The sequence below is a fragment of the Streptococcus sp. oral taxon 431 genome (assembly GCF_023115445.1).
Classification (GTDB): Bacteria; Bacillota; Bacilli; order Lactobacillales; family Streptococcaceae; genus Streptococcus.
Genome location: NZ_JALDUI010000009.1, coordinates 1 through 57,671 on the forward strand (window position 1 = coordinate 1; position 57,671 = coordinate 57,671).

The 57,671-nt window shown below is 38.2% G+C and carries 48 protein-coding genes and 2 tRNA genes (1 of these 50 running past the window's edge); 10 read left to right on the plus strand and 40 right to left on the minus strand.

The window, feature by feature from the left end:
• Positions 1-104: 104 nt before the first annotated feature.
• The 10 genes from M1R56_RS06020 to M1R56_RS06065 form a co-directional block, all read right to left on the minus strand.
• Complete coding sequence (locus M1R56_RS06020; RefSeq protein WP_248035032.1) at positions 105-1,091, minus strand: rhodanese-related sulfurtransferase; 987 nt, start codon at positions 1,089-1,091, stop codon at positions 105-107.
• Positions 1,092-1,222: 131 nt separating this feature from the next.
• Positions 1,223-1,912, minus strand: a complete 690-nt coding sequence (locus M1R56_RS06025) for a type II CAAX endopeptidase family protein (RefSeq protein WP_075231017.1) — start codon at positions 1,910-1,912, stop codon at positions 1,223-1,225.
• Between the two features lie 164 nt (positions 1,913-2,076).
• The gene (locus M1R56_RS06030; protein WP_248035034.1) at positions 2,077-3,555 is read right to left on the minus strand and encodes an ABC transporter substrate-binding protein; all 1,479 of its coding nucleotides are present in this window, start codon (positions 3,553-3,555) and stop codon (positions 2,077-2,079) included.
• A 109-nt stretch (positions 3,556-3,664) separates the two neighbouring features.
• On the minus strand, positions 3,665-4,585 hold the full coding sequence (locus tag M1R56_RS06035; RefSeq protein WP_006149055.1) for a carbohydrate ABC transporter permease: 921 nt from the start codon (positions 4,583-4,585) through the stop codon (positions 3,665-3,667).
• Positions 4,586-4,598: 13 nt separating this feature from the next.
• Positions 4,599-5,528 (minus strand): sugar ABC transporter permease, encoded by a 930-nt coding sequence (locus M1R56_RS06040; RefSeq protein ID WP_049526184.1) that lies wholly within the window; start codon positions 5,526-5,528, stop codon positions 4,599-4,601.
• A 214-nt stretch (positions 5,529-5,742) separates the two neighbouring features.
• Positions 5,743-6,858, minus strand: coding sequence for a DUF4767 domain-containing protein (locus tag M1R56_RS06045; RefSeq protein ID WP_075231019.1), 1,116 nt, complete (start codon positions 6,856-6,858; stop codon positions 5,743-5,745).
• Between the two features lie 112 nt (positions 6,859-6,970).
• A complete protein-coding gene (locus tag M1R56_RS06050; protein WP_075231020.1) occupies positions 6,971-8,851 on the minus strand; it encodes a beta-N-acetylhexosaminidase in 1,881 nt (626 codons plus the stop codon).
• Positions 8,845-9,714 carry an ROK family protein gene (locus M1R56_RS06055; RefSeq protein WP_248035036.1) on the minus strand — a complete coding sequence of 290 codons (870 nt, stop codon included), beginning with the start codon at positions 9,712-9,714 and terminating at the stop codon, positions 8,845-8,847. The genes M1R56_RS06050 and M1R56_RS06055 overlap by 7 nt, the downstream gene beginning before the upstream one ends.
• An 84-nt stretch (positions 9,715-9,798) precedes the next feature.
• The gene (locus M1R56_RS06060) at positions 9,799-12,444 is read right to left on the minus strand and encodes an alpha-mannosidase (RefSeq protein WP_248035038.1); all 2,646 of its coding nucleotides are present in this window, start codon (positions 12,442-12,444) and stop codon (positions 9,799-9,801) included.
• 77 nt (positions 12,445-12,521) lie between these two features.
• Complete coding sequence (locus M1R56_RS06065) at positions 12,522-13,802, minus strand: glycoside hydrolase family 125 protein (RefSeq protein WP_248035040.1); 1,281 nt, start codon at positions 13,800-13,802, stop codon at positions 12,522-12,524.
• 172 nt (positions 13,803-13,974) lie between these two features.
• Here M1R56_RS06065 and M1R56_RS06070 point away from each other — a divergent pair, with 172 nt between their 5' ends.
• Positions 13,975-16,059, plus strand: a complete 2,085-nt coding sequence (locus M1R56_RS06070) for a GH92 family glycosyl hydrolase (RefSeq protein ID WP_248035042.1) — start codon at positions 13,975-13,977, stop codon at positions 16,057-16,059.
• A 425-nt stretch (positions 16,060-16,484) separates the two neighbouring features.
• Positions 16,485-17,933 carry an amino acid permease gene (locus M1R56_RS06075; protein WP_248035044.1) on the plus strand — a complete coding sequence of 483 codons (1,449 nt, stop codon included), beginning with the start codon at positions 16,485-16,487 and terminating at the stop codon, positions 17,931-17,933.
• A gap of 116 nt (positions 17,934-18,049) precedes the next feature.
• On the opposite strand, the gene polA is transcribed toward M1R56_RS06075, so the two are convergent.
• The 9 genes from polA to M1R56_RS06120 form a co-directional block, all read right to left on the minus strand.
• Positions 18,050-20,683 (minus strand): DNA polymerase I, encoded by a 2,634-nt coding sequence (gene polA, locus M1R56_RS06080; protein ID WP_248035046.1) that lies wholly within the window; start codon positions 20,681-20,683, stop codon positions 18,050-18,052.
• A gap of 64 nt (positions 20,684-20,747) precedes the next feature.
• Entirely contained in the window at positions 20,748-21,881 is a 1,134-nt protein-coding gene (locus tag M1R56_RS06085; RefSeq protein ID WP_248035048.1) for an SH3 domain-containing protein, read from the minus strand.
• Between the two features lie 101 nt (positions 21,882-21,982).
• The gene (locus M1R56_RS06090) at positions 21,983-22,249 is read right to left on the minus strand and encodes a Veg family protein (RefSeq protein ID WP_248035051.1); all 267 of its coding nucleotides are present in this window, start codon (positions 22,247-22,249) and stop codon (positions 21,983-21,985) included.
• The gene (gene dnaB / locus M1R56_RS06095) at positions 22,246-23,604 is read right to left on the minus strand and encodes a replicative DNA helicase (RefSeq protein WP_248035053.1); all 1,359 of its coding nucleotides are present in this window, start codon (positions 23,602-23,604) and stop codon (positions 22,246-22,248) included. Before dnaB ends, M1R56_RS06090 begins: the two co-directional genes overlap by 4 nt.
• 42 nt (positions 23,605-23,646) lie before the next feature.
• Positions 23,647-24,099, minus strand: coding sequence for a 50S ribosomal protein L9 (rplI, locus tag M1R56_RS06100; RefSeq protein WP_248035056.1), 453 nt, complete (start codon positions 24,097-24,099; stop codon positions 23,647-23,649).
• Positions 24,096-26,069 (minus strand): DHH family phosphoesterase, encoded by a 1,974-nt coding sequence (locus M1R56_RS06105; protein WP_248035058.1) that lies wholly within the window; start codon positions 26,067-26,069, stop codon positions 24,096-24,098. The genes rplI and M1R56_RS06105 overlap by 4 nt, the downstream gene beginning before the upstream one ends.
• Positions 26,070-26,217: 148 nt before the next feature.
• On the minus strand, positions 26,218-26,760 hold the full coding sequence (gene raiA, locus M1R56_RS06110; protein WP_049509978.1) for a ribosome-associated translation inhibitor RaiA: 543 nt from the start codon (positions 26,758-26,760) through the stop codon (positions 26,218-26,220).
• Between the two features lie 79 nt (positions 26,761-26,839).
• Positions 26,840-27,502 (minus strand): ComF family protein, encoded by a 663-nt coding sequence (locus tag M1R56_RS06115; protein WP_248035059.1) that lies wholly within the window; start codon positions 27,500-27,502, stop codon positions 26,840-26,842.
• Positions 27,499-28,797: a DEAD/DEAH box helicase gene (locus tag M1R56_RS06120; RefSeq protein WP_248035062.1), complete on the minus strand. Its 1,299-nt coding sequence runs from the start codon at positions 28,795-28,797 to the stop codon at positions 27,499-27,501. The genes M1R56_RS06115 and M1R56_RS06120 overlap by 4 nt, the downstream gene beginning before the upstream one ends.
• Before the next feature lie 55 nt (positions 28,798-28,852).
• Here M1R56_RS06120 and M1R56_RS06125 point away from each other — a divergent pair, with 55 nt between their 5' ends.
• The 3 genes from M1R56_RS06125 to cysK all read left to right on the plus strand — a co-directional run bounded on the left by M1R56_RS06125 (position 28,853) and on the right by cysK (position 30,971).
• Positions 28,853-29,488: a YigZ family protein gene (locus M1R56_RS06125; protein ID WP_153224653.1), complete on the plus strand. Its 636-nt coding sequence runs from the start codon at positions 28,853-28,855 to the stop codon at positions 29,486-29,488.
• 16 nt (positions 29,489-29,504) lie between these two features.
• Positions 29,505-29,948 carry a PH domain-containing protein gene (locus tag M1R56_RS06130; protein ID WP_248035064.1) on the plus strand — a complete coding sequence of 148 codons (444 nt, stop codon included), beginning with the start codon at positions 29,505-29,507 and terminating at the stop codon, positions 29,946-29,948.
• 96 nt (positions 29,949-30,044) lie between these two features.
• A complete protein-coding gene (gene cysK / locus M1R56_RS06135) occupies positions 30,045-30,971 on the plus strand; it encodes a cysteine synthase A (protein WP_248035065.1) in 927 nt (308 codons plus the stop codon).
• 115 nt (positions 30,972-31,086) lie between these two features.
• Here the strand turns inward: cysK and tsf are convergent, their stop codons facing one another.
• The 12 genes from tsf to M1R56_RS06195 form a co-directional block, all read right to left on the minus strand.
• Positions 31,087-32,127: a translation elongation factor Ts gene (gene tsf / locus M1R56_RS06140; protein WP_000808093.1), complete on the minus strand. Its 1,041-nt coding sequence runs from the start codon at positions 32,125-32,127 to the stop codon at positions 31,087-31,089.
• Positions 32,128-32,206: 79 nt separating this feature from the next.
• A complete protein-coding gene (gene rpsB, locus M1R56_RS06145) occupies positions 32,207-32,989 on the minus strand; it encodes a 30S ribosomal protein S2 (RefSeq protein ID WP_000268462.1) in 783 nt (260 codons plus the stop codon).
• A gap of 224 nt (positions 32,990-33,213) precedes the next feature.
• On the minus strand, positions 33,214-34,419 hold the full coding sequence (locus M1R56_RS06150) for a CHAP domain-containing protein (protein WP_248035068.1): 1,206 nt from the start codon (positions 34,417-34,419) through the stop codon (positions 33,214-33,216).
• 91 nt (positions 34,420-34,510) lie between these two features.
• Positions 34,511-35,005 (minus strand): rod shape-determining protein MreD, encoded by a 495-nt coding sequence (gene mreD, locus M1R56_RS06155; RefSeq protein ID WP_153224649.1) that lies wholly within the window; start codon positions 35,003-35,005, stop codon positions 34,511-34,513.
• Complete coding sequence (gene mreC, locus M1R56_RS06160; RefSeq protein ID WP_248035071.1) at positions 35,002-35,823, minus strand: rod shape-determining protein MreC; 822 nt, start codon at positions 35,821-35,823, stop codon at positions 35,002-35,004. The genes mreD and mreC overlap by 4 nt, the downstream gene beginning before the upstream one ends.
• 21 nt (positions 35,824-35,844) lie before the next feature.
• Entirely contained in the window at positions 35,845-36,639 is a 795-nt protein-coding gene (locus tag M1R56_RS06165) for an energy-coupling factor transporter transmembrane protein EcfT (RefSeq protein WP_248035074.1), read from the minus strand.
• A complete protein-coding gene (locus M1R56_RS06170; protein ID WP_248035076.1) occupies positions 36,632-37,471 on the minus strand; it encodes an energy-coupling factor transporter ATPase in 840 nt (279 codons plus the stop codon). Before M1R56_RS06170 ends, M1R56_RS06165 begins: the two co-directional genes overlap by 8 nt.
• Positions 37,456-38,283, minus strand: coding sequence for an energy-coupling factor ABC transporter ATP-binding protein (locus tag M1R56_RS06175; RefSeq protein WP_248035078.1), 828 nt, complete (start codon positions 38,281-38,283; stop codon positions 37,456-37,458). The genes M1R56_RS06170 and M1R56_RS06175 overlap by 16 nt, the downstream gene beginning before the upstream one ends.
• A 2-nt stretch (positions 38,284-38,285) precedes the next feature.
• Positions 38,286-38,825: a CDP-diacylglycerol--glycerol-3-phosphate 3-phosphatidyltransferase gene (gene pgsA / locus M1R56_RS06180; protein WP_075231082.1), complete on the minus strand. Its 540-nt coding sequence runs from the start codon at positions 38,823-38,825 to the stop codon at positions 38,286-38,288.
• A gap of 11 nt (positions 38,826-38,836) precedes the next feature.
• Positions 38,837-39,661 carry a cytoskeleton protein RodZ gene (gene rodZ / locus M1R56_RS06185; RefSeq protein WP_248035080.1) on the minus strand — a complete coding sequence of 275 codons (825 nt, stop codon included), beginning with the start codon at positions 39,659-39,661 and terminating at the stop codon, positions 38,837-38,839.
• Between the two features lie 37 nt (positions 39,662-39,698).
• A complete protein-coding gene (locus M1R56_RS06190) occupies positions 39,699-40,982 on the minus strand; it encodes a pitrilysin family protein (RefSeq protein ID WP_248035082.1) in 1,284 nt (427 codons plus the stop codon).
• Complete coding sequence (locus M1R56_RS06195) at positions 40,979-42,229, minus strand: pitrilysin family protein (protein ID WP_248035084.1); 1,251 nt, start codon at positions 42,227-42,229, stop codon at positions 40,979-40,981. Before M1R56_RS06195 ends, M1R56_RS06190 begins: the two co-directional genes overlap by 4 nt.
• A gap of 161 nt (positions 42,230-42,390) precedes the next feature.
• Here M1R56_RS06195 and yaaA point away from each other — a divergent pair, with 161 nt between their 5' ends.
• Positions 42,391-42,759, plus strand: coding sequence for a S4 domain-containing protein YaaA (gene yaaA / locus M1R56_RS06200; RefSeq protein ID WP_248035086.1), 369 nt, complete (start codon positions 42,391-42,393; stop codon positions 42,757-42,759).
• A gap of 2 nt (positions 42,760-42,761) precedes the next feature.
• Positions 42,762-43,853, plus strand: coding sequence for a DNA replication/repair protein RecF (gene recF / locus M1R56_RS06205; RefSeq protein WP_248035088.1), 1,092 nt, complete (start codon positions 42,762-42,764; stop codon positions 43,851-43,853).
• A gap of 54 nt (positions 43,854-43,907) precedes the next feature.
• Here the strand turns inward: recF and guaB are convergent, their stop codons facing one another.
• Both guaB and trpS read right to left on the minus strand, forming a co-directional pair.
• Positions 43,908-45,386, minus strand: coding sequence for an IMP dehydrogenase (gene guaB / locus M1R56_RS06210; protein ID WP_248035089.1), 1,479 nt, complete (start codon positions 45,384-45,386; stop codon positions 43,908-43,910).
• 161 nt (positions 45,387-45,547) lie between these two features.
• Positions 45,548-46,573, minus strand: a complete 1,026-nt coding sequence (gene trpS / locus M1R56_RS06215) for a tryptophan--tRNA ligase (RefSeq protein WP_248035091.1) — start codon at positions 46,571-46,573, stop codon at positions 45,548-45,550.
• Positions 46,574-46,779: 206 nt separating this feature from the next.
• Between trpS and M1R56_RS06220 the strand changes: the two genes are divergently transcribed.
• The gene (locus M1R56_RS06220; protein WP_045762408.1) at positions 46,780-48,402 is read left to right on the plus strand and encodes an ATP-binding cassette domain-containing protein; all 1,623 of its coding nucleotides are present in this window, start codon (positions 46,780-46,782) and stop codon (positions 48,400-48,402) included.
• Positions 48,403-48,463: 61 nt separating this feature from the next.
• Complete coding sequence (locus tag M1R56_RS06225; RefSeq protein WP_248035093.1) at positions 48,464-51,013, plus strand: YfhO family protein; 2,550 nt, start codon at positions 48,464-48,466, stop codon at positions 51,011-51,013.
• Positions 51,014-51,044: 31 nt separating this feature from the next.
• Here the strand turns inward: M1R56_RS06225 and M1R56_RS06230 are convergent, their stop codons facing one another.
• Positions 51,045-53,705: a YhgE/Pip domain-containing protein gene (locus M1R56_RS06230; protein WP_248035095.1), complete on the minus strand. Its 2,661-nt coding sequence runs from the start codon at positions 53,703-53,705 to the stop codon at positions 51,045-51,047.
• Positions 53,706-53,835: 130 nt separating this feature from the next.
• Here M1R56_RS06230 and M1R56_RS06235 point away from each other — a divergent pair, with 130 nt between their 5' ends.
• A complete protein-coding gene (locus tag M1R56_RS06235) occupies positions 53,836-54,378 on the plus strand; it encodes a TetR/AcrR family transcriptional regulator C-terminal domain-containing protein (RefSeq protein WP_061863863.1) in 543 nt (180 codons plus the stop codon).
• 282 nt (positions 54,379-54,660) lie between these two features.
• Here the strand turns inward: M1R56_RS06235 and M1R56_RS06240 are convergent.
• The 6 genes from M1R56_RS06240 to rlmH all read right to left on the minus strand — a co-directional run.
• Positions 54,661-54,734 (minus strand) — tRNA-Asn (locus tag M1R56_RS06240).
• 120 nt (positions 54,735-54,854) lie between these two features.
• On the minus strand, positions 54,855-55,607 hold the full coding sequence (gene comE / locus M1R56_RS06245) for a competence system response regulator transcription factor ComE (RefSeq protein ID WP_049530388.1): 753 nt from the start codon (positions 55,605-55,607) through the stop codon (positions 54,855-54,857).
• Positions 55,604-56,923, minus strand: coding sequence for a GHKL domain-containing protein (gene comD / locus M1R56_RS06250; RefSeq protein WP_248035097.1), 1,320 nt, complete (start codon positions 56,921-56,923; stop codon positions 55,604-55,606). The genes comE and comD overlap by 4 nt, the downstream gene beginning before the upstream one ends.
• Positions 56,924-56,945: 22 nt before the next feature.
• Positions 56,946-57,080, minus strand: coding sequence for a competence-stimulating peptide ComC (gene comC / locus M1R56_RS06255; protein WP_080936286.1), 135 nt, complete (start codon positions 57,078-57,080; stop codon positions 56,946-56,948).
• A gap of 163 nt (positions 57,081-57,243) precedes the next feature.
• Positions 57,244-57,317, minus strand: a tRNA-Arg gene (locus M1R56_RS06260).
• A 43-nt stretch (positions 57,318-57,360) separates the two neighbouring features.
• Positions 57,361-57,671: the 3' portion of a 23S rRNA (pseudouridine(1915)-N(3))-methyltransferase RlmH gene (gene rlmH / locus M1R56_RS06265; protein ID WP_248035099.1), read on the minus strand. 169 nt of this gene lie beyond the right edge of the window; only the last 311 of its 480 coding nucleotides appear in the window; its start codon lies beyond the right edge, outside the window; the stop codon is at positions 57,361-57,363.

Below are 57,671 nucleotides of genomic sequence, written 5' to 3' on the forward strand. Positions count from 1 at the left end.
TTACCTCTATTATACGACTTTACACAAAGAAAAGCCCTTAGAAACTTCACTTCCAAGGACTTTGTCTTCAATCTGAAACAGCCCTTTAGGACTGTTAATGTTTATTATACAACTTCAGAATGATCTAGGCTCTCACCAATTTCTGCTAGACGCTCGATGATTTGATCTTGTGTTAATTCATGTTCCAAAACATAGCGATTACGTGGATGAACACGGCACTCGTGCGAGCAACCACGAAGATATTTGTCTTCGTTGTCTTCTGATGCCAAGATACGGCGGTTACAGAATGGATTTCCACAGTTGACATAGCGTTCACATGGTGTTCCATCAAACCAATCTTTCCCTACAATGGTTGGATTGACATGGTTGACATCGACTGCAATACGTTCGTCAAAGACATACATTTTCCCATCCCAAAGTTCCCCTTGAACTTCTGGATCTTTCCCATAAGTCGCAATTCCTCCATGCAATTGACCGACATCTTTGTAGCCTTCACGGACCATCCAGCCAGAGAATTTCTCACAGCGGACTCCACCTGTACAGTAAACAACGACACGTTTATCCATGAACTTTTCCTTGTTATCACGGACCCATTGTGGTAATTCACGGAAGTTGCGGATGTCAGGACGGATAGCCCCACGGAAGTGTCCAAGGTCGTACTCATAGTCATTACGAGTATCAAGGACCACTGTATCTTCATCTAGGAGGGCTTCTTTAAATTCTTTTGGAGACAAGTAAGCACCTGTCGTTTCAAGTGGGTCGATGTCGTTGTCAAAGTTATCATCCTCTAAACCAAGGTGGACAATCTCTTTCTTATAGCGAACAAACATCTTCTTGAAGGCTTGCTCACTTTCTTCGTCAATCTTGAACCAGAGGTCTTCCATACCTGGAAGGCTGTGAACATAGTCCATGTATTTTTGCGTTGTTTCGTAGTCTCCAGAAACGGTTCCGTTGATCCCTTCGTCAGCCACTAGGATACGGCCCTTGAGCCCGATAGACTTACAGAAAGCCAAGTGGTCTGCAGCAAATTGTTCCGCGTTTTCGATGGGAACATATTTATAGTAAAGTAAAACTCGAATATCTTTTGACATAAGATTGATTCTCTTTTCTAAGATTAAATTATCAGAATTTTTCATTCAACTATACCAGTATACTCTCCCAAGAAAGCGAATGCAATTTATTTGACCGAAAATTGAAAACAAGACCATTTTCAGATCTTGTTTCAACTAAATATTCGGTGAAGAAAAGTTAACAAAAATGGCAAGGTTGCTACAATATTATTAATCACATGAATTGCATAGCTAGGATAGATACTCTTGGTATAACGAGTTAATCCAGCACAACATACTCCAAATGTCGAAAAAACAAGAATATCTAAGAAATTTGGAAAGCTAGAAAAGTGAGGAAGAGCAAATAAAACCGAAGGAAGAATCAGGTCAAGTCCAAGCTTCGAATCTTTAAAGAAGGCGTGTTGGAACAAACCCCTATAAATCAACTCTTCCATCAGAGGACCTAGGAAAAATAAGGTCAGGTAGAGACCCAACTCGGCAAAATTTGTCCCACTATAGCCGATTAGTACAGCCCAGCCCTCAGAGGTTGACTGTACATGTCTTGCCGTTTGAAAATTAAAAGATATGCAAAGTACGGTTACGAAAACCGTCAAAACTGTATACCATAGCCATTTTTTCTTTTGAATAACAAAAAGGTAGCCATGTCCTGCCTTGGCTAAAATCCAAATCATGAGGCCAATAAAGACAAGACTGATAAGATTTTTAATCCAGAAAAAATTGCCAATCTGAGAAGAATATTGCCAGTAATTTTGAACCACCAGTGTTAGCTGAGAGAGTCCATATACGAAAAATAAGTAAGATAAGATTGCACTGATTTTAAAGAGTAGATGGTATTTTTTCATATGTCTGTGTCCAATGTTATATGTAAGAGCAAATATCTAGATAGAAATACAGATAATTATATGCACTTACCCTAAAAAGAATCACCACCCCGTCTGGAAATATCCAGACAAGGCAGTGATCGCTCTTTTTAGGAATGAATACACGAAATCAATTGTTCTTGCGATTATTTGCTTTTCAAGAATTCGTCGTATTGTTTTTGCATTTCATCCAATACTTTTTGGTAAGCACCTTCAGATTTAAGTTTTTCCATCAATTCTGGAATAGCTTTTTCTGGGTCTACAGTACCAGTGTTGATAGCTGTATCGAATTGTTGCATAGTGTTAGTGATAGCTGAGATTTCAGATTTCACGTTGTCAGTGTTAAAGATGAATCCAAGCGCTGGAGATTCTTTTGCAGTTTCCAAGTCTTTCTTAGATTGTGCAATTTGCTCATCTGTAACGTTTTCGTTGATGTAAAGGATCCAGTTGTTACCAGTGTTCCATCCTGACATGTGAGTGTTTCCTTTGTATCCATCAAGGACTTTAACACGGTTTTCTTTACCTGCAACTTTTTCCCAGTTCTTGCCTTCTGGTCCATAAACAAGTCCGTTCAAGAGTTCTGGGTTAGTGTTCAAAAGGTTCAACACTTCCATTGATTTTTCTTTGTTCTTAGAGTTATTTGAGATGACAAAGTTAGCAACTTGTGTTGTTTGGTTTTTCTTGATGAAGTTAGTGATTGGTTTGATTTGGATATCTTTGTTGGCAACACGTGAAAGCAAGCTGTTACCATAGTCAGCTGGTCCTACTGTTTCTTCACGAACGAACCAAGTATCTTGTTGAAGGTCGAATGAAGTATCGCTTGTTGCTACGTCTTTTGGAATGTATCCAGCTTCATAGAATTTGTGAAGAGTCTTCAAGTGTTCTTTGAAACGAGGTACTTCGTAACGGTTTACGATCTTAGTAGTGTCTCCTTCAAGGTCGATAACGAATGGAAGTCCGTTTGGAACTGGGTAGTCAAAGTTATCAGATGGGATGAAGTTCTTAGTAACCGCAAATGGCACTACATCTGGAGCTTTTTCTTTGATTTGTTTCAAGACTGGTTCAAGTGTTTCGTATGAAGTGACACCTGAAATATCGATACCGTATTTAGCAAGAAGTGTTCCGTTGAAGGCGAAGTTTTGAGATGATGCAACGTTGGCTGCAACTGGAACTGCGTAAATTTTACCGTTAATGCTGTTACCTTTGATGTAAGCTGGGTCAAGTGCTTTGTAAAGTTCTGCCCCTTCTTTCTTGTACAAGTCAGTCAAGTCTGCATAGGCACCTTTTTGAGCATTTACAACATAGTTAGATGCAAAGGCGATATCATAGTTTTCACCAGATGATGTGATAACTGACATTTTCTTATCATAGTCACCCCATCCAAGATATTGGATATCCAATTTAGCACCAACTTTTTCTCCGATAATTTTGTTTGCATTTTCTAGCAATTCATCCAAGTTATCTGGTTTGTCACCGATTTGGTACAATTTGATAACAGGTTTGTCACCTGAAGCAGAGTCAGCAGCTTTTTGGTTGTTTCCTTTAAGGTTTCCACAAGCTGCAAGGCTAGCAGCTAAAGCGACAAGGCTAGCAGATGCAAACGCATATTTTTTCCAGTTTTTCATTATAAAAACTCCTTTTTTTATTTTTAAAGTTATTAACAAAATTAAATTGTTGATTTTCCTTTGTCAGAAAAATCAGAGTTAGAGAAGAAACAATGTTTCTTAGACTTCCTTACTCTTTAACACCACCGATAGTCAAACCTTTTACAAAGTAACGTTGGAAGAATGGGTAGAGGATCGCAATTGGAACAGTCGCAACAACGACCATGGCCATACGACCTGTTTCTTTTGGTAGGGCAACTGCAAGCTGTCCTGACATACCAACTGACTTAGCAATGTAATCCATGTTGTTTTGAATTTGCATGAGCAAATATTGCAATGGATACAAGTTATCACTCTTGATGTAAAGAAGGGCGTTAAACCAGTCATTCCAGAATCCAAGCGCTGTCAATAGTGTAATCGTTGCGATACCTGGTAGTGACAGTGGCAAACAGATTTGGAAGAAGATACGAGCTTCACTAGCTCCATCGATACGAGCTGATTCGAGGATTGCTTCTGGGATGGTTTTCTTGAAGAAGGAACGCATCAACATGATATTAAATGGTGATAGAAGCATTGGAACAATCAAGGCCCAAATAGTATCACCAAGGTGAAGCAATTGAGTCACCACGATATAGCCTGGTACCAAACCAGCATTGAACAACATACTAAGAAGAGCGAAGATTGTAAAGAATTTACGATACTTAAATGTTGAACGTGAGATGGCGTAAGCGTAAGTTGTCGTGATAAAGACGTTTGTCAATGTACCGACAACTGTCACAAACACTGAGATAAAGAGCGCTTGTAAAATCTTATCTTTGAACTGAGCCAAAAACTCAAAACCATCTAATCCAAACTGTGATGGAAAGAAGCTATATCCATATTGAACGATACTCTTCTCATCTGTAACTGAGATAATGATTACAAAGATGAAAGGCAAGATACAAGAGAAGGCCAGCAAACCAGAAATGATACTAAAGAAGATATCTGCTTTCTTGCTGAAGGAGTGTATGCCAACATTATCAATTTTTTCTTTTTGAATTTTTTTTGCCATATGCTCCTCCTTTCTAGAATAGTGCCGAGTTAGGATCAACACGTCTTGCAAGTAAGTTTGATAGAATAACCAGAATCAAACCGACGACTGACTGATAGAGACCGGCTGCTGATGCCATACCGATATCTGCTGTCTGAGTCAAACCGTTAAAGACGTAGACGTCCAATACGTTTGTTACGCTATAGAGCTGACCAGCATTGTGAGGGATTTGGTAGAAGAGACCGAAGTCTGCACGGAAGATGTTTCCGACTGCAAGGATGGTCAATACTGTCACAAGTGGTGTTAACTGAGGGATGGTTACGTTGCGGATACGTTGCCATTTGCTAGCACCGTCCACTGTCGCTGCTTCGTAGTAGGTTGGATCAATACCCATGATTGTTGCATAGTACATCACACTACTGTATCCAAAGCCCTTCCAAATACCTAGGAAGAGGAGGAGGTAAGGCCAAATACTTACATCAGCGTAGAAGTTAATACCCTTCATCCCGAGAGCTTCTAAGGTGTGATTGATAAGCCCTTTATCGATATTTAGGAAAGCATCTGTAAAGAAACTGATGATAACCCAAGATAGGAAATACGGGAATAACATAGAAGTTTGGTAGATTTTAACCATTTGCTTAGAGCGAAGTTCACTAAGAATAATGGCAATCCCAACCGATACGATCAAACCAATAAAGATAAATCCAAGGTTGTAAAGGACAGTGTTTCGAGTGATGACAAAGGCATCTTTTGAACTAAATAAGAATCTGAAGTTATCTAGTCCAACCCATTTACTATTTATAATACTGTGGACGAATCCTTCACCAGTCATATGGTAGTCTTTGAAGGCAACCACATTTCCAAATACTGGGATGTAGAAGAATAAGATCAACCAAAGTGTCCCTGGTAAAACCATTAAGAGAAATATCCAATTATCTCTCAAAGTTTTTGAAAACTTGTTCATAATTTCCTCCCTTTTTATTTTTCTAAAACTTGATAATCTCACAATTTTTAGACTTGATAACGTTTACAAAAATAGTATACTCCTATTTTAAGGATAGTTTAAACTACTAATTATAGAAAAAACTCCACAAATTATTTTATGTGGAGAACTTTTTTATATAAGAAGGATGTTTCACGAGAAACGTCTTGCTTGCAAGAGGTGTTGCCCATATTTGTTACTTGAAAACTTGTTCTAATATCGGTTGGTGAAAATCAACAAAATGAACCTGGGCATCTATAATAGCACCTGCTTCGTTTTTATAAATCTCTGGTTCCCCCTCAGTATGTAAAATAGTTGGGTGACCATCCTTGTAGCCAAAGAGAATCACTTCTGTCCCTGCTTCATTTACATAACAGGCCAAGATTTCAAATCGTTTTTCTCCAAGACCAGCAGTATAGCCATGCCATTTAAAAGTATATTTGACTCCATCGACTTGCCCAAATTGCATCATCTGATCCGGAACTGCAAGCCCATAATAGCGACCATATGTTGCTAGGCTAGTTGACTTAAATCTTTCACCCTTACTATCTGAGTAGGATTCCATGGCTATTTTTATCTTGTCTGTTAGAGAACTATTGTCTATATCTGGCTCATTCTCTGTAGCTACGCTTGTTTTTAATAGAAATTCCTTAAAGCCTTGTGCTAAATCTGTGTTTTCAGTCTCTTCAAAGTTTGCAGCACTGATAGTTTCTAAAGTCTTATCGGCATGTAAGACCTGTGCTTGCCCATCTTTCAGTGTAAATAAGTAGAAATGTTTGTCCTGATCATCATAGTAGGCATCCAAAACCAAGTAATCATAGGCGTTGTCACTGGATACCCCGAAAATATTCCATCTGACTCTTTTCTGAGAAACAGTCGTTGTTTCCAATTGTTTGATGAGTTCATTTTTTTCGTCAAAGTTTCTATGCTCTAGTCTATAATAGGACTGTCCCATAGAAGCAGCCCAGCTTGCAAACTCTTCCTGCCACTTTTCCGTGTTGTATTGGATTAGCTTCTGAAAATCCGAGTAGTTCTTCATAATCAAGGCTTGGTCAGTCGGATTAGATTGCTGGAGCTCTTCCATGGCTACAACCGTAGCAGCCATGGGTGATTGAACACTTGTATCCTTGTCTTCTTTTTCGTGGAAAAGAGCCTTTTGATAGGAATCCGCTAGGTAGTGAAAATAGTTTGTTACTTCCTTGGTTTGTTGGTTTTTTGGTGTTAACGAACTAGTTGCGCTATCTTCTGTCGTCTTTTGACAAGCAGATAAAACTAGCATACTTGCACCTAGGACTAGTAGTAGCTTTTTCATGGTCAGACCTCCAAACTATCCTTATACTTTCATTATACTCCTTCCCTAGCTCCAAATCAAAGAACATCTCCATTTATTTAAAAGGAGATGTTTGGCTATCTGTGATAAATTTCTAGGTTGTATAAATAGTCGAAGCTGTCGCGATGGTATGCCACTGGTTGGCTGTCGTTGCTGCGAAGTCCTTGTCTGCGTGGAAGTCAGTAAATGGAAGAATCTCTACTTCTAGTTCGTCAATACGAGAGATTTCGCCTGCCAGGTAGTTTTCAATGCGACTTTCTGCTCGCTTGATGCGTTGCAAGAGCCCACCCATACGGATATCTACTGTATCCAAACCAAAGACCTTGTTTTCCTTCAACCATTGTTGGCTAAAGAGCTTGTGGAAGGTTTCAATCTGGCTTCTTAATTTTGGTAGTTCTTCTCTAGCAATTTGCTGCAAGCTCTCTTTATCGCCTGCTTGATAGGCTTGACGGATGCGTCGGCCTACATCAACCTTACTACTTAAAATAGCATTCAACTGAGCCTGAGTTTCAAAGAGATAAGCGTAGATACCTGCTTTTTCTTTAATGTCAGTAAGAATCTCAGCTGCCTGAGCAAAGTGTGGCTTGTCCTGTTCAGGAGTCATGTGCTTGTCAAGGATTGGACAGAGGACATCCTGATAAAAGACATAGCGGTTAGGGTTAATTCCACTGAGATTGTCTGGCAAGTCTGGTAAGAGGTTGGCCAGGTCAAGCTGCATAAAGTCCTCAACGGATAATCCTGTATTGGTCTTGAAATGAGCTGACAGACGTTCTAAATCATTGCGGTAGCTGAGTTCTGCCCAGATTTGTAAGCTCGGTAGGATCGAGAACTGGGCTGTTTCACCACCATTATCTCCCCAACCAGTCACAATGACTTCTTTGATCTGATTGGCACGGCAGGCTTTGTTTGCTTCAAGAGTAATGAGACGGCTGAAATGGTTATGAGGTGTAAAGCCAATCCACTTCCAAGCACCACCTGCAAAGGCGATATCCTGGCTAATCTTGTGATGGTTACTGAAGTTACGATTGTATTTTTCTTCGCTATCTTGGTAATAATCCCAGTAAACCAAGGTCACACGGTCTTTGAGACGGTCAAGGTAAACACGAGTCTCCTCTGGAATCTCCACATCACGGTCGTACTGGCCGTCTGCTGACATGAGTTTGAAGAACATATCGCTCCACATCTGGCAGTGGAAACCGTATTTGTCTGCAATATCCAGCACGCGCTCCAAGTGTTGGCACATGAGGAGACTACGATCAACCACACCGTTCAGGATAAGATAACGCCCCAAACCAACTAGGTGAGCTTCATCCATCCCGATATTGACCTTGCGAGTTTGTAGTTTAGATAACGTCGCAAACATACCGTCAATCAGGTCGTAGACTTTTTCTTCGCCGATGAGGAGAATGTCCTCTACATCACGAAGTTGCTGCACTTCCTTGACACCCCATTTGACAAAGGCTGATAAGTGGGCCAAGGTCTGGATACATGGGACAAAGGTCATATCAAACTGATGAGCGTAGGCTTCAATTTCCTGTAACTCTTCAGCTGAGTATGCTCCACGGAAATAACCAAAATAGGGTTGTCCCTCAATCTGATAGGTGTCTTCCATATAGAGCTCAAAAGTTGAGTACCCCATGAGAGCCAAGACTTCAATCATCTGCTTGGCAGAAGCGACATTGAGCACCGCATTTCGGGAACAGTCAGCCATATAAGCCAAATCTTCGTAAGTAGCTTGTTCTTCAATTTCTACCTTGTCACCTTCTGCCAAAGCTGTTGCTAGCACAGATAAAGCGCGGTAGAGTTGATGAGGTTTGCGGTAGGTCAGTTGATACTGCCCATTCTCACCCTTGATAGAGATAGAAGCTTGGTCAGACTGAGCGACTGCCACCTCTACATCCGGTAGGGAGATGTGATTTTTTAATACTTCAATAGCTTGCGCTTGTTTGGGACTAAGTCCTGTAAATCTTACCATTGGTTTTCCTCCTGTAACCAGTTGACAAGGGCACCGTAGAGATTGGCATCTGCGTGATAGGTGCAAGCTTGAATGACTGGAGCAATTGTATACTCTTCATATCTTTCCACAAAGGTGTCTACTGCTTTTTGCACACCTTTGATAAAATCTGGGTTTTGACTGATAGAGCCACCTAGGCTAATCACATCTGGGTCAATCAGGTACTGGATATTGAGCAGTCCTTGAGCCAGATTACGATTCATACGCTCAATGGCTTCCTGGCAAAGAGCATTGCCGGCTGCCGCTTCTTGGTAAACCTTGCGGCCATCCCAATCAGACTGACCAGATTTTTCAATGACGTAACGAACCATGTTTCCTGTAGAAGCTAGTAGTGACCAGTTGTTGAGCTTTTCCGCCGGTTCGATGGTTGTCATATAGCCAAACTCACCGCCCAAGCCATGACGTCCTCGGTGAAGCTTACCATTGATAATCATAGCCCCACCGATTCCTGTACCAATCACGACACAGGCTGCATTTTCAATCTCAGGATGAGCCAACAATTCACTGAGTCCAACGCAGTTGGCATCATTTTCTAGATGGATTGGAAGCTTGTGATGAGCAAGGGCCTCATACCAAGAAAATCCATGGATGTAAGGAATGGCGCTAATTCCCTCAATCACACCTGTTTCTTGATTAACTGCACCTGGCACACTCATGGCAATCCCACGATAGTCCTGTTCAGACAAGCGTTGGTCCAACCAAGCTAATAAGTCTTCTAAAGTCTCTGGGGTTGGAGTGCTGCTCTTATCTAAAATATTTCCATCAGGAGTTAGACTGGCAAATTTAATCCCAGTCCCTCCGATATCAATGGTTGCAAGGGTCATTGCTTTCACCTGTAAAAAGGAGCGAATCAGCAGTTGGTTCTTACTTTTTCGCTCCTCCTTTCTGTTTATGTTTTCTTTTTGAAATTAAATTTCTTCTTTTTTAATCAATTCTGTACGAATTTCTTGTGGTGCCAATAGTCCTGAATGGACTGGGTATGGGCGTTCCAACAAGTCAAGAATGGTTTGTTGTTTTTCAGACACACGGATATTTTCTTGACTCATGTTGTAGTAACGAAGGACATAACCTTCTTCATTCTCAGCTACCTTAAAGGCTGTCGGGCAGACTTGTGGCAAGTTCAGTGCCGGATGGTTAAAGAGGCTACCCGTTGCTGCAACGCTCCCCTCTTGTTTTGCAACTTGAAGAGCTGTAAATGGCACCTGGAAGGCTTTGGCACGACGGAAAGCGGAGAAGCGTTCCCCTGCTTGGTGACATTCTACTGCAAACTCAACTTCGATAGCTCGCAAGCACTGAGCTTCTGGTGTTGGGAAATAGCCCCAGTCACCGAGTTCGCCTGAAGCACGAAGAAGGGTTACAGCCATGGTGTCATCTCCAAGAATTTCATATTCGTGCAATCCTTTATTGGATACGGTCACTCCTTTAACATCATCATACAAGCTGACAAAAGCTTGTTGGTGTTGTGGATTTTCAGGATTTTCCCAAGAAGCTGCTGGTTTATTTGGTCTTGTCACAACTTCATAGATGCTTTCAGAAGCATTGCTTGGACGAGTGTTATGAGTTTTCACCAAGAGACGAATGCGGTGGTCTTTGGCTGTATTAGTAAAGCGAGTCTTGAAGCGAATCTGTGGATTGTCCACAAAGACAGTCATTTCTGTTTCAAGAGGAATGGTTGTCAACTCTTCTGAACGACCTGCATCTCGTTTCATGAACTCGATGATACCTCTTTGTTCTGCATCCAATTTTTCATCTGCGCTAACTGGAACAGTCAAGTCATGTTTGAGCAAGATTTTGGCATAGCGAGCATTGTTTTCTAAGACTTCATAACCTTTCAGTTGAGCATAAATTGGCTCAGTTCCTTTCGGCTGGAAGTAAATGTACTCGTTACCAATATCTCCACGGTCCTCGAATTGGATGAAATCTTCGTAGGCTTCATTCGTAGTCTTGTCGTAAACTGTAATTCCTTCATCTACACTCACTGTTACGAATGGGGTATCAATGACTCCATTTTGATAAATACCATCTCTGTATTCTACTTGGCCTTCAACTAATTGGAAGCTTGCCCAAGAAAGCGGAGCAAGGTGGACCGGGATTGTCACGCGCACTTGACGAGCAATATAGGGTTGGCGGAACTTGTCTTTTGGTAAAGTATAACCAAAACTTGCTCCCAAGTCTTCAATCTTAGCTTCAATGACATGACCATCCAAATCTTCAACATGGTAGGTTGGTAAGGTCACGGCTGCCATCTTCTTGTAACCTTCAGTCGGATGCAATTCTTTGAAATCACAAGTAGCCACATCCACTACAACACTAACTGTATCAACCTTGTCATGTAAAGCTGTGTTGACAACGGTAAAGAGGTAGTCGCTTTGCGCATTTTGAGTAGCTAATTTACCCTTCCATTCGTTAAGAAGATTGGTCTTAACAAAATTCCCGACTTGATTAACCTTGGCAAAACGAACTTCCATTTCACGGTGAACTTCGTCAATACTACATCCACAGATGCTATCGTGTGGCGCATTTTGCAAGAGCACTTTCCATGCATAGGTCAATTGATCCTTATGGTTATGACCGCCAGTGATGATGGTCAACGGTTCCACAACCTGCTCTAACAAGTTGCTATTTTCTTGAAAGGCTTGTTTGAGGTAAATACGGGATGAAGAGGTGTTAGCAAGAGTATACCAACCATCCGTTTCCTGACTAGTCAACTCACCTGTAACCGTTGATAGGTGTTCAGGAAGTGCACTTTCCACTGCTTGGACATATTCGTCAAAGGAGCTATGAATAAAGGTCACATCAGGGAAGAGTTCGTTGGCTACACGAATGGCTTCACTAATATTTCTCTGTACAGGCTGGTGGTCACAGCCGTTCATCATCAACCATTGGTTGGTCGATGCGTAGTCACGCACATCTGACAATTTTTGTTTCCAGAAGGTCAAGGCCTCATCTTTATCAACTGGAATTTCATTTCCATTACTGTACCAGTTGGCAAAAAGAATCCCGAGAACACGACTACCATCAGCCCCTTGCCAGTACATCTCAGAAAATTGAGAGGTAAACTGTTCATCTTCAAGGACTTGGTTATCAAATCCGATTGGCTTGACACCGCGACCAAAGGCTGCTACGTGAATACCTGATTTTTGAAGGATTTGAGGAGCCTGCCCCATATTTCCAAAGGTGTCTGGGAAATAACCAATTTGAGTTGATTTGCCCCATTTAGCACATTCCGCTTGTCCAATCAAGGTATTGCGGACGTTAGCTTCACTGGAAATCAAGTAATCATCCTGCAAGATATAGAAAGGCCCAATCTTCAATTTGCCTTCGTCGATATAACGTTGCACCTTGTCACGGTTTTCAGGGCGAATTTCTAAATAGTCATCAAGGACAATGGTTTGTCCATCCAAGTGGAAACTCTTGAATTCAGGATCATTTTCAAAAAGATCAAACAGATTGTCAAAAAGTTCCACCAATTGCATACGGTGACTTTCAAAAGGTAGATACCACTCACGATCCCAGTGACTGTGAGAAATAATATGTACAACAACATTTTCCATGAAGTAAAACCTCATTCTAACTTAAATTTAAAATTATATTTGTGATTCTTTACAAGAACCTATTGAGCTAAGGCTCATTAGCGAATATCTAGGTAATCCAAGACCAACTCGCAGAACATCATATTGGCCCAAGAGAACCATTCACGAGAGTAGAGAGTCGGATCGTCAACGTGGAAGCTTTCGTGCATAACCCCCGTACCTCCATCACAAGCAACAAGCTGATCTAGCAAGTATTTTTTCTCAGCTTTATCTATAGCTGTTAAGCCTTGAATTGATAGGGCAATCGGCCAGATATAGCGATAGAAGGTATGAGAACTTCCGAGACCGCTAGCGTATTCTCCTTGGTAGAAGTAGGGATTTTCAGGACTGAGAATAGTGCGACGAGTGGCTTGATAGACCTCATCGTTCACATCACAGTAACCAAGATAGGGAGCAGCTAACAAACTTGGTACGTTAGGGTCGTCCATGATGCTAGCATTACCTAGACCATCCACTTCAAAGGCATAGATCTTCTCGCCCTTGCTGTTAGTCGTGTAGGCGTAATTTTCGATCCCTTCTTGGATTTCAGCTTGCAGACGTTTTGCATCTGCAATGATACTCTCACTATCGGCTAGATTCAATTCTGCAAAGATTTCCTGGACATATCCCAAAACAACCACCGCAAACATATTTGATGGAATCAAGTAGCTATACTGACAGCAGTCATCACTTGGACGAAAGGCTGACCAGGTCATTCCTGTCACGGCAAAGTCAGGTCCAAAACCATCATTAACCAAAGTGTCTTCCTTACGATCGGTATCACGGACGAAACGGTATGGTGAGTTATTGTGATCTTGCTCCACCGTCCAAAGATGAAGAATCTCCTTGGTCGCCGTAACAAAAGTTTCATCAAACTGGCTAGTCTCACCAGTTTCCTTCCAAAGAAGGTAAGCCAATTGCAAGGGATAGCAAAGCGAATCTACTTCATACTTGCGTTCCCAAATCCAGCCATTGAGGTCTGTATGGTCTGTCTCGTGATGACCCTTCCAGTTCTCCTCAATATTGAAAGAGTTGGCATAGGGATCCTTGAGAATCAAAGTCATCTGACGTTTGACCAAACCAGCAATGGTCTGACGCAAACGAGGATCTCTTTTAGCCACATGGAGGTATGGTCTCAGCTGAGCAGTCGAGTCCCGAAGCCACATAGCAGGGATATCTCCAGTCAGTACAAAAGTTGAGCCGTCTTCTAAGATCTCAACTGTATTGTCCAAGGTGTCTGTATAGCAACGTTCAAAGACATCAACCCACTCAGGATGATCTTTAGCACGCTCCGCTACCTCATCTAGCCACTCTCTGACAATTTCTTTAGAATAAACCATAAACTATTTTGCCTCTTTCAAACAAATTTTCATTTTCAGTATATAGCTTTTAGTCCAGAAAATATATACACAAATGTTAGTCATTATTCTACAAAATTGTTATATTTTGAAGTCATTTTCTAAAAGTATCCTTTTTCTGATATAATGTAGAAAACTACTGAAGGAAACCACTATGAAACCGATACTTGAAACCATTGATACGCGCTTTGGCACCGCGAGCAAGCATGCCTTTTCTCGGGGAAATACTCTACCATACGCTGGAGTGCCTTTTGGGATGAATTACTTTGTTCCACAAACTAGTGACCATGACGGGTCTTGGTTTTTTGATCCCCATCTTCCTATCTTTCAGGGTATTCGACTAACCCATCAGCCTAGCCCTTGGATTGGTGATTATTCTTGGTTACTACTGACTCCTGTTACAGGAGAAATCAGTGGCGGCACCCTCTTCCATCGGCAGTCTTCTTATAACCTTGATCGTGCTATTTTCAATCCCCATTTTCTAAAGATTTTTTCTGAACGTTATCAGATTGAAACCCAACTCACACCTACTTGCTATGGGGCTTCTATTCAACTAAGACAGATACAAGGCAAGAAGCTCTCACTCTATCTGCATGCAGCTGATGATTTATCATTAGAGCAAGTAGATGAGCGTACTGTCATCCTTGGTCAAAGCGGATTAACCGAAACCAACAAAAGTCCTCTCGTCATGTATACTTCCCTCACATTCTCTACGGATATTCTATCTGTCAAGCAAGTTGGGCAAGACTGGCGTATTGACTTGGCTGAATCGGAAACTCAGATTCAATTGGCCACTTCATTTATTTCCAAAGAACAAGCTTTCTTTAATCTTCCTAAACAGGATTTTACAGAAACAAAAGCAGACGCCAAAAAAAGTTGGGAAGATTTTCTAGGCCGTTTTGATGTCGTGGAAACCGGCTCTGTAGACCGAACATTTTTTGATCATTGTCTATACAGACTCTTTCTCTTCCCGCAAACCTTCTATGAGGTGAGTGAACAGGGAGAAGAGATTCATATAGACCTCGCTTCAGGAACAATTAAACCAGGTCTTCTCTTTACCAATAATGGTTTCTGGGATACCTTCCGCACTTCATTCCCACTCTTTGCCTTGATTATTCCAGAATACTATCGTCAGTTTCTTGAAGGCTTCCTCAATAGCTACCGCGACACTGGATATCTTCCTAAGTGGCTTGCCCCTGATGAAAGAGGAATGATGCCTGGCACTTTGATTGATGGTCTTATTGCAGATAGCGCCTGCAAAAACATGGCACCTGAGTTTGAAGAAGAATTTCTCAAAGCCATGATTGAAACTGCTACTAAGGCAGATCCAAAAGCTATCAACGGGCGACACGGCCTAAGCCAATACCAAGAGCTAGGCTACCTATCCACAGACTTCCATGAAAGTGTCAGTCATACACTGGACTATGCTTACAGTGATTTTTGCATCTCTACCTGCGCAACAAAATTAGGTCAAAAAGAGCTGGCACAAACCTATGCCCACTATTCTAAAAACTATCAGAATCTATTTGATCCTGAGACAGGATATATGAGGGCGCATGATATAGATGGCAACTTCCGTCCTGACTTTTCTCCTTATAGTTGGGGCCGTGATTATGCTGAGTGTTCAGCCATCCAAGCCAGTCTCGGTGTCTTACACGATATTTCTGGACTTGGTCAACTAATGGGTGGAAAAGAAGCCTTTAGCAACTATCTCTTAAAAGTTTGTCAAAGTTTACCGCTCTTTGAAACGACGGGTTATGGATATGAAATTCACGAGATGAGCGAAATGGCAACCGCGCCATTTGGTCAACTAGCCATTTCAAACCAACCAAGTTTCCATATCCCTTATCTTTTCCGTTACAGTAATTATCCCCAATATACCAGTCTCTTAATCAAGACGCTCCGTCAAAAAGCCTTTCGAGCTGGCTGGGATGCTTATCCAGGAGATGAGGATAACGGCAGTTTATCGGCTTGGTATGTCTGGTCCACTCTTGGGCTTTATCCCACCTGTCCAGGAAAAGCGTCTTACGACCTTGGGATTCCACTCTTTGACCACCTTCGTGTCTATCTAGCAGAAAAAAACCAGTGGTTGGATATTCGTACGCAACAAAATCATGAACACTTCCACTTTGTACAAGACTGTCATCTTGACGGAAAAGAAGTTCAGAGTATTGGTCACCAGGATTTGCTAGATGCCCAAAATCTAGACTTTACACTCAGCTGGTTACCAAATCACTAATAGTTCAAATCCCTTTGTCATGTACAAGGGGACTTTCTGATTTATACCAAATCCTCCACAAAGTTATCCACAGATTGTGTATAACTTTCAATCAACTTTCAAATCAATTTCATGTACTTCCAAACGATTTCTCTCAACCATTTTTTTGACATCCTAAACTAAAACACCCTGAATAGCCTGTTCTATCAGTCTTTATATCCGACTAGCTTAGTACCCAACTCATACATTCTATCTCTTTTTTCTAAACTAACATTTGGAAAACAATTGTTTATTTCACAAAGTTATCCACAGATTGTGTATAACTTTTACTCAAGTACAAACTCCAGCTGATAAATTCCCCCTACATTTTTTATAGGAAATTTCGGATTTTGTTAGGCGCTTTCAAAAAAACATGATATACTGAAATTAATAGAAAAGGAGACATTATGAAAAAAGATCAACACCAACTTAATTGGCTGATGGTTTCTCTGATTGCCTTCAACATGGTTTGGGGGCTAGGAAACGTCGTCAACAACTATTCTCAACAGGGAATTTCAGTCGTCGTATCTTGGATTTTAATCCTCGCACTCTACTTCATCCCTTATTCCCTCATCGTTGGACAACTAGGTTCTACCTTTAAGGAAAGCGGAAGCGGTGTTAGTGACTGGGTTGAAAAAACATCAACCAAACGTTTAGCTTACTTTGCTGCTTGGACCTACTGGGTTGTGCATATCCCTTATCTCGCACAAAAACCTCAAGGAATTCTAATTCCGCTTGGTTGGGCCTTGCAAGGTAACGGACAATTCCTTAAACAAATCGACATCCACTGGATCGTTATTCTCTGCTTGCTAATCTTTGGACTTTTCCTCTACCTTTCTACAAAAGGATTGGCAACTCTAAAAGTCATTGGTAGCTTAGCGGGAAGTGCTATGTTGATTATGTCTTTACTCTTTGTGCTTTTGGCTGTCGGTCTGCCTTTCATCAAGCCAGATATTCAGTTTGCGACACCGCACATGGATCAACTGAGCACCTACATTCCAAACTTTGATTTTTCTTATTTTACAACAATCTCACTATTGGTCTTTGCAGTTGGTGGTTGTGAAAAAATTTCCCCATATGTTAATCAAACTCGCAACCCTGCAAAAGAATTTCCAAAAGGTATGATTGTCATGGCCATCATGGTGGGGCTCTCTGCTATCCTCGGATCAGTTGCCATGGGAATGCTATTTGATGGCAATAACATCCCTGAAGACCTCATGCGTAATGGTGCTTATCAAGCCTTCCAAATGTTAGGAAATTCTTGGGGAGTTGGAAACCTCTTTGTCGTGATCTACGCTCTTACAAACATGGTCGGACAAATCGCTGCGCTTGCCTTCTCTATTGACGCACCATTGCAAATCCTTCTCAATAACGCTGATGAAAACTACATCCCAAGCTGGCTTCGCAAACGTACTGAAAAAGGTGTCCTCATTAATGGCTACCTTCTTACAGGTGTCCTCGTTAGCCTTATCATCATTCTTCCAATTTTTGGTATTCAGGAAATTGATGGACTTGTAAAATGGATGACAAACCTCAATTCGATCGTAATGCCAATGCGTTACCTCTGGGTATTCCTTGCCTACATGATGCTCAATCGCGCTTGGAAGACATACAAAAATGCCGAATACAAGTTTGTGAACAATCCTAAGCTTGGTTTTGTTATCGGTACTTGGTGCTTCCTCTTCACTGCCTTTGCTTGTATCCTTGGTATGGTTCCAAAAATTAATTACGCTGAGAATCCAACTGCTTGGCAATTCTCTCTTCTTACAAATATCTTGACCCCAATTATTCTGATTGGATTAGGTGTGATTCTACCAGTACTTGCCAAAAAAGAACAAAAGAAACAACTCAAGTAAGTCTACTACTAGCTAGATTAAATCGCTTTTATCTTTTCTTGCAAAATTTTCTCAGCAAAAATCCCCTTTGAACAGTAAAGTTCAAGGGGATTTCTTTTTGTTTAATAGTCTATTTTTTACTTGGCCTCATACCAAGTTACGCCTTCATTTTCATCAGCAATGAGGGGCACACTGAGTTGAATGGCATCTTCCATGGTTTGTTTGACGAGTTTTTTGATAGCAGCTAATTCTGACTTAGGAACTTCAAGAACGATTTCATCGTGTACTTGTAGAAGCATCTTAGTCTGATAACCACCTGCAACCAAGGCTTTATCCAGCTGAATCATAGCGATTTTGAGAATATCTGCAGCCGATCCTTGGATAGGTGAGTTGATGGCTGTACGTTCCGCAAAACCACGAATATTAAAGTTACGCGAATTGATATCTGGCAACTCACGACGACGCTTGAAGATAGTTTCTACATAGCCCTTATCACGCGCCTCACGCACCACTTCATCCATGTAGTTTTTAATACCTGGGAAGCGTTCAAAGTAGGTATCAATATAGGCTTTTGCTTCCTTACGGCTGATGCCCAGATTATTAGACAAGCCAAAGTCTGAAATCCCGTAAACCACTCCAAAGTTAACCGCCTTGGCATTACGACGGTCATTCGGAGTCACATCCTCAGGACGTTCAATTCCAAAGACCCGCATGGCTGTCGAGGTATGGATGTCAGCTCCCTCTTGGAAAGCCTTAATCAAGTGCTCATCTTTAGAGATATGTGCCAAAACGCGCAACTCAATCTGTGAATAGTCCGAGCTGAGAAGGACACTGTCCTCCCACTCTGGCACGAAAGCCTTACGAATGAGGCGCCCTTGTTCCAAACGAACAGGGATATTTTGCAAGTTTGGATCCACACTAGACAGACGACCTGTCTGAGTCAAATCTTGCACATAGCGCGTGTGAATCTTGCCATCAGCTAAAATCCAGTCCTGCAAACCAATCACATAAGTGGATTGAATCTTAGCAATCTGACGGTAATCGAGAATTTTCTTGACGATTGGTGCAATAGGAGCTAGGCGCTCCAAGACATCTACTGCTGTCGAGTAACCTGTCTTGGTTTTCTTGGTATATTCGAGAGGGAGCCCTAACTTTTCGAAAAGCAATTCCCCCAGCTGTTTTGGTGAGTTGATATTAAATTCTTCCCCAGCCAGCTCATAAATCTCTTGCGTCAACTTTTCGATGACGAGCTCATTTTCAGCTTGCATCTCAAGAAGTGTTTCTTTTTTAACTTTAATCCCAGCGATTTCCATCTTAGCAAGGACAAAAGCCAGAGGCTGCTCCATATCATAAAGAAGGTCAAGTTGTCCGTTTTCGCTTAATTTTTCAAGTAAAACAGGCTCTGTCTCAACCAATACAGCAACCTTACGAGCTAAGTGTTCCAAGAATTTCTCTCGCTCAGGGATAGCTTTCTTGACACCCTTGCCGTAGAAGGTTTCATCATCGACCAGGTAAGTTTGACCGTAGAGACTAGCGATGGTGGAGATTTCATTATTCTCGACAGTAGAGAGAAGGTATTTGGCCAAACGACTGTCAAAAGCAGGAGCCTGCAAATTCAAACCAAAGCGATTTAAGAGGACTTTTGCTTTTTTAAAGTCATACACTTTTAGAGGTGTTTTTTCTAGAAAATCCTTAAAAATCGGATCCTGCAGAAGTTCTAACTTATCTGTAGCGTAGAGTTTGTCTCCACATGACCAAGCAAAGCCAATCAAGTCATCAGTATGGTAATTTTCCCCAAAAAGTTCAAAGTGAAAAATGGAATCTTCACTCAGCATATCTTCCTTCACTTGATCTACGATGGTAAAGTCCAAACTCTCAGCCACATCACTTGAAGATACATTCAAAGCTTGCTTGAGCTGTTTAAAGCACATCTCATCGTAGAATTTACCTAGGTTTTCCACATCTGGACCGCTATAAACCAAATCATCTAGGCCGATTTCAATCGGCGCTTTCGTATCAATCGTCGCCAGTGTTTTAGATAGGAAGGCTTGCTCCTTATCATTGATGAGATTTTCCTTCATCTTCGATGCCTTCATCTCATCAATATTTTCATAAATACCTTCGAGCGAGCCATGTTCTAACAAGAGCTTGATACCAGTCTTTTCACCAATCTTGGTTACGCCAGGGATATTATCTGACTTATCTCCCATGAGGGCCTTAAGATCGATGAACTGAGCTGGTGTGATGCCCATCTTTTCCATGAGATATTCTGGTGTAAATGCCTCAAACTCAGCTACACCTTTCTTAGAAATCTCAACCACTGTATGTTCATCTGTCAACTGGATCAAGTCCTTGTCTCCACTGACGATAGTTACATCAAAAGCATCCTTTTCAGCCAAACGACCAAGAGTTCCAATGATATCATCTGCTTCATACTGGGCCAACTCATAATGACGAATTCCCAGATGGTCTAGCAACTCACGAATAAAAGGAAATTGCTCACGAAACTCATCCGGAGTCTTAGCACGACCACCCTTATAATCTGCATACATCTCTGTACGGAAAGTCGTCTTCCCCGCATCAAAAGCAACCAAGATATGACTCGGTTGAACACGCTCCAACAGGTGATTTAGCATCAAATGAAAACCGTAGATTGCATTGGTATGTAGTCCATTGTCATTTTTAAAACGATCCAGTTGCTGGTAAAGTGCAAAGAATGCCCGAAAAGCAACTGAAGATCCGTCAATTAGTAATAATTTTTTCTTGTCCATACACCCATTATAAAGGAAAGCAGGGAAAAATACCATTAGGAAGAGCCCAAATACTGAATAACACTTATGATGCTGGATTTTCTACTCGTGCACCACTGCTATCAACTTGGAAACCATCGATAGTCGTATTGACTGCTAAAGCTCCCGATGCATTCACATAGTAATATTTCCCTGAAACCTGAAACCACTGGCTAGCCTTCATAGCACCTGAGCTTTCAAGATAGTACCATGTTCCATTATCCTTTAACCAGCCTGTCTGCATTTCGCCAGACGACTTCAGATAATACCACTTAGAACCATCTTTTAACCAGCCTGTCGTCATTGTACCATCAGCTTGCAAATGATACCAGTTTCCATTAATCTTCTTCCAACCGACTACTTTCTGACCATTTTCATAATAATACCAAACAGTTCCTTCTTTTTCCCAACCATTTTTAGAGCTACTTGTTTTAGTTAAGGGGATATAACGTCTGTTCCCGCTTCGTGAAATATAACTAATCCATTTATGCCCATCTTTTTCAAGAGTTTGATCATAATGCACACTTTCTCCCGCATAGTAATAATCGATAATCGTTGCTGTTAGTGATGGCTGATCCATAATGGCTGCTTTTTCTGTAAAAATATGTGTCCCACTAGATACGAGTGATAACTGATAATTTCCTGAGCTAGTATTCCCCACATCTTTAAAATGAATGAATCCAGTCATAGAATTGGCCTTTACCGTTCGTCGATTGTACCTTTCTCTGACTCCATAATTGTATTCTTCAATTTCAATCATATCACCAAAAACATTGGATACCCAAGCGACATGACCATACTGTCCACTCGTATCCCAAGCGATAGAACCAATTGCTGGGCGCTGATCTACGCGATAACCTTCTCGTTTAGCACGATATCCCCATTCATTAGCATTTCCATAAGCCGCCGGAATTTCAAAACCATTGACATTACTCAAACGAAAGGCTGCAAAAGAAGTACACTGACGAGAATACATGCGCCATTTATCAATCTCCTGACTCCCATTTTTATAATAATAGGGATAATCATCTCCACGTGCTAGTGATCCACCATTTACCTGATTAGCATGAACAGCTCCTCCACCAAACAAAAAAGCTCCTGCTAGTAATAGTGAAGCTGATCCTACAGCTGTCTTTCTGAGAAAAGTTCCCTTTTTATGTCCTGCTTTAGTAAATGTCATTCATTCTCCTTCAAATAATTAGATTTTTGAGGTTGACCTCATCTATATCATTCGAAAGAAAAAGAAAAAAGTGAGAGTATTTCTCACTTTCATGATTATCCTTAATCCAAATAATGAATTAAGTTCTTTTCTGTCAAAATATCTGAATAGGTGAAAGATTCAACATAGACATTAGCCTGTTTGTCTCCTTCAACATTTCCAAACTCAACGATGAAGAGCGATGGATAAACCTCAATTAGTTTTCCCAAACGATTCTTTTGGCGTTTACGACCATTTTCTAAGGTCATTTCCACCACTTGTCCCTCATGCTCCTTAATTTCTTCTTTGATTTTTTTCATTTTAGCCACATCTGTAAATGCGTCTGTCATCTTGGTTCCTCCATCTTCGAAATACTTGAAAATTTATTATATTCTTTTTGGAAAATCAATTCTACCGTTCCGCGAGCACCGCTACGGTTTTTCTCGATAATCACTTCTACTTTATTATTTGGAATGCCTTCCTCCTCTTCACCACCGCGCTCATAATAGTCATCACGATAAAGAAAGGCTACAATATCAGCATCCTGCTCAATAGATCCAGATTCACGAATATCAGACAAAACTGGTCTCTTATCTTGACGTTGCTCTACACCACGAGAAAGCTGACTGAGAGCTATAACTGGAACTTTGAGTTCTTTTGCTAGGATTTTCAACTGACGGGAAATCTCAGATACTTCTTGTTGACGATTTTCTCGACCAGTCCCTGTGATCAGCTGAAGATAGTCAATCAAAATCAAGCCTAGATTACCTGTTTCCTGAGCCAGTTTACGGGAACGAGAGCGAATTTCTGTGATCCGAATCCCTGGTGTATCATCAATGTAGATACTTGCATTAGCCAGATTACCCTGAGCAATCGTATACTTGCGCCATTCTTCCTCAGTCAATTGACCTGTACGGATAGAATGCGACTCTACCAAGCCTTCCGCAGCTAACATACGATCGACCAAACTCTCAGCACCCATTTCCAGAGAGAAAATAGCAACTGTCTTGTCTAATTTGGTTCCGATATTTTGTGCAATATTCAAAGCAAAAGCTGTCTTACCAACCGCAGGACGAGCTGCCAAAATAATCAATTCTTCCTCATGCAGACCTGTCGTCATGTGATCTAAATCTTGATAACCCGTCGCAATACCCGTGATATCTGAAGTCTGTTGCGAACGAGCTTCTAAATTCCCAAAGTTGATATTCAATACATCGCGAATATTTTTAAAACCATTTCGATTGGCATTCTCACTGACGTCAATCAAACCTTTTTCTGCACGAGCGATAATTTCATCAGCAGGTTGAGAAGCTTCATAGGCTAGGTTTACAGACTCTGTCAACTTAGCGATTAGGCGTCGAAGCATGGCCTTTTCTGCTACAATTTTAGCATAGTATTCCGCATTGGCAGAGGTCGGCACTGAATTGACAATCTCAACCAGATAAGACAAGCCTCCGATAGTTTGTAAATCACCCTGGCTATCTAGTATCGTCCGAACTGTGGTTGCGTCAATAGCATCTCCACGATCAGACAAATCAACCATAGCTTGAAAAATCAAACGGTGAGCATACTTAAAGAAGTCCTGTGAATCGATATATTCTCGGACAAAAACGAGTTTAGTCTCATCAATAAAAATGGCTCCTAAAACAGATTGTTCTGCCAGGATATCTTGAGGCTGAACACGCAGTTCTTCAACTTCTGCCATCAGACTTTCCTTCCTTTTACAATATTGTCAACCAATCGTAAATTAAGCTTCCTTGACACGAAGATTGATTACACTTGTTACATCTTGATAAATCTTAACCGGAACATCAATCAAACCAACTGCTCGAATTGGTGATTGAACTTGAATGTGGCGTTTATCAATTTTAATACCAAATTGTTTTTGCAATTCTTCTGCAATCTTCTTGTTAGTAATTGACCCAAAAGTTCGTCCGTCTGGACCAACTTTTTCGACAAACTCAACGATTGTTTCTTCTGCTTCCAGTTTTGCTTTAATTTCCTTCGCTTCTGCAAGCATCTCTGCATGTGCTTTTTCTTCTGATTTTTGCTTACCACGCAACTCACCAATAGCTTGAGCTGTCGCTTCCTTAGCAAGTTTTTTCTTAATTAAAAAGTTTTGTGCATATCCAGTTGGCACTTCCTTAATTTCACCTTTTTTCCCTTTACCTTTAACATCTGCTAAAAAGATTACTTTCATTCTTCTGACTCCTTTTCTTTTGTTTCATTAAAAATAACTGTTTTCAGTTTATCTCCTGCTTCTTGCAGGCTCATATCTGTCAAACGTGCCGCAGCTAAGTTAAAGTGACCACCGCCACCTAACTCTTCCATAATTCGTTGGACATTGATCTTACTTCTGCTTCGCGCAGAAATGGAGATTGCTCCTTGACTATTCTTAGCAAGTACAAAGCTGGCCTCTATACCAGACATGGCAAGCATAGCATCAGCAGCCTTACTAATAACAACCGTATCGTACTCTTTATCCTCCAAAGCTTGAGCAACCAGGATTGATGGCTGTACCATTTGCCCTTGTAAAATTAATTCATTTACCAATCGATATTCTTCAAAATCAGTGGCTGAAATTTCCTGAATGACAATGCTATCACTCCCTCTCGTTCTGAGATAACTTGCAACATCAAAAGTTCGACTAGTTACCCGAGAGGTGAAATTTTTAGTATCCAGCATCATCCCCCCCATAAGAACACTAGCCTGAATACGACTCAAACGTTTCTTCTTAGAGTTTTGAAATTGAATCAATTCTGTTACTAGTTCACTAGCACTACTAGCTCCACTCTCGATATAGGTAATGACCGAATTATCTGGAAAATCTTGGTCACGACGATGATGGTCAATGACAATCGTCTGGGTAAACAAGTCATAAAACTCTTTGGATAAGGTTAAAGCTGTCTTAGAATGGTCAACCATCACCAGTAAGGAGCGTTTGGTAACCATTGTCATCGCTTGATTTAAAGGAAGAAGTTTTGAAACACCCTCATCTTCCAAATAACTGACCGCTCGAGCGATATCTGGAGACAGCTGTGTAGGATCATAAACCACATAACTATCTTCTAGTACATTACTCGAAAACAACTGCATTCCAACTGCTGAACCAAGAGCATCCATGTCAAGATTCTTGTGACCAACAACAAAAACTCGATCGACACTTTTAAGTTTATCTGAGATAGCTGTCATCATAGCACGAGTTCGTGTCCGAGTTCGCTTAACAGATGCCGCTGAACCGCCTCCAAAGTAGATTGGATTTTTGGTTTCATCATTCTCTTTTACAACTACTTGGTCACCACCACGAACTTCGGCTAAGTTGAGATTGAGGAGAGCAACCTTCCCAATCTGGTCGTGATTCCCATCACCATAGGAAACTCCTATACTCATCGTTAGTGGTAAATTCCGTTGCTTAGCTTCCTCACGAAAGGTATCAATTACAGAAAACTTATCCTGCATCAAGTGATCAAGTACAGTGTAGTCAGTAAATAGATAAAACCGATCCATACTCACTCTACGAGAAAACATGGCATGTTTCCCAGCAAATTCTGAAACAAAATTTGCAACAAAGCTATTAATATGACTAATGTCTGATTCAGACGTTTCATTTTCCAAATCATCATAGTTATCAACTGAGATAATTCCAATTACAGGACGACTTGTTACCAATTCAGCAGTCGCCTCATACTCACCAGAAACATCAAAAAAGTATAAGACACCCGAATTTCTATCCAAATGCACTGCATAACGTTTCTCCCCAACAATGGCATAAGCCCCTGGGGAAGAAATCGAACTCTTTAAAATCTTTTGAAATTGAGGAAAATCAATTTCTCCATCCTCGGTTGTCAAAATTAACTCCGCATAGGGATTGAACCATTCAATCTCACTGCTGTTCATATTTAATTTAACAACCCCAACAGGCATTTGCTCCAACAGAGCACTCAAACTATCCGTAGCCTGATGATTGACATACTGGATTTGCTCGATATCTGTTTTTTTGTAATATTTTTTCTGGAAATTAAATAGCAAAACATAAAATACAATAAATAAAAATAGACTTGCTATAGTGATAAGATTATCCTTTACTAACACAATCAAAATGGTCATAATCGTAAAGGTTACCATAGCAATCAGATACATAAAAAAGGGATTTATTTCATTTTTTTTCATTACAAACCTCTTGCGCATTATTATACCACAAATGTAGCCAAAAAGCGACTTTTAAAGAGGGAACCCTATATTCAGATAATCGTAAAATATCTAAACTAAAAAGTGGTTTACACTAGTGTAAACCACTTTTACAAACTAATTATTAAGATTATTTAACTTCTAGAAGACCGATATCTCCATCTTCACGACGATAGATAACATTTGTTGTTTCATCTTCAACATCTACATAGATAAAGAAGTCATGTCCCAATAAATCCATCTGTAAGATAGCTTCTTCCAAATCCATTGGTTTCAAATCAATTTGTTTTGAACGAACAACTTTTGGTTGTGCTACATCTAAGTCCTCAACTAAAACATCTGTAAAGAGTTGACTTGTAGATACTTTATTTCTGTTCTTACGTTCAATTTTAGTTTTGTTTTTACGAATCTGACGCTCAATCTTATCTGTCACCAAATCAATAGAGCCGTACATATCTTGAGAAATATCTTCTGCACGAAGAGTAATAGATCCAAGCGGAATGGTTACTTCTACTTTAGCAGTCTTTTCACGGTAAACTTTCAAGTTAACACGCGCATCCAATTCTTGGTCTGCTTGGAAGTATTTTTCGATCTTTTCGAGTTTAGAAACTACATAATCACGAATTGCTTCTGTTACTTCTAGGTTTTCACCACGGATACTATATTTAATCATATAAGTACCTTCTTTCTAAACATATTTGTTTTTCTAACTATATTATAACGCTTTCATATTTTTTTTGCAAACTTTTTCCTCATCTTGCGAGGGAAAAAGTTTTAATATTCTGACAACCAGCCTCTAATAGCATACTTTTAAGACGATTCAAGGTAGTTCCAGTTGTATAAATATCATCAAAGAGTAAGATATTTTCTGGGGTCTTCACGCCATCTTTCAGAAAAAATGGAAACTCTGTAAGTAAACGATCAGCTCGATTTTTTGAAGAACTAGCCTCCACTTCTTTTTTAACCAAAATATCCAGATATGCTAACCCAGTATCCTTTATCAAACCCTCAACTTGATTAAAGCCCCTGCTTTTTAAACGCTCGTCACTCAGAGGAACAATCACAATCTGATAGTCCTTATACTTCTTTAACTCTTTTTGCAATATCTCAGAAAATACCTTTCTAAGAAGATAATCACCATCAAATTTATAGCGACTAAAATATTCTTTCATGGCCTGATTATAGGAATAAAGAGCCACATGATCAACATTTACACCTTGTTTACACCAAAATTGACAATCTTGACAGTTTGTTGACATATCTTTTTTGAAACACCTAGGGCAATGGTTGTCACCGATATTCTCAAAAGACGAAATACAGGATTCACAGACTATTTCCTCCTCCTTTTTAAAACAGAGCAGGTTAGTAAAAGTTATCTCTGTTTGCAAACTTTTACCACACAATAAACACTTCATACTCCTGCCTCCTGATTCATTTGTTTAATCTCCTTTATGGCTCTCTTAATGGACTGATTGAGGCCGTCATGGAAAAATATCAGTTCTCCAGTAGGACGATCCATGCTTCTTCCAACTCGCCCACCAATTTGTACTAAACTTGACTTGGTAAAGAGTTGATGATTGGCTTCCACCACAAAAACATCTACACGAGGGAAGGTAACTCCACGCTCTAATATAGTTGTGCTTATTAATATCGTCAACTCTCCATCTCGAAAGGCCTGTACCTGCTCTAATCGGTCTTCCGTAATTGAGGATACAAAGCCTATTTTCTCATTCGGAAACTTCTCCTGCAAAATTTCTTTTAACTTTTCTCCCTTTTTAATCTCAGAGGCAAAGATTAGTAAGGGATAGGCCGTCTTTCTCTGTTTCTCAATGTAAAGTTTTAATTTTGGAGGTAAGCCATTTTTTTCTAAATATCTATTAAAATGCGATAACCAGATTGGCTTGGGAACAATGAGAGGATTTCCATGAAAACGACGGGGTAAGCTAAGACGCTTTAACTCCCCTTGTTTAACTTTTCTATCTAACTCATCAGTTGACGTTGCTGTTAAAAATATTCTCAATCCGGTCTCCTTTACACAATTATTGACAGCATGGTAAAGTACAGGATTATCAACATAAGGGAAGGCGTCTACTTCATCCACAATCAATAAATCAAAAGCTTGATAAAATTTTAATAGCTGGTGAGTGGTTGCTATAACCAAAGGAGTACGAAAATAGGGATCCGAATCCCCATGTAGTAGCGCAATCTCACATGCAAAATCATTTTGTAGTCGTTTATGTAGCTCTAAGCAAACATCAATTCGTGGACTGGCCAAACAAACAGCTCCACCTTGATCAATCACCTTGGCAACAACTTGGTAGATCATCTCAGTCTTACCAGCTCCTGTCACTGCATGTACCAAGGTAGCCTCCTTCTTAGCTACCGCCTGAAGGAGTCCTTGTGATACCCGCTCTTGAAATGGAGTCAGTTGACCTGACCATTTGAGTACATCTTGTTTGGGAAAACATTCTTGCGGAAAGTAATAGAGATTTTGATCACTTCTTATTCGCTTCATAATCAAGCATTCTCGACAATAAAAAGCACCAATAGGCAAATGCCATTCTTCTTCTATCTGACTACCACAACGCTGACAATATTGTTGACCCTTTTCTTTTTTCATGGATGGAATTTGTTTTGCTTGTTGTCTCTCCTCATGACTTAATTCTTGCTCGGTAAAAAGGCGACCGAGATAATTTGGATTTACTTTCATATTTCTTTATTCGTAAAATGTAGAACTTTACGCTATTTTTTAGTACAATAAAAATATGGAATACAGAACTATAAAAGAGGACGGACAAGTCCAAGAAGAAATCAAAAAATCACGCTTTATCTGTCATGCCAAACGTGTCTATAGTGAGGAAGAAGCTCGTGACTTTATCACAGCTATCAAAAAAGAACACTATAAAGCTACCCACAACTGCTCTGCTTTTATTGTCGGTGAGCGTAGTGAAATCAAGCGAACTAGTGATGATGGAGAACCTAGTGGGACTGCTGGCGTTCCTATGCTAGGAGTTCTGGAGAATCACAACCTTACTAATGTCTGTGTGGTAGTTACTCGTTATTTTGGTGGTATCAAACTAGGAGCTGGTGGTTTGATTCGCGCTTATGCTGGTAGCGTTGCTCTAGCAGTTAAGGAAATTGGCATTATTGAAATCAAAGAGCAGGCTGGCATCTCCATTCAAATGTCTTATGCCCAATATCAAGAATACGGTAATTTTCTTAAAGAGAATAATCTTATAGAATTAGAGACAAACTTTACAGACCAAGTTGACACAATGATTTTCGTTGACAAAGAAAGGAAAGACGATATCAAGGCTGATCTCATTGAATTTTTCAATGGAAAAGTTACTCTAACTGACAAAGGTTTACGTGAAGTTGAAGTACCTGTAAACCTATCGTAAAGAAAGGAAATATCATATGGCTTTTGGAAGATTAATTCAGGGGCTCGCTGGAAACTTCAGTGAGCAAAGTAAAAAAGCTCTTACCAAGGAGTTTGGACAATATTTATTAGAAAATGAAGAAATTCAAAGCGGATATAAACTCATTCGTGACTCAATTATCTTTACAAATATCCGAATCATATTTACAGATAAACAAGGGGCAACCGGACGGAAGATGTCTATCAAATCAATTTTCCTCATGAACATCGTTAATGTTGAGATGGAAACTGCTGGACTTGGGATTGATGATAGCGAGATTACGATTACTTATTTAGAAAATGCCTTTTTAAAAGCTCATAATGAGCATTTTAATTCTCACAAATTTGAATTTCCAAAGAAAACAGATATCGTACCTCTTTACACTTATCTATTTGACTTAGCTTATCATAATCGTTTGAATATGAATGGTTTGAATCACTGATATAAAAAAATCCTATCGCTTCGATAGGATTTCTATATTTTACAAAAGTTTAAGATAGCGTTATACTAGAAGCATCTTATATAAAGAGGTGCTTATATGGCTATTTATAACAACATCACAGAACTCATCGGTAGAACACCGATTGTTAAATTAAACAACATTGTACCCGAAGGTGCAGCAGATGTTTATGTAAAACTTGAAGCTTTTAACCCAGGATCATCTGTTAAAGACCGCATCGCTCTTAGTATGATTGAAAAAGCAGAACAAGAGGGTAAACTGAAACCAGGCTCTACTATTGTAGAAGCAACAAGTGGAAATACTGGTATCGGACTTTCATGGGTTGGTGCTGCTAAAGGTTATAAAGTTGTCATCGTTATGCCTGAAACAATGAGTGTTGAACGCCGTAAAATTATCCAAGCTTATGGAGCTGAACTAGTCCTCACCCCTGGTAGCGAAGGAATGAAAGGTGCGATTGCAAAAGCGCAGGAAATTGCTGCTGAGCGTGATGGTTTCCTACCATTACAGTTTATTAACCAAGCTAACCCAGAAGTTCACGAAAGAACAACAGGAGCTGAAATTCTAGCTGATTTCGGAGCTGATGGTTTAGATGCCTTTGTTGCTGGTGTTGGTACTGGAGGAACTATTTCAGGTGTTTCTCATGCTCTTAAAACTGCTAACTCAAACATTCAAGTTTTTGCAGTTGAGGCAGACGAGTCAGCTATCTTGTCAGGTGAAAAACCAGGTCCTCACAAAATTCAAGGTATCTCTGCTGGATTCATTCCAGATACACTTGATACAGAAGCTTATGATGGTATCGTTCGCGTAACCTCAGACAATGCTCTCGCACTTGGTCGTGAGATTGGCGGAAAAGAAGGCTTCTTGGTCGGTATTTCTTCTGCAGCAGCTATCTATGCAGCAATTGAAGTTGCTAAAAAACTTGGAGCAGGAAAAAAAGTCCTTGCTCTCGCACCAGATAACGGTGAGCGTTACCTATCAACTGCACTTTATGATTTTGAAATCTAGTCTCCTAAATATACAAAGTCCTTGTTAAAGGGCTTTTTGTTTACCTTCAAAGGGATTCCACTGAGTTCCCCTCCAACAAAAGAAAAGGAAGCTGATTTGCTTCCTTACTTTTTTATTAGTTATTCAAGGCTGCTGCCATTGTAGCTGCAACTTCTGCTTCAAAGTCGTTTGCAGCTTTTTCGATACCTTCACCAACTTCAAAGCGAGCGAACTCAACTACTGAAGCGTTAACTGATTCAAGGTAAGCTTCAACTGTCTTGCTGTCATCCATAATGTAAACTTGTGCAAGAAGTGTGTAAGCTTGGTCAACTTTAGTGTTGTCAAGCATGAAGCGATCCATTTTACCTGGGATAATTTTGTCCCAGATTTTTTCTGGTTTACCTTCTGCAGCCAATTCAGCTTTGATAGCTTCTTCAGCTTGAGCGATTACTTCATCAGTCAATTGAGCTTTAGATCCGTATGCCAAGTGTGGAAGAGCTGGTTTACCAACCATAGCACGGCTTTCATTATCTTGGTCGATAACGTGGTTCAATTGTGCCAACTCATCTTTAACAAATTGCTCATCCAATTCTTTGTATGAAAGAACTGTTGGTTTCATAGCAGCGATGTGCATTGAAATTTGTTTAGCAAGTGCTTCGTCTCCACCTTCGATTACAGAGATAACACCGATACGTCCACCGTTGTGTTGGTATGCTCCGAAGTGTTGTGCATCTGTTTTTTCAATCAAAGCAAAGCGACGGAATGAGATTTTTTCTCCGATAGTCGCTGTTGCAGACACATAAGCTGCTTCAAGAGTTTCACCTGAAGGCATTGTCAAAGCAAGAGCTTCTTCGTTATTAGCTGGTTTTCCTTCAGCGATTGCTTTAGCTGTTGCGTTTACCAGCTCAACAAATTGAGCGTTTTTCGCAACGAAGTCAGTTTCAGCATTTACTTCAACAACTGCTGCAACGTTACCGTCAACATAAACACCAGTCAAACCTTCTGCAGCAACACGGTCAGCTTTCTTAGCTGCTTTTGCCATACCTTTTTCGCGAAGCAATTCAATCGCTTTTTCGATATCGCCTTCCACTTCAACCAATGCTTTTTTAGCGTCCATAACACCAGCACCAGATTTTTCACGCAACTCTTTAACAAGTTTAGCTGTAATTTCTGCCATTTTGATTCTCCTATATTTTTTAAAAATAGGAGAGCCGGGCTAAGCCCCGCCCTCCTAGGTAATTACTATTTATTATGAATTAAGCGTTGTCGCCTTCTACAACTTCAACAATTTCTTCGATTGAGTCTGCTTGAGCTTCTGAAGCTGCAAATTCTGCTTCAACTGCTGCAACAGCATCTTCACCTTGGCGACCTTCGATGATAGCGTCTGCCAATTTAGCTGTGATCAACTTAACTGCGCGGATAGCGTCATCGTTAGCTGGGATGATTACATCGATATCGTCTGGATCAGTGTTTGTGTCAACCATCGCTACAACTGGGATTCCCAATTTTTTAGCTTCTTTAACAGCAATTTGCTCTTTATGTGGGTCAACTACGTACATTACATCTGGGATACGAGGCATATCTTCGATACCACCCAAGAATTTTTCAAGACGTGCACGTTGTTTGTTAAGAAGTGCAACTTCTTTCTTAGGAAGAACTTCAAAAGTTCCATCTTCTTCCATACGTTTGATTTCTTTCAAACGAGCGATACGTTTTTGGATTGTTCCCCAGTTTGTAAGAGTTCCACCCAACCAACGGTGGTTGATGAAGTATTGACCTGAACGTACTGCTTCTTCAGCAACTGCGTCAGCTGCTTGTTTCTTAGTACCAACAAACAATACAACTGCATCGTTAGCTGCAGCATCACGCATGAAGTCGTATGCTTGGTCAGCGTATTTTACAGTTTGTTGCAAGTCGATAACGTGGATTCCGTTACGCTCAGTGAAGATGTACTTAGCCATCTTAGGGTTCCAGCGACGAGTTTGGTGACCAAAGTGTACACCAGCCTCAAGAAGTTGTTTCATTGAAATTACTGCCATGAGTATTTCTCCTTTTTGTTTTTTTCCTCTTCTTGATTTCAGCTTGCAAAACAACCCGAAGACAACAGTTTCACAATTCATCAAGAATGAGTATTATCGTTCACACGACAAGTTTCATTTTATCACAATTTCTCAATATTATCAAGCTATTTTGATAGTTTTTTAGCAGAACTTCTCAACTTAAAGACAAGAAAAGAGACTCGGAAAGAGTCTCAATTTTTTCATTAGTTTGGATAGATGTAAGTAACGTAACCTTCAGAAGTTGTTGTTGGGTTAAACCAACCACGTTTGTTACTGATTGTACGATCTCCACCGTAGTTAGATTCAGATACCTGAATACTTGATGATGATGAAACAGCTGTAACAACCGCTACGTGTCCATATCCTCCATCATTCCAACATGCAATCGCACCAACTTGTGGTTGAGAACCAGTACGGAATCCTGCTGCTGCAGCACTTGTAGCCCACTGCGCTCCGTTACCCCAGTAATCTCCAGCCCAAGGTGCTAACGTTTTAGCTCCCCAAGTACATTCACCTGTTGGATAACTTGAAGCATTTGTACTATATGTTGGACGTGATGTTGTACGGGTAGCAACAGGAGTGTAGCTTGAATCATCATCTGATGATGAAGAACTTGAAGTTGCTTGCACTTGTGCAGCAAATGTTGTATTTGCTGATGCTGCAACTGATTGACGTTGGCTAGTTTGTTGAGCTCGATATGCTGCTTCTGCTTCTGCTGCCGCTTTTGCTTCTGCTTCTGCTGCTGCTTTTTGCTCCAACAAGCTCGCTTTTTCACCTTCTGCAGTAGCTTTCTCAGCCGCAAGGTTCAATTCTGCTACTTTCAATTCTGCTTGTTTTGTTGTCAAAACCTGAGCGTCGTCAGCAAGTGTTTGTTGGTTCGCAATGACTGTATTGATTGCTTCGTTGTTTGCAACTTGTTTTTCAGAGATAGCTTTCTTATCTTCTTTTTGTTGCTGCAACATTTTATTGTTTGCTGATACGATTTCACTCATAGCTGCTACACGAGAAATAGCTTCTGTGATTGAGTCAGAGTTAATAATCGTATTGATGTAGCTTGTAGCAGTTCCGTTCGTTTGTGCACTACGAGCTTGGTTTTCAAGCGATGCATTACGAGCTACAATATTTTTCGAAAGCTCTGCGATTTCACCTTCAAGTTTTTTAGATTCTTCTTGAAGTTTTTCGTTTTCAGATTGCAATTTTTCTTGCTCTGATTGAATAGCTGAAACTTTAGTTTGAATTTCGTCTACTTGTTTTTGAGCTTCTTTCTGTTGAGCTGTCAAGTTACTAATTTTACTATCTTGAGCAGCAATTTTTTCATCTGTTGTATTTGCTTTAACACTTGAAAGAACAGCTCCTTGTGAGACTAATACTGTACTTAACAAAAGTGATGCTAGGATTTTTTTCTTCATAAGTGTGAATACTCCTTCTTTTAAGACAATACTAGTATATCAAAAAAAGGCCTAATAAATATTACGCCTTTATTACAGTTTTGTTTCTTTCTTATAGATATATTTTTTCAAAAATAAACTGGAAAACTAACATCCATAGACAGTTTAATATCATTGACGGAACTAGACCATAAACGATAAAGACTGTTATACTTTCAGCAGTTAATCCAATCATTTGCGCTAGAAGAAAACTACCAAATTCAAAAGAGAAAGTCATCATTAAAATAGCTAATAGTCTAGTCCATCTATTTGATAAAATGATCGCATTATTTTTATAAATGATTGCACCAATAATCACAAAAAGAAGACTAGCAATCCCTACTAAATGGAAAAAATAAATATCGTATATAAGACCAATAAATAAGCAATAAACTAAAAATAGATACTCCGATACTTCAATAGTTTCAAACAACAAGAAGATGAAGATAAAGTGACTCACAATTTGAAAATGTGGAAAAAAACTATTTACAAATTGCCCTAAATGACTGTCTATTAAGACAACTATAGGCAAGAGTAAAAACATCCCTATCTGCTTCAACAGTCTCATGATGGGTTCCCCACTAACTCTACAACTTTGGTATTCATTGAATCAGACTGAAGTTTGACTAACACCTCTCTTGTCAGATAGTCATTGCTATGCGTCACAGATTCGACCTCCCCTACTGGAATGTCAGTAGCATTAAAATTACCAAGACCACCAGTTACTACCTTATCTCCTTGACTGATATCACTACTACTATTTAACTGGCTTATTTTAAGCAAGTCTTTTTCTTTGTCGTACCCAATAATAATACCATATATACTAGTAGAACCGTGCTGAATTTTAACGGAGATTTTCTCCGTATTTTCCGCGTTGGTCAATAAGTTGACCACAGTAGAGTTATCTTCAATCTTTCCCACGCTTCCAATCAGTCCCCCACCAGCTATAACAAGCATATTGCTTGTCACGCCTTTTTGAGAACCTGCATCAATTGTCAACTCTTGTTTCCAGGTTGCAGGAGTTCTCATGATAACGTCAGAGGCAATCAACTTGGTTGTATTCAATTTTGATTTCATATCCAATAACTGACGTAGTTGCTCATTTTCTTCCTTCAGGCTGTCTGCTTCATTCGTTTCCTTCTTCATCTGATAGAGTTCTTTTTTGAGAGTTTCATTCTCGTTATAGGTTCTGGTCAAACGACCTAAATCAGATTTTACGGAAGAAAGCCATTGAAAAGGCTTTTGCACTATTCTATCGACTAATGAAATGCCATCTCCAGCTTTTGTTACAACTGCACTTGATTGTGTTGTTACTAAAAAAACGGATACTACTAATACAACGACAAATAGAACAATGATATATTTTGATTTTTTAAAACGGTTCATACCTCTACCTTATATTACATTCTAAGATTTTAGCAAAAATAGAATTGCACCCAATACACAAACAAATAATAGCGCTATACTGTCTCTGTTCATCCAATTTAACTGTCGATACTGACTGCGTCCATTCCCACCTTGATACCCCCTAGCTTCCATAGCTGTAGCAAGAGAGTCTGCTCGTTTCAAACTGGTAGCGAACAAAGGAATCAAAATAGGAATCATAGCCTTAACCTTTTGAATTACATTTCCTTCTCCAAAATCTACACCACGCGCCTTTTGAGCATTCATAATGCGAATCGTATCATCCATCAAGGTTGGCACAAAACGTAAACTCATTGACAACATGAGTCCAATCTCATGAACTGGAACCTTAAATCTTTTTAAAGGTCCAAGCAAGGATTCAACCGCAGTTGCTAAGCTGAGTGGCATAGTTGTCAAGGTTAGCAAGGTTGAGAAAAAAATAATCAACACAAAACGACAAAAAATAATTCCTGCCTGCTCAACACCATAGCTTGTGATTTTTATAAATCCCATATAGAACAAGACTTGACCACCAGAGATAAAGAACAGTTGAAAAAGGGTTGTAAAAGCAATCAGAAAAAACATAGATCGCAAACCTTTTATAAAAAAAGATAAGGGAACTTCTGATAAAACGACAAATATGCCTGTTGCAATGAAGAGTATGAGATTTGTAATTGGATTATTGGCCCAAAAAGCAATGATGATCAATAAAATCATTGCTACTAACTTACTACGAGGATCTAGACGATGAATAATCGAATTTCCTGGTATGTATCGACCTAAAATCATATTATCCATTGATAAACTCCTTAAACTCCTCTATCGTTATCGGCAATTGTTCGAAAGAAATTCCTCTGTCAACTAGCCTTTGAGCAAATCGTGTGATTTTAGGAACACCCAATTGGATTTTTTCCATAAATTCGACATTTTGAAAGACAAGACTTGGCTTCCCACCCTTAACTAGTTTCCCTTTTTCCATCACATAAACTTGGTCAGCAAATTCGGCCACATCATCCATAAGGTGGGTTACTAAAACAATTGTTATGCCATCTTGATGAAGCTTTTTAAACAAGGCCATCAACTCTTTTCGACCAATTGGATCCAAACCAGCTGTTGGTTCGTCTAAGACCAAAATGCTAGGCTCCATCGCCAAAATTCCAGCAATAGCAACCCTTCTCATCTGGCCGCCTGAAAGTTCAAATGGACTTCGTTCAAAGAGTGATTCATCGATTCCTACTAAAGCTAGTTTTTCACGCGCAATAGCTTCTGCCTCTTCTACAGAAACTCCAAAATTTTGAGGGCCAAAAGCCACATCTTTTAGGACAGTTTCCTCAAAGATTTGATTCTCTGCAAACTGAAATACCAGGCCAACTTGTTTGCGAATTTGACGAATTTGCTTATTAACTGATGTTGGTGTAATCAATGTATCAAAAACACGAACACTTCCCTCTGTAGGAACCAACAAACCATTCAAAAGTTGAAGGATTGTAGACTTTCCGCTTCCTGTATGCCCAATAATGGCAGTATAAGAACCATCCTCTATTGACAAACTGACATCTGACAAAGCAGCTGAGGCAAAGGGTGTTCCTTCCTGATACGTATAACTAACATTGTCTAGAATAATTCCCATAAAGCCTCCTCGAGCTCCTCCTCGGTCAGGTAGTGCTCTGGTAATTTTAAGCCATTATCACGCAGTGATTGTTTTAATTGGTTGACAAAGGGTTGGTCTAAGCCAATTTGATCTAGATCCGCTCTAGAAAATAATTCTCTAGGAGTGCTTGTTGACTCGACTTTCCCTTTTTTCATTACTAAAACACGGTCACTCATAGCAACCTCATCTAAATCATGCGTAATGGAGATAACTGTTATCTGGTGGTCTTGGCGAATTTTCTGGACTATCTTAATCAACTCTAGTCGTCCTTCTGGGTCCAACATACTTGTAGCCTCATCCAAGATTAAAATATCTGGTCGCAGAGCTACAACTCCTGCAATAGCTACTCTCTGTTTCTGACCTCCTGATAAACGAGATGGTTCCTTTTTAGCAAATTCAGCCATCCCAACCAATGATAAAGCCTCAGAAACGCGTTTCTTCATCTCTTCAAGTGGGATTCCTTGATTTTCCAGTCCAAAAGCAACGTCGTCTTCAACAGTTGCTCCTACGAATTGGTTATCAGGATTTTGAAAGACCATACCAATCTTACGTCTTTTTTCCCAGACATTTTCTGGAGTTAGGCAATCACCGTCTATCCAAATTTCTCCAGATTCAGCCTCGAGCAAACCATCAATCAAGCGAACTGTCGTTGATTTTCCACTACCATTATGACCAACGATAGACAACCATGCTCCACGTTTCACGTGAAACGAAATGTTATGAACATCATAATGTTCTTGATCTGTCTGATATCGAAAAGACAGGTCTTTTATCTCAATAATCGATTCCATATCTAACGAAAGGTTCCTTTAAACAAATATGCGCTTCCCTTGAAATAATCATAACCAGAATAAACTGTGAAGAACAAGGCAATATAAAGAGTTATCTGACCAAGCACATTCCAGTGAAGTAGCAAGAATATAATCGCAAACATCTGACTAAATGTCTTGATTTTTCCAGGCATAGCAGCAGCTAGAACAGTACCTCCTGTTTCAACTAAGAGCAAGCGTAAACCGGTGACAGCAAGTTCACGACAAATAATTATTGCTACCACCCAAGCTGGTGCCATCTTTAGACCGACCAACATGATAAAGGCTGACATGACCAATAATTTATCAGCCATTGGATCTGCAAACTTTCCGAAATTACTAACCACTTGCCATTTTCTAGCTAAATAACCATCTAGATAGTCAGTGATACTTGCAATAGCAAAAATAACTGCTGCTATTTTATGTAACACAGGAGATTGTCCAAATGATAGAAGGAGAACAAAAATCGGAATAAATAAAATTCTACCAAGCGTCAGTATGTTAGGAATATTTTCTTTTTTCATATTATCCTTCCTTAGTTTGAACTTAATGTTAGAGTAATCCAACCAGTTTGACCAGTTAATTTTGAAGTGTCAATTTCCTTATTATCAATTTTCACCGATACTCCTTTAACAACACCCAATGTTATGGTTACTGGAGATCCTTTAGAGATGGTTGTTTTGGCTATTTTATTATTAGGTTCAAGAGTCACTCCTCCTGCTAAATCAGTATCCGAAACACTAATCCAGCTTGTTGCATCTGTTACAGATAATTGAAGCTCCGCAGAATCTTTAGATGTCTTATATTCCACTGATAAAGCATCTCCCTGACCTGAAACAGTCAAAGTAGTTGCCTCACTCGAACTTGATGAACTAGTAGCTTGACTACTACTTGATTCTACACTACTAGAGCTACTTGTTGAACTCACAACACTATAAGTTGCTGCAGAAGACGCAGTTGGTTGGGTTTGAATATAATTCCACACATAGTAGGTTACAAAAATTAAAATTGATAGAGAAAAAAGAACAAAGTAAAATAGCGGGAGAAACGAATTTTTCTTTCGATTAGACCGTCTACGTCCTGAAAGCTCAATCTCATCAACATCTACCTCTTCATAAATAATCATACTACCTGAATCATAGGCATCTAGAACAATATGTTCATCTAATTCAACCGCCCAAGCATATTTTCTCAAAAAAGAGCGAGCATAAAAAGTACTCGGTAGTTTGTCAAAATCATCTGACTCCATTGCCTCTAACAAATCCAGCTGAATATCTGTCTTTCTGTGCAATTCCTCTAAGCTCAGTCCTTGGTTAATTCTTGCAAGACGTAAGACCTCACCAATTGTTTTTTTTCTCATACTTAACATTCCTTCTTTCTAGTGTATTTTCTAGCGATTATATCGGGAAAATTGTACAATCAACCATATCGCTATTATCTATCAAATCATGTCCAGCCTCTAGAATATCTTCTAAAGTAATTTCCTGCAAAAGTTTAGGAAGGTCAAACAGGGTAGAACCTGTATCGGTTGGATGATACTGAGTAGCAATGTATTCAAGAGAATCCATACTATGAAGAAATTCTCCATACATCTCAGTTTTTACAATATCCAAGTGATCCTCAGTTATATCCTCATCTTTAACAAAATTGCGAATAGCTTTACGAAATTGATGAGAAAGTGCCACAGGTTCCTTTGTATCCATTGTTAATATCACAAAATGGAAACGAGGATCTACTTCTATTTCTAGAGACAGGGAAGCATCCAGTTTACCTGTCTCATATAATTTTTGAAATCTTTGTGAAGTCCAACCAAACATCATTGTAAACAACAATTTCAATAAAAGATGATAACGATACTGATCTCGATTTCCGATATCTTCATTTCCTCTAATACCGATCGCTAATTTTGGAGAAGCCACGTCCATCCGTAAACTTTCAGTAGTCTTTACAGGATGTAAAGGTATTTTTTCTCTCTTAAACTCATGTTTTTTTTCTTGAGGATGAGATTTCTTAGCAAAATAATCTTCAAGGAGTTCAAAATCAAAATTCCCCACTAAAAAGATATTACTATTGACAGGTCTGTAAAACTCTTTAAAGTTCTCTTCTAAATCCTCCAAACAAATAGCATCAATAGAGTTTTCACTACCAACAATATCTGAAGCTAAAGGACTTTCTGGATAGAGATTTGCCAAAGTCTTGAAAAATAGACAAGAATCTGGATCATCCTGATACATCTCTCTTTCCTGTTGAATGATATCCTTTTCGCGCTCCACAGATTCTTCAGTCATATTGAAAGTAGTGACAAGTTCTTCTAGCAAATCTAAACACTCTAGAACATTTTCAGAAGTCGAGAAAAGATAGCTAGTTTTCGTAAAGCTCGTAAAGGCATTACTTTCAGCACCCAACTCTGTAAAAGCTGCCATAACATCTCCAGAATCTTCTCTTTCAAAAAGCTTATGTTCTAAGAAATGAGCGATTCCTTGTGGATATTGTTGTAAGTCCTTATCATCCACTGTAAACCTTGTGTCAACAGAACCAACTTGGACACTTACAACACCATAAACCTCGTTAAAGTCCTTTTTAGGTAGTAAAGTAACTGTCAAACCATTTTCTAAGCTAGTTTGATACAAAGTTTCTTTTACAGCAGGATAATATTTCTTTTGAAAAGTAGGTCTGGTCATTCTGCTCCTTCCATAAAATAAATAGCCTGCAACTTAAAACTGTTTGCTGCTTCACAAATTGCTTCTCTATCAACTTGTTCAAGCTTATCGATTAAAGTTTTTGTATCAAGATTCGCCTTCCCAAAAAAAGTTGACAAATAATATTTATCGACGATAGAATCTTGATTATCCTGAGCTAGTAGTAAAGAGCGACGAATCATTTGTTTGGTCTGATCAATTTCCTTATCTGTAAACTTGCCATTTTTTATGTCAAGTAACTGATGATTCATCAATTTTCTTACTTTATTTCGATTTTGCCGATCAATTCCAGCAAACAATCGTAAAAATCCACTAAAGAGATCCAAATGACTTGATACCGTATAGGCCAGTCCTTCTTTTTCTCGCACTTGGGTAAATAGTTTCGAATGAGAAAAGGCTCCTAAAAGACCATTTACAAGAAGCACTGCCATCTGTTCTTCATCACCATATGCCACTGAACTATGGTAGCCCATCTCTAAAACAGACTGTCCTAATCTCTTTCTAATAATACCTTCTCTAAGAATATTAGAATAGGGTTGCTGATATTGAATGTTTACAGCTGATTTACGACCTGTTAAAGGAAATTTATGTAAAAACTCTAAAACTTCAATTTCATTAAAATCGCCTAAGAAGAAAATATCTATTTGGTCTTCTTTTAGCATTTTTTGATAGCTTGAAAAACATGTTTTTGAAGTCTCTTCTGAAATTCTAGAAATCAAATCTTTTGGAACTAGCTGCATTGATTCTTCTTGGAAAAACAATTGATCCAACTCTTTATGTGCAAAGAAGAATGGGTCTTCTAATTCTGATTCCAGCCTTGATAAGATCTGTTTTTTCTCGATGTCAAAAGCATTTTTCTCGAATCCATCCTCATCCGACAATGGTGTAAACAGAACCTGATGCAGTAATTCTAAAATTTGAGAAGTTAATACGTTTTTCTTACTTAAAAATTCATCACGCACATAGGAAATACTCAAATCCACAAGATGACTTTGTCCTCTTCGATAGGCGTGCGCTGACAAATCAGTTCCATACAAGGTTGCTAAACGTTTTCGAAACAGTTGAGCAGTTGGATAACTTTGGTTGGCAGTTTCAAGCATACTGGCACTTAACATACGACCTGAAATTGAATCCAAAGACAATGGAGCTGTAAAACGCACAGTAATTTTATTAGTTTTAAATTTTTTTGATTGGATAAAATGCACTGTAATTCCAGGTACTAACTCCATCTCTTACCTCCTTCTACATAGAGTTCTATTATACCATGAAAAGAGAAAATTTTCTTGTTCTCTTTACCCCTTTTAGAATTAAAATCGCTTTCATTTCTAACGAATTTACCTCTGCCATTTCAAGGTAAAATATGGTATAATACCAAAGATTGAGGTGAACTATGGAATACAAATTATTTGAAGAATTTATCACTCTCCAAGCTCTCTTGAAAGAACTTGGTATTATACACAGTGGCGGAGCTATTAAATCCTTTTTAGCTGAGCATCATGTCTACTTTAATGGGGAACTAGAAAATCGTCGTGGGAAAAAAGTAAGAATCGGAGACTCTATCGACATTCCTGACATGAAAATCCAAATCATTCTGACGCAACCGAGCTTAGAAGAACAGGAAGAATATCTCCAAGAAAAACTTGAGAAAGAACGTGTGACTAAACTTGTCAAAGAAATGAATAAGACGGTCAAAAAAAAGCCAACAAAAAAGACCCCGAAAGCTAAAACAAAAACTGCACCACGTTTCCCAGGTAGATAAGTATGTGGCTAAAAAACTTATCCATCAAGCAATTTAGAAACTATCAGGATACCGAAATTGAATTTAATCCTAAATTAAATGTATTTGTGGGTCGAAATGCTCAAGGCAAAACTAATCTTCTGGAAAGTATTTACTTTTTAGCTTTAACTAGAAGTCATCGGACAAAGACAGACAAGAATTTAATCCGATTTAAAGAAGAACAACTTCAAGTTTTTGGAATTCTTCAAAAAACAACGGCTACTGTACCACTTGAGATTGACTTAACCCCAAAAGGTCGGATTACTAAAGTCAATCACTTAAAGCAAGCTCGGCTATCTGACTATATTGGACACATGAATGTTGTTCTATTTGCACCCGAAGATTTACAACTTGTCAAAGGAGCACCTGCTATCCGACGTAAGTTTATAGATATGGAACTAGGACAAATCAAACCCATATACTTGTCAGATTTGTCAAGCTACAATCATGTGCTCAAACAAAGAAATACCTACTTAAAGTCAGCGAATCAGATTGACGAAACATTTTTATCTGTTCTAGATGACCAGCTAGTAGACTATGGTTGTCGAGTAATGGTTCATAGAGAAGAATTTATCAAAAAAATGGAATCTTTTGGTCGTAAAAAACACTTTGATATTTCGGACCAATTAGAAGAGTTATCAATTCGTTATCAACCATCTGTAAACTTCACTGACAAGGAAAAACTAGCAGAATCTTTTTATGCAGCACTTCAAAAAAGTAGAGCAAGAGATTTATTTAAGAAGAATACTGGAGTTGGTCCTCATCGGGACGATATAATTTTCTTAATCAATGGAATGGACGCAAACTTTGGAAGTCAAGGGCAACATCGTAGTCTGGTTTTATCTATAAAACTTGCAGAAATAGAACTGATGGAGAGTATCACTAAGGAATCTCCCATTCTTTTGCTTGACGATGTTATGAGTGAACTTGACAATACTCGTCAACTTAAATTATTAGAAACTATATCTCAAAATATTCAAACCTTTATTACAACAACTAGTTTAGAGCATCTTCAAAACTTACCTGATAATCTCAGTATATTTACTGTAAAGAATGGTCAATTATCTGTAAACTGATATTTACATTAGTGTAAACAATAAAAAATCTCCTGTTTTACAGGAGATTTTTTATTACATTGAGTAGTTTGGTGCTTCATTTGTGATTTGCACATCGTGTGGATGGCTTTCTTTTAGACCGGCACCTGACATTTCGATAAATTGAGCATTGTCATGCAATTCTTTAAGGTTAGCTGCACCACAGTAACCCATACCAGATCGGATACCACCAATCATTTGGAATACGATATCAGCTGCTGCTCCTTTATATGCAACACGTCCTTCAATTCCTTCTGGAACGAGTTTATTTGCTTCGTTGACAGAGCCTTGGAAGTAACGGTCGCTTGAACCTTTCTTCATTGCAGCGATTGAACCCATACCACGGTATGTCTTGAACTTACGTCCTTGGAAGATTTCAGTTTCTCCTGGAGCTTCATCTGTTCCTGCAAACATTGATCCAAGCATTACTGCATTTCCACCAGCAGCAAGGGCTTTAACAATATCTCCAGAATACTTGATTCCACCATCAGCAATGATTGTTTTGCCATATTCACGTGCAACGGCTGCTGCATCATAGATAGCTGTAACTTGTGGAACTCCTACACCAGCAATAACACGAGTTGTACAGATTGAACCTGGCCCAATACCAACTTTAACAACGTCAACTCCTGCATCATAAAGGGCACGGGCTCCTTCAGCAGTAGCGATATTTCCAGCAATCAGTGTACGGTCTGGGAAATGAGCACGGATTTCAGCGATTTTACGAAGAACCCCTGCAGAGTGTCCGTGTGCTGTATCGATGACAATTGCATCTGCTCCTGCTTCAAAGAGGGCTTCAGCACGTTCAAAAGTATCAGAAGTTACACCTACCGCACCAGCAACTAGAAGACGACCAAACTCATCTTTAGCTGCATTTGGAAACTCAATCACTTTTTCAATATCTTTAATCGTGATCAAGCCAGAAAGACGACCTTCTTCATCAACCAAAGGAAGTTTTTCAATACGGTGTTCTTGAAGAATGCTCTCAGCTGTTTCAAGATCTGTTCCAACAGGAGCAGTAACAAGATTCTCACTGGTCATATGATTTGAGATTGGTTGATTGTAATCTGAAATAAAACGAAGGTCTCGGTTTGTTAAAATACCAACCAATTTACGATTTTCAAGAGTTTCAACCACTGGAACACCACTGATACGGTAACGTCCCATGAGTTCATCTGCCTCTGCAATTGTATGCTCTGGAGTCAAGAAGAATGGATCAATGATAACACCATTTTCAGAACGTTTTACCTTACGAACTTCATCTGCCTGCTGTTCAATAGACATGTTTTTATGGATAACACCTAGACCACCTGCACGCGCGATTGCAATGGCCATTTGGCTTTCTGTTACAGTATCCATCGCAGCTGTAATAATTGGGATATTTAAATTCAGATTATCAGCCAATTTCGTTGTTAAATCCGCATCATTAGGCAACACATGGCTCTCTGCTGGAATAAGCAATACATCATCAAAGGTAAAACCTTTTTTCAAAAATTTAGTGTCCCAATTAGACATTGAAGTTTCCTCTTTTCTTTCTTTTTGAGCTTGACGCTTTTTGTATTGTATCTATCATACCATTCTATGAAAATTTGTCAATTATATTGATAATAGATAATGTAAAAAACTATCCCTTTAATTTTAAAGAAGAGATAGTTTTAGAGTTCGTATTTTATCTATTAATGAAAGTAATTTAGACCCATTGCTGATTTTACTTCTGATAGCGTTTGGCCAGCAACTTCTCGAGCTTTTTCACTACCTTTTTGTAACATATTATACACTTCACCCATATCTTTAGCATATTCTAGGCGACGTTCACGGATTGGACCAAGTTCACGGTCTAGGATTTCAAGTAGATACCGTTTTGTCTTAACATCACCTAGACCTCCACGTTGATAATGCTCTTTCATGTCAGCAATTTCTTGAGCATCTTCAGGACGTCCGAATACGTCTAAGTAATGGAAAACCATATTTCCTTCAATCTTACCTGGATCCTCAACACGAATGTGATCTGGATCTGTATACATACTCATTACTTTCTTACGCAAAGTATCTGCATCATCTGACAAGTAGATACCATTATTAAGCGATTTAGACATTTTGGCATTTCCATCAAGACCAGGTAAGCGACCTGCTCCTTCATTTTCAGGATAAATTCCTTCCGGTTCTACTAAAACATCACAATTATAGGCATGGTTGAATGAACGCACAATCTCACGCGTTTGTTCAATCATCGGTTTTTGGTCTGTACCTACAGGAACATAGTTAGCCTTAAAAGCTGTGATATCTGCTGCTTGAGCAATTGGATAAACTAAAAATCCAGTTGGAATACTTTCTCCAAATCCTTTCTGAGCAATTTCTGTCTTTACAGTAGGATTACGCTCCAGACGAGCCAAAGACACTAGATTCATGTAATACATAGAAAGCTCTGCCAATTCTGGAATCTGGCTTTGAATGAAAATCGTTGATTTGTTAGGATCCAATCCCACTGCAAGATAGTCCAAAGCAACATTCCCAATAGACTCTACAATTGTTTGTGGATCTTTTGCATGGTCAGTTAAAGCTTGCTGGTCAGCCAAAAAAACAAACATGTCATATTTATCTTCTTGCTGTAATAAGACACGATTTTTTAAGCTACCAACGTAGTGCCCAATATGTAATTTCCCCGTTGGACGATCTCCTGTTAAAATAATGGGTTTATTCATCTTATTCTCCTTTGATATAGTCCTTTCAATTATAGCATTTTTTTGATAAAAAGACAGGTAATTTTTTTTATCAAATAATTACGATTTCAACTCCTTAACTGTAAACCATCTGTAAATATCCTTTACAAATAATTGACAGATAAAAATTTGAATATTTGCTGATTTTCTAGTAGAATTAGAGTATTACATATAATAGGAGAAAAAAATTGCTAACAGTATCTGATGTTTCACTACGTTTTAGTGATCGCAAACTTTTTGATGAGGTCAACATCAAATTTACAGAAGGAAACACATATGGTTTAATTGGTGCTAACGGTGCAGGTAAATCAACATTTTTAAAAATCTTAGCTGGGGATATTGAACCTACAACTGGTCATGTTTCTCTTGGACCTGATGAACGTCTTTCTGTGCTTCGTCAAAATCACTTTGACTATGAGGATGAACGTGTTATTGATGTTGTTATCATGGGTAATGAAAAACTATACAACATCATGAAAGAAAAAGATGCTATCTATATGAAAGCAGACTTTACTGATGAAGATGGAGTTCGTGCAGCTGAGCTTGAAGGAGAATTTGCTGAACTAGGTGGTTGGGAAGCTGAGAGTGAAGCTTCACAACTCTTGCAAAACTTGAATATCCCTGAAGATCTTCATTACCAAAATATGAGTGAACTTGCAAATGGTGACAAAGTGAAGGTGCTCCTTGCTAAAGCTCTATTTGGTAAACCAGATGTCCTTCTTCTAGACGAGCCGACCAACGGTCTTGATATCCAATCTATTACTTGGTTAGAAGATTTCTTGATTGACTTTGATAACACTGTTATTGTCGTATCCCATGACCGTCACTTCTTGAACAAAGTATGTACTCACATGGCCGACCTTGACTTTGGAAAAATCAAACTCTATGTCGGAAACTACGACTTCTGGAAAGAATCTTCTGAGCTTGCTGCTAAATTGCTAGCAGACCGTAATGCTAAAGCAGAAGAAAAAATTAAGCAACTCCAAGAATTCGTTGCTCGTTTTTCTGCTAATGCTTCTAAATCAAGACAAGCAACATCACGTAAGAAAATGCTTGATAAGATTGAACTTGAAGAAATTGTGCCATCTAGTCGTAAATATCCATTTATCAACTTTAAAGCTGAACGTGAAATCGGAAACGATCTCTTGACAGTAGAAAATCTATCTGTCAAGATTGATGGCGAAACTATTCTTGACAACATCAGCTTTATCTTGCGTCCAGGTGACAAGACAGCTCTAATCGGTCAAAACGACATTCAAACAACTGCATTGATTCGTGCTATTATGGGTGATATTGACTATGAGGGAACTGTCAAGTGGGGAGTTACAACTAGTCGCTCTTACTTGCCAAAAGACAATTCAGCTGATTTTGCTGGGGGTGAATCTATCCTTGACTGGCTCCGTCAATTTGCAAGTAAAGAAGAAGATGACAATACCTTCTTGCGTGGTTTCCTTGGCCGTATGCTCTTCTCTGGAGATGAGGTTAACAAACCTGTAAATGTCTTGTCAGGAGGAGAAAAGGTGCGCGTGATGCTATCGAAACTCATGCTTTTGAAATCAAATGTTCTAGTACTTGACGATCCTACTAATCACTTAGATTTGGAATCTATTTCAAGTTTGAACGATGGATTGAAAAACTTCAAAGAATCAATCATCTTCGCCAGTCATGACCATGAATTCATTCAAACATTGGCTAACCACATTATTGTCCTATCTAAAAACGGTGTAATCGACCGTATCGATGAAACCTATGATGAATTCTTAGAAAATGCTGAAGTACAAGCAAAAGTCAAAGAACTTTGGAAAGACTAAATAATACTTTAAAGCTCAGTTGGATTAACCAACTGAGTTTTCTAACATTCTATGAGGTAACATGAAAACATTTTTCAGAAACTATTGGACCTATCTTATTTCTTTCATCATTCCCCTAGTAATTATATTCGGAGTCTATCTTTCTCAAGGTATCTACTGGAATAGTGATACTTCACCTTTATTGGGGGATGGATTTCATCAATATGTTATTTTTGATCTAAATCTTCGTAATATTTTACATGGGAGTGATAGTCTATTTTATACTTTTACCAGTGGTCTAGGTCTCAATTTTTATGCCTTGTCCAGTTATTACCTTGGTAGTTTTCTATCTCCTCTTGTTTATTTTTTTGATGTATCAAGCATGCCAGATGCAGTTTATCTTTCAACCTTGTTGAAATTTGGCTTGATAGGTCTGTCAACCTTTTTTAGCTTGAGTATAATATTCAAAAATCTACCAGCCCCACTCAGATTATCTTTATCTACCTCATATGCATTAATGAGCTTTACAGTTAGTCAACTTGAGATTAAAACCTGGTTAGATGTTTTTATTTTAATCCCCTTAATTTTAACTGGTTTACATCTACTCATAACGGAAAAAAAACGTATTCTATACTTTACAAGTTTGTCAATATTATTTATCCAAGATTACTATTTTGGTTATATGACTGCCCTGTTTTTGGTAGTTTGGTATTTTTGCCAACTTTCCTGGGATTTTAAAAGTCGCAAGTATTCTTTCCTTGATTTTTTCCTAACATCCTTACTCGCTGGTTTAACAAGTTTCATCATGACACTCCCAACCTTGTTTGATTTAAGAACTCATGGTGAAAAACTAACCGCTATTACAAAAATAAAAACAGATGCCAGTTGGTATCTAGATCTGTTTGCTAAACAATTCATTGGTGCTTTCGATACAACTAAATATGGTTCCATCCCAATGATTTTTGTTGGCCTCCTTCCTTTTATATTAACAATTGTATTCTTTACATTAAAATCAATTAAGTTTCACGTGAAACTATGCTATGCAACTCTACTCATTATCATCATTGCTAGTTTTTATCTAGAAGCCTTAGATCTATTTTGGCAAGGAATGCACGCTCCAAATATGTTTCTTCATCGCTATGCGTGGATTTTCTCTACTCTCTTGATTTATATTTCAGCAGAAGTTTTAAATAGATTTAAGGATATTAAGTTATGGAATATTTTATTCTCAATGACCTTCCTTTTATTTGGCTATCTGGCAACCATTTATTTTAAAAATCATTATTCATTTCTAACTAAATTAAATATACTCTTAACGATTGAGTTCTTAGTGGTATACTTACTATTGTTATTAGCACTTATCCGAAAAATGATTTCTCTAAAAATCTTTTCAATTCTTATTTTGATCTTTACAATAAGTGAAATTAGTTTTAATGCTTCATCTCAACTAAATGGAATTACGAAAGAATGGGGATTTGCTTCTCGTAGTACCTATGATAAAGATATTCCAAGTATGGAAGCTATTTTGGAGTATATCAAACAGCAACCAGATACATTTACACGAACTGAAAAGTTACAAACTCAAACTGGAAACGATAGCATGAAATTTAACTACAATGGCATCTCACAATTTTCATCTGTTCGTAATCGTTCTGCAAGTACAACGTTAGATAAGTTGGGTTTTAAATCTTCAGGTACCAACCTTAATCTTCGTTATGCAAATAATACTATCATTGCAGATAGTTTATTTGGAATCAGCTACAATATTTCTGAAACCTATCCAGATAAATATGGTTTTTATCCAAGCTATCAAAAAGATAATCTAACCCTTTATAAAAATCAATTCGCTCTCCCAATTGCTTTTGCTACACAGTCTCTTTACAAAGATGTCACTTTTAATGACCATACTCTTGATAACCAAACTCAATTTTTAAATCAAATTGCTGGCTTAAATGAAGAGTACTTTTATCCGATAAATCATCATACAGACTCTGGTGACAAAGTGGTCAATCTAAACGGAACTGATACTGAAGATGCAACTATCAGCTACAGTATTGAAGTACCTGATAATAGTCAGGTTTACCTTTCCATGACCAAGCTAAATTTTTCAAATGATAAGAAAAAGCAAATTGACATCATTGTCAATGGTGAAAAAAAATCCTTTACCACAGATAATGTTTTTACATTTTTTAATCTTGGATATTCAGAACATAAACAAACTTTTGATATCCAGATTAAGTTCCCAGGAAATGCTCAAGTATCATTTGAATCTCCAACTTTCTATCGCTTAGATACTAAGAAATATACGGAGGCTATACGCAAAATAAAAGAAAATCCAGTAGAAGTGAGCTCTTATAAAAATAAGGTCACTGTAAATTATAAGGTAAAGAATGAGACATCGATCTTTTTCACAATTCCATACGATCAAGGATGGTCTGCTTATCAAAATGGTAAAAAATTACAAATTCAACAGGCACAAACTGGATTTATGAAAATTGATGTTCCTGAAGGTGAAGGAACTATTACCCTTTCCTTTATTCCAAAAGGATTTGTTGCTGGTGCAAGTTGTTCTCTTATAGCCATTATTGTCTTTATTTTTTATGATATTCAAAGAAAAAAATATTCTAGATAAAAAAACAATCGACCGAATTGGTCGATTGTTTTTAGTCTTCTTCAGCTTTTTTAGGTTGATAGGCTAGCATTCCTAAAGCAACAAAAATCATTATTGTAAAGATAAGAAAAATAATCTGACTATGAATATTACCTGTCATAGAAATGGTTTGTCGAAGACCTGAAACTGAATAACTCATAGGTAACCATGGATTAATAGTTTTAAAGAATTGATTCGTCAAAGCTAAAGGATAAGTTCCTGCACTTGATGCTAATTGAAGGAGTAATAAAATTAAGGAGAAGAAGGCGCCTAGGCGAGAATTCCAGGTTGTCAATGCTGTTACCATCGCCATGAAAGCAAGACTAGTTAAAATAATCAAAGCTAAGGTTTTGAATTCGTGAACTGCAGTCAGTCCGATTAAATGTACCCCACCATAAACTAATAGTCCTGCCAAACCAGCAATGATACCGTTAATTTCAAAGCGAGACTTAAACCAAGCCCAGCGACTCTCTGGGTGGCGTCCAGAAGGTAATTTAGCAAAAATCATATTAGTAGAAATAGCAGCAACAAAAAGAGCAACTGATATCATATACGGAGCCATGGCAATCCCATTAACAGCAACTTGATCCGTATCAGTTTTTGAAAGACTTAAAGGATCAGCCAGTAAGTCTGCATTTTTTGGTTCAGTTGAAGCCTTATTCAATTGTTTATCAGCATCTGTCAACCCTTGATTTAATTGACTTGAACCATCACTTAATTTTCCGAGTCCTGATTGTAAAATTTCAGATCCTTGAGCAAGTTTATCTGCTCCACTAGCTATTTTTTCAGAACCATTAGCTAGTTGATTTGCTCCTGAAACTAGCTGGTCTGATTTATCAGCTAATTGTTGAGAACCCACTTGTAATTGATTAAATCCAGCAGTTAAATCTGATGTTTTATTGTTTACTTGGTTGACACCTGATGCAAGTTTATCAATTCCTGTTGCTAATTCTGGCCCATTCGCTGCTAACTTAGCAGTAGCACCTGTCAATGTAGAAGATTTTTCTGTCAACTGACTAGAGCCTTGTAGCAACTTATTGAAACTTCCTGTCAAGTTCGAATTTTTCGAACTCAACTGACTTGCTCCTAAAGCTACTTGGTCTACAGATTTTGTATAGCTGGCAATACCAGATAGAGTTTGACTAGCTGGCAATAACTGACCATCAATTGCTGTTTGAATCTGTGTTAATCCACTTGACAAACTTGTCAATGTTGAAGAAGCAGTTGGTAATAATTTACTTGACTGATTCTTTAATTGAGTTAAACTATTTGTTTGAGTGGTTACATTTTCTAAAGAAGATTGTAACGTTTGAACTGTATTTAAAATTGTTCGTGCTGACTCACTAGCAGAAGATGATGGATTAGAAACCACAGAAGTTATCTCTGCCTGTTGTTCAGGAGTTAAGCTTTGATAAGCACTCGTAGATTGAATAGCTGATAAAGTAGTTTCTTTTTCAGATTGATTTGAAGTAACGATGCTTTGTGCTGAATTTGCAATCGTTGATAAACTACTAGAAAGCTGGTTTGTTACTTGTGTTATCTCTCCACTATCTGCTGTTTGAATATTTTGAATATCTTGATTAAATTGCTCTAAACTAGTTGCTAATTGTTTAATCTGATCTTTTTGTTGGGTTGTCCCATCTAATTGAGTAGAAAGTTTTTGAATACCTTGATTAAGTTGCGTTAGTCCTGTACGTAGAGTCTCTGATTTTGTAGAAATCTGATTTGTACCTGATGATAGACTTTGAACTCTATTTGTATAAGTATCAATACCAAGTGAAAATTGATTTAATCCTGAATTGAGTTGAGAAACACCACCTGTATAGGCTTGTGTGCCTGCATCAAGTTGATTCAATCCTGATACCAGTGCCGGTGTCTTTGAGTTCAGTTGGTTTAATCCATTATCAATTTGTGAAATAGCGCTGGTATATTGATTTAAACCAGTATTAAAATTACCAAGACCAAGATTTAACTGATTTACACCAGCTGTATAGGTTCCTAATCCTGTAGATAATTGATCAGCACCGTTAGAAAATGTGAGACTCGATTGAGCTAAGGTTTGAAGATTGGTTGATAAGGTTTGACTCCCATCAGAAAGCTTATTCGAACCATCAGCCAACTGTAAACTTGCATTTGCCGCTTGAGATAAACCAAGTTTTAAATCCCCCATCTTATCAAATAAAGCTTTGGTATAAGATTGAGTAACTTTAGTAGCCACAGTCTGTTTGATTTGTGTCATGGCAGAATCACTCATCTTGCTTGCAATAAAACTATGACCACTTGATGTCTGATAGTCAATCGTCATCTGTTCAGGATGATTTGTAAGGATAGAAGAAGCTTTCTCAGAAAGATTACTTGGCAATGTTACAACCATGTAATAATCCCCATCTCGTAGTCCTCTTTCTCCCTCACCTTCATCTACAAAATGAAAATCCAGACTATCACTATCTTTCAAATTAGACACCATGTCTTCACCAATAGTGAGTTTTTCATCATTATAAGTAGCAGCTTGGTCCTTATTAACAATTGCTACAGGTAACTCCGAAAGTTTACCGTATGGATCCCACATTGATGATAAGAAAATGATATTGTAAAGAGCTGGAATTAAGGAAATTCCTATCATGACAATAATAAATGTCGGTTTTTTAAAGATTGCTTTCCATTCTTTAAACATATTGTCTCCTTTTTTTAAACTACTTGTCTAAATTTCTGATATAATAGATTATACATAAAAAAATTAAAAAGACAAGATAAAAAAATCTATTTTTAAACACATTGTCTAAAATTGTTCATCTGGAGGGAACATGCAAGAAAGTAATAAACGATTAAAAACCAAGCGCATTATCGAAAATGCTATGGTAGAATTATTGATGGAACAACCATTCGATCAGATTACAACTGTTAAATTAGCGCAAAAAGCTGGAATTAGCCGCTCCAGTTTCTATACTCATTACAAAGATAAATACGACATGATTGAACATTACCAAAGTAAACTATTTCATACCTTCGAATATATCTTTCAAAAACATGCTAATCACAAACGAGATGCTATTCTAGAAGTATTTGAATACTTGGAATCAGAACCGCTTCTAGCAGCTCTTTTATCTGAAAATGGAACCAAGGAAATTCAAAATTTCCTGCGAAATAAGCTTCACATCCTACTGAGCACAGACCTTCAAAAACGTTTTATGCAACTCAAACTAAATGAAGTAGAATTAGAATACAGTAGCGTCTACCTAACAAATGCTCTCTTTGGAGTCTGTCAAACCTGGATTGCCCACGGAAAAAAAGAAAGTCCACAAGAAATCACGAACTTTTTAATGAAAATGTTAGGAGATACAAATTAACAAAAAAGATCTATAATATTTAGGCTCTATAATTTCTGTAGTGGGTAAAACCACCATAGGAATGATGGAGCCTATTTTGTTGTTCTTATTAAACTAAGGTAATATAATTTCCTTAGTTTTATTTTCGGACACAAATCATTATCTATCCGTATGTTAGGTATGCCTCCCCTCATTACATCGGACAAAGAATCATTATCTATCCGTATGTTAGGTATGCCTCCCCTCATTACATCGGACAAAGAATCAAAAAAAGGAACACCAAATAGTGTTCCTTTCGTCTGACTCCGCCAGTAGGACTCGAACCTACGACATCATGATTAACAGTCATGCGCTACTACCAACTGAGCTATGGCGGATTAAATAGTCCGTACGGAATTCAAACCCGTGTTACCGCTATGAAAAGACGATTTCTTAACCAACGGACCCTCTACCTGTAGCAGATATAACCATTATATCAATTTATCAAAAATTGTCAATTACTTTTTTTGGTTTTTAGCCATTAGTTCTCTCAATTTTTTAGTTTTTAGGCGAGAGATAGGACAACGATGATCTTCATAAAATACAACTTCCATTTTTTTACGATCAATTTCTCTCACATTACCGATATTGACTAAAAATGACTTGTGAGCTAGATAAAAACGTTGGGTTTCCTTATCCTTTTCTTGAATATCTGTCATTGTTCCATAGAATTCTTTTGCAAAATTCTTACCTACAATTCGTAATTTATGAGAAGTTCCCGTTGTTTCAATGTAGAGAATATCATGATAAGGAATACAAAGATCATTTCCTTTATAACTATAATCAAAATAATCAACGACTGATTGGTTTTCAAGTAAAGTAGTCTTAGTGTAAAGCACACAGTCGGCAACTCTATTTTTAAAAACTTGATCACTGGTTTCTTTATCAATGAAATCCAATGCTGAAACTTTGTATTTATAAGTCAAAGTAGCAAATTCAGATCGACTTGTAATAAAAACAATAATGGCATAAGGATTGCGATGACGAATAAATTGAGCAACCTCAAATCCTTTTCTCTCAATCCCATTGATATCAATATCTAGAAAATAAAGCTGATTAACTTCATCATGCTCTACATATTCCATAAACTCTCTCACTTTTCCTGTTGTTTTATAGGATATAGGAATATTTGTTTCCTTAGAAATTTTATTCAGAGTTGTTTCCAACCTTACTTGGTGTTCTATAATATCTTCTAAAATTAATACTTTCATATCAGTTCCCTCTTAAATCTAATCACTTGTTTAAATACATCATTATCAATTTCTGTTTCTAAAATAACATTGTCATATTTTCCTAAAATTTCTTTAACATTATTGAGCCCAAGTCCTCTATGTCTTCCTTTAGTTGAAAATCCTAACTCAAATAAATCTTCAGATTTTACCTTTCTTTTTTTACAAGAGTTTTGGATAACAACTAGAGTTTCAAGATCCAATTTGATGATAGCTACCTCTAGTTGTTTTTGATAGCTTTCAACTGCCCCTTCAACAGCATTATTGAGCAGAACGCTCATCACGCGCACCAAGTCTAATAATTCCATAGACAAAGGTGTGATAATATCTTTTACCTCTAATGTGTACTCTACATCATTCGTTTTCGCATTGACAATAGATTGAGCAATCAAACTACGAAGAGCTGAATCCTCAATATTGTTCAAATCGAAATAGGTATACTTATCTGAACGTAATTTTTGATTCGCCTTTACAAGAACTTCACTGTAAACTCTGTCAATTTCTTGTAAATCTTTACTTTCGATTGCCATTCTTAAGCTGATAAGCATGCCTGTATAATCATGACGAAAACCACGAATCTCATTATATAAGGAAACAATTTCATCCGTGTAAGTTTGTAAATGTTTTTGCTCAAACTTCTTTTGTTCCAATTCAATCTCTTTTTCTATCTGAACTTTATGAGAATTCATGGAGAAAAAAGTCAAAAGTAGGCCAACAAAAACAATGGATGATAAAATACTTCCAAAGCCATTTAAGTGACGAATCGTACTCACAATATCTGAAGTGAAAGAGACAACGTGTAGAAAAACAAATGCAAAGAGCACTTTCTTCAGAAAAGGATATAGATAGTCTTTATCAAAATATTTAAATTCGAGATGGAAATAAGACACAACAACTTTAATAACCAAATAAGTTAAGATCAGGATAAATAGAGAAAAATAATTGTTATACTTCAATGCAAACTCATCTCCTGTAATAGATGATAAGGTTACTGATAAAAAGTTATTAGTACTATTATATAAAAGAGAAAATAATAGACTGATAAAAATTCCCTTAGATTTCTCATACTTCTTAAATCCAACAAAGTAACCAAATAGGAGGAAAGGAAATAAAAATTTAGACAAACTAAAACTATCTAATTTCAAGAAATAGAGAATTACTTCCAATACTAATGGTATTAGAAAGATATAAAGACTAAAAAAATATTGGTCTTTTCTAGTTGCTTTACAAACCCATTCATGAATTTTACTAATAATAAAAACATAAACAATAGCAATTACTAATCCGAATAAATTCATTATTTCCCACCTTTATTTTTACTTACTTTCTTTTTGGAAAAAGAAAATTATTTATTGTATATGGAGGTCTCCATTCCCCACCTCTGATTTCCTGCAATTCTTTTTCATTCAATTCTTGGAAATCTTTCATTTGAGCAAAATCTGTATTCTTTTTCATAATATAAACTCCTATAATGTTTTTCTTGTAAATTAACTTACAAAAATATTATATAAAATCTACGATACCTATAGAGAATTATTTCTCAAATGCTCAAATTTTATTCTGAAATGTCAAATTTTTACAAAAAAAGCTGGGATTTTTTCCCAGCTTACGATTTAACTGATCCCAGCAGGATTCGAACCTGCGACCGTTCGCTTAGAAGGCGAATGCTCTATCCAGCTGAGCTATGAGACCTTACTAATCTATCTTATCAAAAAAAGCTAGCTTAGTCAATCATCTATTTGTGATAAGGTGAGCCTTGTTGAATCGAAAATGCTCTATAGATTTGTTCTACTAAGACTAATCTCATCAGTTGATGAGGAAGCGTCAATCTACCAAAACTAACAGAGAGATTGGCTCTCTTTTTCACCTCTGGAGATATTCCTAAACTCCCCCCAATGATAAAAGTGATTGTCGAAAATCCATTGATAGAAGCTCTTTCAAGCTGCTTACTGAACTCTTCAGAAGAAAAAGTTGTTCCTTCAATAGCTAAAACAACTACAAAATCACGTTCCCCTACTTTAGCAAGAATGCGGTTCCCTTCCAACT

Coding starts and splice junctions, on each gene's coding strand:
- M1R56_RS06050 (WP_075231020.1), bottom strand. CDS start 8,851: ATGGTAAGATTTACAGGACTTAGTCCCAAACAAGCGCAAGCTATTGAA.
- M1R56_RS06175 (WP_248035078.1), bottom strand. CDS start 38,283: ATGGAATCGATTATTGAGATAAAAGACCTGTCTTTTCGATATCAGACA.
- M1R56_RS06040 (WP_049526184.1), bottom strand. CDS start 5,528: ATGAACAAGTTTTCAAAAACTTTGAGAGATAATTGGATATTTCTCTTA.
- mreC (WP_248035071.1), bottom strand. CDS start 35,823: ATGAACCGTTTTAAAAAATCAAAATATATCATTGTTCTATTTGTCGTT.
- M1R56_RS06035 (WP_006149055.1), bottom strand. CDS start 4,585: ATGGCAAAAAAAATTCAAAAAGAAAAAATTGATAATGTTGGCATACAC.
- yaaA (WP_248035086.1), top strand. CDS start 42,391: ATGGAATACAAATTATTTGAAGAATTTATCACTCTCCAAGCTCTCTTG.
- dnaB (WP_248035053.1), bottom strand. CDS start 23,604: ATGGCAGAAGTTGAAGAACTGCGTGTTCAGCCTCAAGATATCCTGGCA.
- M1R56_RS06235 (WP_061863863.1), top strand. CDS start 53,836: ATGCAAGAAAGTAATAAACGATTAAAAACCAAGCGCATTATCGAAAAT.
- M1R56_RS06120 (WP_248035062.1), bottom strand. CDS start 28,797: ATGAAAGTAAATCCAAATTATCTCGGTCGCCTTTTTACCGAGCAAGAA.
- M1R56_RS06025 (WP_075231017.1), bottom strand. CDS start 1,912: ATGAAAAAATACCATCTACTCTTTAAAATCAGTGCAATCTTATCTTAC.
- comD (WP_248035097.1), bottom strand. CDS start 56,923: ATGAATTTATTCGGATTAGTAATTGCTATTGTTTATGTTTTTATTATT.
- M1R56_RS06065 (WP_248035040.1), bottom strand. CDS start 13,802: ATGGTTTATTCTAAAGAAATTGTCAGAGAGTGGCTAGATGAGGTAGCG.
- rpsB (WP_000268462.1), bottom strand. CDS start 32,989: ATGGCAGTAATTTCAATGAAACAACTTCTTGAGGCTGGTGTACACTTT.
- mreD (WP_153224649.1), bottom strand. CDS start 35,005: ATGAGACTGTTGAAGCAGATAGGGATGTTTTTACTCTTGCCTATAGTT.
- M1R56_RS06165 (WP_248035074.1), bottom strand. CDS start 36,639: ATGGATAATATGATTTTAGGTCGATACATACCAGGAAATTCGATTATT.
- M1R56_RS06020 (WP_248035032.1), bottom strand. CDS start 1,091: ATGTCAAAAGATATTCGAGTTTTACTTTACTATAAATATGTTCCCATC.
- M1R56_RS06060 (WP_248035038.1), bottom strand. CDS start 12,444: ATGGAAAATGTTGTTGTACATATTATTTCTCACAGTCACTGGGATCGT.
- M1R56_RS06075 (WP_248035044.1), top strand. CDS start 16,485: ATGAAAAAAGATCAACACCAACTTAATTGGCTGATGGTTTCTCTGATT.
- M1R56_RS06055 (WP_248035036.1), bottom strand. CDS start 9,714: ATGACCCTTGCAACCATTGATATCGGAGGGACTGGGATTAAATTTGCC.
- guaB (WP_248035089.1), bottom strand. CDS start 45,386: ATGTCTAATTGGGACACTAAATTTTTGAAAAAAGGTTTTACCTTTGAT.
- raiA (WP_049509978.1), bottom strand. CDS start 26,760: ATGATTAAATATAGTATCCGTGGTGAAAACCTAGAAGTAACAGAAGCA.
- recF (WP_248035088.1), top strand. CDS start 42,762: ATGTGGCTAAAAAACTTATCCATCAAGCAATTTAGAAACTATCAGGAT.
- comC (WP_080936286.1), bottom strand. CDS start 57,080: ATGAAAAAGAATACAGATTTTGCTCAAATGAAAGATTTCCAAGAATTG.
- M1R56_RS06030 (WP_248035034.1), bottom strand. CDS start 3,555: ATGAAAAACTGGAAAAAATATGCGTTTGCATCTGCTAGCCTTGTCGCT.
- M1R56_RS06085 (WP_248035048.1), bottom strand. CDS start 21,881: ATGACATTTACTAAAGCAGGACATAAAAAGGGAACTTTTCTCAGAAAG.
- M1R56_RS06105 (WP_248035058.1), bottom strand. CDS start 26,069: ATGAAAAAAAATGAAATAAATCCCTTTTTTATGTATCTGATTGCTATG.
- pgsA (WP_075231082.1), bottom strand. CDS start 38,825: ATGAAAAAAGAAAATATTCCTAACATACTGACGCTTGGTAGAATTTTA.
- M1R56_RS06170 (WP_248035076.1), bottom strand. CDS start 37,471: ATGGGAATTATTCTAGACAATGTTAGTTATACGTATCAGGAAGGAACA.
- M1R56_RS06045 (WP_075231019.1), bottom strand. CDS start 6,858: ATGAAAAAGCTACTACTAGTCCTAGGTGCAAGTATGCTAGTTTTATCT.
- M1R56_RS06125 (WP_153224653.1), top strand. CDS start 28,853: ATGGAATACAGAACTATAAAAGAGGACGGACAAGTCCAAGAAGAAATC.
- cysK (WP_248035065.1), top strand. CDS start 30,045: ATGGCTATTTATAACAACATCACAGAACTCATCGGTAGAACACCGATT.
- M1R56_RS06190 (WP_248035082.1), bottom strand. CDS start 40,982: ATGACCAGACCTACTTTTCAAAAGAAATATTATCCTGCTGTAAAAGAA.
- comE (WP_049530388.1), bottom strand. CDS start 55,607: ATGAAAGTATTAATTTTAGAAGATATTATAGAACACCAAGTAAGGTTG.
- tsf (WP_000808093.1), bottom strand. CDS start 32,127: ATGGCAGAAATTACAGCTAAACTTGTTAAAGAGTTGCGTGAAAAATCT.
- polA (WP_248035046.1), bottom strand. CDS start 20,683: ATGGACAAGAAAAAATTATTACTAATTGACGGATCTTCAGTTGCTTTT.
- M1R56_RS06115 (WP_248035059.1), bottom strand. CDS start 27,502: ATGAAGTGTTTATTGTGTGGTAAAAGTTTGCAAACAGAGATAACTTTT.
- M1R56_RS06070 (WP_248035042.1), top strand. CDS start 13,975: ATGAAACCGATACTTGAAACCATTGATACGCGCTTTGGCACCGCGAGC.
- M1R56_RS06150 (WP_248035068.1), bottom strand. CDS start 34,419: ATGAAGAAAAAAATCCTAGCATCACTTTTGTTAAGTACAGTATTAGTC.
- rodZ (WP_248035080.1), bottom strand. CDS start 39,661: ATGAGAAAAAAAACAATTGGTGAGGTCTTACGTCTTGCAAGAATTAAC.
- trpS (WP_248035091.1), bottom strand. CDS start 46,573: ATGAATAAACCCATTATTTTAACAGGAGATCGTCCAACGGGGAAATTA.
- M1R56_RS06230 (WP_248035095.1), bottom strand. CDS start 53,705: ATGTTTAAAGAATGGAAAGCAATCTTTAAAAAACCGACATTTATTATT.
- M1R56_RS06130 (WP_248035064.1), top strand. CDS start 29,505: ATGGCTTTTGGAAGATTAATTCAGGGGCTCGCTGGAAACTTCAGTGAG.
- M1R56_RS06225 (WP_248035093.1), top strand. CDS start 48,464: ATGAAAACATTTTTCAGAAACTATTGGACCTATCTTATTTCTTTCATC.
- M1R56_RS06195 (WP_248035084.1), bottom strand. CDS start 42,229: ATGGAGTTAGTACCTGGAATTACAGTGCATTTTATCCAATCAAAAAAA.
- rplI (WP_248035056.1), bottom strand. CDS start 24,099: ATGAAAGTAATCTTTTTAGCAGATGTTAAAGGTAAAGGGAAAAAAGGT.
- M1R56_RS06090 (WP_248035051.1), bottom strand. CDS start 22,249: ATGACAGACGCATTTACAGATGTGGCTAAAATGAAAAAAATCAAAGAA.